This is a genomic window from Thermoanaerobaculia bacterium (assembly GCA_035593605.1).
Lineage (GTDB): Bacteria > Acidobacteriota > Thermoanaerobaculia > UBA2201 > DAOSWS01 > DAOSWS01.
On sequence record DAOSWS010000009.1, the window covers coordinates 1 to 57,671 of the forward strand.

The 57,671-nt window shown below is 54.4% G+C and carries 50 protein-coding genes (1 of these 50 running past the window's edge); 20 read left to right on the forward strand and 30 right to left on the reverse strand.

The window, feature by feature from the left end:
• Positions 1-115 precede the first annotated feature (115 nt).
• A complete protein-coding gene (locus tag PLD04_05835; protein ID HXK67844.1) occupies positions 116-715 on the reverse strand; it encodes a phenylalanine--tRNA ligase beta subunit-related protein in 600 nt (199 codons plus the stop codon).
• A 154-nt stretch (positions 716-869) separates the two neighbouring features.
• On the opposite strand from PLD04_05835, the gene fabL reads away from it, so the two are divergent.
• Entirely contained in the window at positions 870-1,634 is a 765-nt protein-coding gene (gene fabL, locus PLD04_05840) for an enoyl-[acyl-carrier-protein] reductase FabL (protein ID HXK67845.1), read from the forward strand.
• A 68-nt stretch (positions 1,635-1,702) separates the two neighbouring features.
• Positions 1,703-2,419: a CsgG/HfaB family protein gene (locus PLD04_05845; protein HXK67846.1), complete on the forward strand. Its 717-nt coding sequence runs from the start codon at positions 1,703-1,705 to the stop codon at positions 2,417-2,419.
• A gap of 75 nt (positions 2,420-2,494) precedes the next feature.
• Here the strand turns inward: PLD04_05845 and ccsA (PLD04_05850) are convergent, their stop codons facing one another.
• The 14 genes from ccsA (PLD04_05850) to clpB form a co-directional block, all read right to left on the reverse strand.
• A complete protein-coding gene (gene ccsA, locus PLD04_05850) occupies positions 2,495-4,630 on the reverse strand; it encodes a cytochrome c biogenesis protein CcsA (GenBank protein HXK67847.1) in 2,136 nt (711 codons plus the stop codon).
• On the reverse strand, positions 4,630-5,022 hold the full coding sequence (locus tag PLD04_05855) for a cytochrome c maturation protein CcmE (GenBank protein ID HXK67848.1): 393 nt from the start codon (positions 5,020-5,022) through the stop codon (positions 4,630-4,632). The genes ccsA (PLD04_05850) and PLD04_05855 overlap by 1 nt, the downstream gene beginning before the upstream one ends.
• On the reverse strand, positions 5,019-5,144 hold the full coding sequence (locus tag PLD04_05860; protein ID HXK67849.1) for a CcmD family protein: 126 nt from the start codon (positions 5,142-5,144) through the stop codon (positions 5,019-5,021). Before PLD04_05860 ends, PLD04_05855 begins: the two co-directional genes overlap by 4 nt.
• Positions 5,137-5,787, reverse strand: a complete 651-nt coding sequence (gene ccsA, locus PLD04_05865; protein ID HXK67850.1) for a cytochrome c biogenesis protein CcsA — start codon at positions 5,785-5,787, stop codon at positions 5,137-5,139. Before ccsA (PLD04_05865) ends, PLD04_05860 begins: the two co-directional genes overlap by 8 nt.
• Entirely contained in the window at positions 5,784-6,479 is a 696-nt protein-coding gene (locus tag PLD04_05870) for a heme exporter protein CcmB (protein ID HXK67851.1), read from the reverse strand. The genes ccsA (PLD04_05865) and PLD04_05870 overlap by 4 nt, the downstream gene beginning before the upstream one ends.
• Positions 6,448-7,071, reverse strand: a complete 624-nt coding sequence (locus PLD04_05875) for an ABC transporter ATP-binding protein (GenBank protein HXK67852.1) — start codon at positions 7,069-7,071, stop codon at positions 6,448-6,450. Before PLD04_05875 ends, PLD04_05870 begins: the two co-directional genes overlap by 32 nt.
• Positions 7,064-8,746 carry a DnaJ domain-containing protein gene (locus PLD04_05880; protein ID HXK67853.1) on the reverse strand — a complete coding sequence of 561 codons (1,683 nt, stop codon included), beginning with the start codon at positions 8,744-8,746 and terminating at the stop codon, positions 7,064-7,066. The genes PLD04_05875 and PLD04_05880 overlap by 8 nt, the downstream gene beginning before the upstream one ends.
• An 11-nt stretch (positions 8,747-8,757) precedes the next feature.
• On the reverse strand, positions 8,758-9,987 hold the full coding sequence (locus tag PLD04_05885) for an ABC transporter ATP-binding protein (protein HXK67854.1): 1,230 nt from the start codon (positions 9,985-9,987) through the stop codon (positions 8,758-8,760).
• Entirely contained in the window at positions 9,984-10,769 is a 786-nt protein-coding gene (locus PLD04_05890) for an ABC transporter permease (protein ID HXK67855.1), read from the reverse strand. Before PLD04_05890 ends, PLD04_05885 begins: the two co-directional genes overlap by 4 nt.
• 6 nt (positions 10,770-10,775) lie before the next feature.
• Positions 10,776-11,951 (reverse strand): penicillin-binding protein activator, encoded by a 1,176-nt coding sequence (locus tag PLD04_05895; protein ID HXK67856.1) that lies wholly within the window; start codon positions 11,949-11,951, stop codon positions 10,776-10,778.
• Positions 11,952-12,047: 96 nt separating this feature from the next.
• A complete protein-coding gene (locus PLD04_05900) occupies positions 12,048-12,605 on the reverse strand; it encodes a ribonuclease H-like domain-containing protein (GenBank protein HXK67857.1) in 558 nt (185 codons plus the stop codon).
• Positions 12,593-13,330 (reverse strand): HAD-IA family hydrolase, encoded by a 738-nt coding sequence (locus tag PLD04_05905; protein HXK67858.1) that lies wholly within the window; start codon positions 13,328-13,330, stop codon positions 12,593-12,595. The genes PLD04_05900 and PLD04_05905 overlap by 13 nt, the downstream gene beginning before the upstream one ends.
• Positions 13,331-13,390: 60 nt before the next feature.
• A complete protein-coding gene (locus PLD04_05910) occupies positions 13,391-14,701 on the reverse strand; it encodes a trypsin-like peptidase domain-containing protein (protein HXK67859.1) in 1,311 nt (436 codons plus the stop codon).
• 2 nt (positions 14,702-14,703) lie between these two features.
• Entirely contained in the window at positions 14,704-17,307 is a 2,604-nt protein-coding gene (gene clpB / locus PLD04_05915) for an ATP-dependent chaperone ClpB (GenBank protein ID HXK67860.1), read from the reverse strand.
• A gap of 368 nt (positions 17,308-17,675) precedes the next feature.
• Here clpB and PLD04_05920 point away from each other — a divergent pair, with 368 nt between their 5' ends.
• The 4 genes from PLD04_05920 (at position 17,676) to PLD04_05935 (ending at position 20,869) form a co-directional block, all read left to right on the forward strand.
• Positions 17,676-18,272 (forward strand): hypothetical protein, encoded by a 597-nt coding sequence (locus tag PLD04_05920; protein ID HXK67861.1) that lies wholly within the window; start codon positions 17,676-17,678, stop codon positions 18,270-18,272.
• A gap of 73 nt (positions 18,273-18,345) precedes the next feature.
• Positions 18,346-19,491, forward strand: coding sequence for a L,D-transpeptidase (locus PLD04_05925; protein HXK67862.1), 1,146 nt, complete (start codon positions 18,346-18,348; stop codon positions 19,489-19,491).
• Positions 19,488-20,216, forward strand: coding sequence for a L,D-transpeptidase (locus PLD04_05930; protein HXK67863.1), 729 nt, complete (start codon positions 19,488-19,490; stop codon positions 20,214-20,216). Before PLD04_05925 ends, PLD04_05930 begins: the two co-directional genes overlap by 4 nt.
• Positions 20,216-20,869 (forward strand): hypothetical protein, encoded by a 654-nt coding sequence (locus tag PLD04_05935; GenBank protein ID HXK67864.1) that lies wholly within the window; start codon positions 20,216-20,218, stop codon positions 20,867-20,869. Before PLD04_05930 ends, PLD04_05935 begins: the two co-directional genes overlap by 1 nt.
• A gap of 16 nt (positions 20,870-20,885) precedes the next feature.
• Here the strand turns inward: PLD04_05935 and PLD04_05940 are convergent, their stop codons facing one another.
• The gene (locus tag PLD04_05940) at positions 20,886-21,197 is read right to left on the reverse strand and encodes a TlpA disulfide reductase family protein (protein ID HXK67865.1); all 312 of its coding nucleotides are present in this window, start codon (positions 21,195-21,197) and stop codon (positions 20,886-20,888) included.
• Positions 21,198-21,209: 12 nt separating this feature from the next.
• Positions 21,210-22,217: a hypothetical protein gene (locus tag PLD04_05945; GenBank protein ID HXK67866.1), complete on the reverse strand. Its 1,008-nt coding sequence runs from the start codon at positions 22,215-22,217 to the stop codon at positions 21,210-21,212.
• A gap of 90 nt (positions 22,218-22,307) precedes the next feature.
• Between PLD04_05945 and PLD04_05950 the strand changes: the two genes are divergently transcribed.
• The 4 genes from PLD04_05950 to PLD04_05965 are packed head-to-tail and all read left to right on the forward strand — an operon-like array spanning position 22,308 to position 31,312.
• Positions 22,308-23,396, forward strand: a complete 1,089-nt coding sequence (locus PLD04_05950) for an efflux RND transporter periplasmic adaptor subunit (protein HXK67867.1) — start codon at positions 22,308-22,310, stop codon at positions 23,394-23,396.
• 3 nt (positions 23,397-23,399) lie between these two features.
• Positions 23,400-26,405 carry an efflux RND transporter permease subunit gene (locus PLD04_05955; GenBank protein HXK67868.1) on the forward strand — a complete coding sequence of 1,002 codons (3,006 nt, stop codon included), beginning with the start codon at positions 23,400-23,402 and terminating at the stop codon, positions 26,403-26,405.
• Entirely contained in the window at positions 26,402-29,542 is a 3,141-nt protein-coding gene (locus PLD04_05960; protein HXK67869.1) for an efflux RND transporter permease subunit, read from the forward strand. Before PLD04_05955 ends, PLD04_05960 begins: the two co-directional genes overlap by 4 nt.
• A gap of 45 nt (positions 29,543-29,587) precedes the next feature.
• A complete protein-coding gene (locus tag PLD04_05965; GenBank protein HXK67870.1) occupies positions 29,588-31,312 on the forward strand; it encodes a hypothetical protein in 1,725 nt (574 codons plus the stop codon).
• A 259-nt stretch (positions 31,313-31,571) separates the two neighbouring features.
• On the opposite strand, the gene PLD04_05970 is transcribed toward PLD04_05965, so the two are convergent.
• Genes PLD04_05970 through PLD04_05990 form a run of 5 tightly spaced genes read right to left on the reverse strand, consistent with a single transcriptional unit; the run spans position 31,572 to position 36,798 of the window.
• Entirely contained in the window at positions 31,572-32,537 is a 966-nt protein-coding gene (locus tag PLD04_05970) for an arginine deiminase family protein (protein HXK67871.1), read from the reverse strand.
• Positions 32,534-33,682: an alpha/beta hydrolase-fold protein gene (locus tag PLD04_05975; protein ID HXK67872.1), complete on the reverse strand. Its 1,149-nt coding sequence runs from the start codon at positions 33,680-33,682 to the stop codon at positions 32,534-32,536. Before PLD04_05975 ends, PLD04_05970 begins: the two co-directional genes overlap by 4 nt.
• Positions 33,683-33,694: 12 nt before the next feature.
• A complete protein-coding gene (locus tag PLD04_05980; GenBank protein ID HXK67873.1) occupies positions 33,695-34,633 on the reverse strand; it encodes a pseudouridine synthase in 939 nt (312 codons plus the stop codon).
• A 12-nt stretch (positions 34,634-34,645) separates the two neighbouring features.
• Positions 34,646-35,365: a hypothetical protein gene (locus PLD04_05985; protein ID HXK67874.1), complete on the reverse strand. Its 720-nt coding sequence runs from the start codon at positions 35,363-35,365 to the stop codon at positions 34,646-34,648.
• Entirely contained in the window at positions 35,362-36,798 is a 1,437-nt protein-coding gene (locus tag PLD04_05990) for a DnaJ domain-containing protein (protein HXK67875.1), read from the reverse strand. The genes PLD04_05985 and PLD04_05990 overlap by 4 nt, the downstream gene beginning before the upstream one ends.
• Before the next feature lie 147 nt (positions 36,799-36,945).
• Between PLD04_05990 and PLD04_05995 the strand changes: the two genes are divergently transcribed.
• Complete coding sequence (locus tag PLD04_05995) at positions 36,946-37,578, forward strand: hypothetical protein (GenBank protein HXK67876.1); 633 nt, start codon at positions 36,946-36,948, stop codon at positions 37,576-37,578.
• Between the two features lie 20 nt (positions 37,579-37,598).
• Here PLD04_05995 and PLD04_06000 read toward each other — a convergent pair whose 3' ends face one another.
• From PLD04_06000 to PLD04_06025, 6 genes are all read right to left on the reverse strand, one after another.
• A complete protein-coding gene (locus tag PLD04_06000; protein ID HXK67877.1) occupies positions 37,599-39,881 on the reverse strand; it encodes a DNA translocase FtsK in 2,283 nt (760 codons plus the stop codon).
• Positions 39,868-40,629, reverse strand: coding sequence for an undecaprenyl-diphosphate phosphatase (locus PLD04_06005; protein ID HXK67878.1), 762 nt, complete (start codon positions 40,627-40,629; stop codon positions 39,868-39,870). Before PLD04_06005 ends, PLD04_06000 begins: the two co-directional genes overlap by 14 nt.
• Positions 40,626-41,357 (reverse strand): 16S rRNA (adenine(1518)-N(6)/adenine(1519)-N(6))-dimethyltransferase RsmA, encoded by a 732-nt coding sequence (rsmA, locus tag PLD04_06010; GenBank protein ID HXK67879.1) that lies wholly within the window; start codon positions 41,355-41,357, stop codon positions 40,626-40,628. The genes PLD04_06005 and rsmA overlap by 4 nt, the downstream gene beginning before the upstream one ends.
• A gap of 380 nt (positions 41,358-41,737) precedes the next feature.
• Positions 41,738-42,730, reverse strand: coding sequence for an ABC transporter permease (locus PLD04_06015; protein ID HXK67880.1), 993 nt, complete (start codon positions 42,728-42,730; stop codon positions 41,738-41,740).
• A complete protein-coding gene (locus tag PLD04_06020; GenBank protein HXK67881.1) occupies positions 42,720-43,685 on the reverse strand; it encodes an ABC transporter permease in 966 nt (321 codons plus the stop codon). Before PLD04_06020 ends, PLD04_06015 begins: the two co-directional genes overlap by 11 nt.
• Positions 43,682-45,271 (reverse strand): ABC transporter substrate-binding protein, encoded by a 1,590-nt coding sequence (locus PLD04_06025; GenBank protein HXK67882.1) that lies wholly within the window; start codon positions 45,269-45,271, stop codon positions 43,682-43,684. The genes PLD04_06020 and PLD04_06025 overlap by 4 nt, the downstream gene beginning before the upstream one ends.
• 29 nt (positions 45,272-45,300) lie before the next feature.
• On the opposite strand from PLD04_06025, the gene PLD04_06030 reads away from it, so the two are divergent.
• The 5 genes from PLD04_06030 to PLD04_06050 are packed head-to-tail and all read left to right on the forward strand — an operon-like array spanning position 45,301 to position 51,752.
• A complete protein-coding gene (locus tag PLD04_06030; GenBank protein ID HXK67883.1) occupies positions 45,301-47,265 on the forward strand; it encodes a S8 family serine peptidase in 1,965 nt (654 codons plus the stop codon).
• A gap of 21 nt (positions 47,266-47,286) precedes the next feature.
• Positions 47,287-48,138 carry a hypothetical protein gene (locus PLD04_06035; protein ID HXK67884.1) on the forward strand — a complete coding sequence of 284 codons (852 nt, stop codon included), beginning with the start codon at positions 47,287-47,289 and terminating at the stop codon, positions 48,136-48,138.
• A 40-nt stretch (positions 48,139-48,178) separates the two neighbouring features.
• Positions 48,179-49,168 (forward strand): ABC transporter ATP-binding protein, encoded by a 990-nt coding sequence (locus PLD04_06040; GenBank protein ID HXK67885.1) that lies wholly within the window; start codon positions 48,179-48,181, stop codon positions 49,166-49,168.
• Positions 49,161-50,102, forward strand: a complete 942-nt coding sequence (locus PLD04_06045; GenBank protein ID HXK67886.1) for an ABC transporter ATP-binding protein — start codon at positions 49,161-49,163, stop codon at positions 50,100-50,102. Before PLD04_06040 ends, PLD04_06045 begins: the two co-directional genes overlap by 8 nt.
• Positions 50,103-50,147: 45 nt before the next feature.
• Positions 50,148-51,752 carry a TolC family protein gene (locus PLD04_06050; GenBank protein ID HXK67887.1) on the forward strand — a complete coding sequence of 535 codons (1,605 nt, stop codon included), beginning with the start codon at positions 50,148-50,150 and terminating at the stop codon, positions 51,750-51,752.
• Here the strand turns inward: PLD04_06050 and PLD04_06055 are convergent.
• Positions 51,741-52,475 (reverse strand): hypothetical protein, encoded by a 735-nt coding sequence (locus PLD04_06055; GenBank protein HXK67888.1) that lies wholly within the window; start codon positions 52,473-52,475, stop codon positions 51,741-51,743. The two genes, PLD04_06050 and PLD04_06055, sit on opposite strands and share 12 nt — an antisense overlap.
• Before the next feature lie 73 nt (positions 52,476-52,548).
• Between PLD04_06055 and PLD04_06060 the strand changes: the two genes are divergently transcribed.
• Positions 52,549-53,802: a DUF1015 domain-containing protein gene (locus PLD04_06060; GenBank protein HXK67889.1), complete on the forward strand. Its 1,254-nt coding sequence runs from the start codon at positions 52,549-52,551 to the stop codon at positions 53,800-53,802.
• A gap of 17 nt (positions 53,803-53,819) precedes the next feature.
• Here PLD04_06060 and PLD04_06065 read toward each other — a convergent pair whose 3' ends face one another.
• Positions 53,820-54,395 carry a hypothetical protein gene (locus PLD04_06065; protein HXK67890.1) on the reverse strand — a complete coding sequence of 192 codons (576 nt, stop codon included), beginning with the start codon at positions 54,393-54,395 and terminating at the stop codon, positions 53,820-53,822.
• Positions 54,396-54,448: 53 nt separating this feature from the next.
• On the opposite strand from PLD04_06065, the gene PLD04_06070 reads away from it, so the two are divergent.
• The 3 genes in view from PLD04_06070 to PLD04_06080 are tightly spaced (at most 33 nt apart) and all read left to right on the forward strand, a layout consistent with a single transcriptional unit that may run on beyond the window.
• On the forward strand, positions 54,449-56,167 hold the full coding sequence (locus PLD04_06070) for a hypothetical protein (protein ID HXK67891.1): 1,719 nt from the start codon (positions 54,449-54,451) through the stop codon (positions 56,165-56,167).
• A 33-nt stretch (positions 56,168-56,200) separates the two neighbouring features.
• Positions 56,201-57,178 (forward strand): VWA domain-containing protein, encoded by a 978-nt coding sequence (locus PLD04_06075; GenBank protein ID HXK67892.1) that lies wholly within the window; start codon positions 56,201-56,203, stop codon positions 57,176-57,178.
• A protein-coding gene (locus PLD04_06080) for a biotin/lipoate A/B protein ligase family protein (GenBank protein HXK67893.1) crosses the window boundary here: on the forward strand, positions 57,175-57,671 show its 5' portion. The gene runs 298 nt beyond the window's last position; 497 of the gene's 795 nt are visible here — the first part of the coding sequence; it begins with the start codon at positions 57,175-57,177; its stop codon lies beyond the right edge, outside the window. Before PLD04_06075 ends, PLD04_06080 begins: the two co-directional genes overlap by 4 nt.

The following is a 57,671-nucleotide window of genomic DNA, read 5'->3' on the forward strand; positions in this document are numbered from 1 at the left end:
TAACCCAAGTGCGGTACTGAAAATCTCCTTCGTCTCTATGTGGGCCTCTCTTTTCTTTCAGATAACCCACATTCTACACTCGCTACCCACTCATTTCAGCGAGGAACCGAGTTTTTTAAGGGCCGAGCAATCCCATTTCCTTCAGGTTGCGGCGAAAGCGGTCTTCGTCTAAAAATCCCTGGGGAACATAGGCCACAAAGGAAACCGATTTGGTGACGCCGGATACGGAGGCCCGTTTTGAATCGGTGATCGGTGTGCTGTACGGACCCTGTCGATCCTCCAGAAGAATCTTTCCTTCCAGGTGAATCGGACCCCTGAGGCTCACCATCTCTTCTCCCGGGGCACCGATTCGGAGCTGTACCGGAGGCTCGATCTTTACAAGGTCAGCGACACAGCAGGGAACTTCCCAGAGGAGGGAGAGAAGGTTGGAAAGATCCACCGCGGGGTGGACCCGGGGAAAGGGATCCCCCCGAAGTATCCGTCTCGCCAGAGCTTCAAAGGAAGGGCGATACTTTGTGGGATCGGTCCCGGCTTCCCGAAATCGCGCTCGAACAGCAGAAGCAACGGGAGAATCGGTCAAAGGCTTGTCAGAAAACCGGTTTCCGAGATCGTTGAGAACGTTTAGGATCCTGTCCTCTGAGACCACGGGAAGTCCGGTCAATGTCCAGGTCTGAAAGAAGAGCTGCCACCCCGAAACCAGTAATGTACAGTCCATGGAGCCATTGTATCAAAGGAGAAGATCAGGTAAAAAACGATTCCGGCGCTTAACTTTTTACAGATGGCTATCCCGTGATGCCCCATCCGTAGACCTCACAACAAAGACAGAGTCTCATGACCATTTGTGTCCGGACTAGGGTATACTATCATCCATGAAACGAACCTTCATTGATCTGTCCGGAAAAAAGGCCCTGATCACCGGTGGAAGCCGGGGTATCGGCCGTTCAATTGCCATTGCCCTGGCAGAGGCAGGCTGTGATGTAGCCATCAACTTCTTTCGGCACCGGGAGGCCGCAGAGGAGGTTGCGAAAGAAATCGAGGCCCTGGGACGCACGGCCCTCATCTTGAAGGCCAACGTTGCTCAGGAAGATCACGTTCACCGCATGTTCGAGGAGATGAAATCTGTCTGGGGCCAGATTGACATTCTGGTATCCAATGCGGCCTCCGGCGTACTGAAACCTATTACGGAACTCACCTTTCATCACTGGCAGTGGACGATGAACATCAATGCCGCCTCCCTTCTCCATCTCATCCAGCACTCCATTCCGCTGATGAAGGAAGGAGGGATCGTAATCGCCGTCTCTTCTCTGGGTGCAATCCGGGCCATTCCCAACTACACCTTTGTCGGCGCTTCCAAGGCAGCCCTGGAGTCCCTCGTGCGCCATCTTACCGTGGAACTCGCTCCCCGCGGAATTCGGGTGAACTGCATTTCGGCAGGCACCGTCGAAACCGACGCGCTCCGTCACTTCCCGAACCGGGATGCAATTCTGGATGAATCCCTTGAGCGGACCCCCAGCGGCCGATTGACGACACCCGAGGACGTAGCCGACGTGGCCCTCTTTCTATGTTCACCCCTGGCCTCTCAGATTCATGGACAAACCCTGATTGTCGACGGAGGCTACAGCATCGTTGCCTGAAATTGACAGCGACCTGTCCCCCTGATAGCATAGGATAAATCGTGCACGTTACTACAAGGAGGAAACGAATGCGTAAATTTGTCTTGTTTGCGATGATGGCCCTGATGATGATCTTCGCCGTCGCGGCTCTTGCCGGAGAAAAACCAAGTATCGGCGTTCTTCGGTTCACCAACCATGCCCACTGTTACTGGTGGGGCAGCGGGGTCGGGGACGAGCTTTCTGACATGCTGGCCTCTGAGCTGGCTTCCAAGAAGGTCTTCAGCGTTCTGGAACGCAAGGAGATCTCTGCGGTTCTCGGTGAACAGGATCTGGGTGCTTCCGGAAGGATCGATCCGTCCACCCGGGCCAAGATCGGCAAGATCAAGGGAGCCCAGTATCTCGTGGCCGCATCAGTTTCCGCTTATGAAGAGAATACCAAGGGCGGCGGCGGAGGAATCTCCTTTGGAGGGATCTCTGTTGGAGGAAAGAAGGATAAGGCTTACATCGCGGTCGATCTCAAAATTATCGACACGACTACCGGGGAAATCGTGGATACCCGCACGGTGGAAGCTACCTCCAAGTCCGGCGGTTTGAACCTTGGACTGTACAAGTGGGGTGTGGGCAGCCACCTGGAACAACATTCAAAGACACCGGTAGGAAAAGCAATTCGAGCCTGCGTGATCGAAATCGCCGACTACCTGGAATGTTCGATGATCAAGGGGAAAGACAGCTCCTGCATGAAGGAATACGACGCCAAGGAACAGAAACGCAGGGAAAAGACCAAGTCAGCTATCGATCTCGAATAACCATTTCCAATTCAGATAAATAAAAGGCCGGGATTTAATTATCCCGGCCTTTTTTTGTTCCAGGTCCGGTTCGAATCAGGATTCACTCTCCGATAATCCGGATGGTTCATTCGATTTTCTCTTCCCGGGCAAAAGACCCACGACTCCTCCGACGATCATCATCAGGGTTCCCAGCCACACAAGGGAAATAAAGGGGACGCGGGTAAATTCGATGACTGTCTTTCCTCCGGTCTGAATTCCTGCGGAATCCGAAGTGGCCAGAATAACGCTCCCGGAGGTTGCCTCAATCCGCTGCAGCCGGGCACGCACATCGGAACCAGGGATATGAATTTCCGGGGTTTCCGGTGCCTTTCCGGGAACCATCCGGTATTCCAGAACCAGCGGCGGATCGTTCCTGCCATTCACGGAGAAAAGAGCCTGGACAACCATGCCTTCCCCCATCTGATGCTGCTCGTTGAGCTTGAATCCGAGAAAAGTCAGGGAAGATCCTCCGATCTCCCGCGCCTCTCCCTTGGAAAGAATGATCAGACTTGAATCCTCCGGAGGCGTGTACTCATGGCTGGCATAGTACTCATCTCTCAAAAGGCCGACTTTGATGTACGGATTGGCCACGATCTGTTCGGTCTTTTGATTGAACCAGAGCTCCGGCATTGCGGTGTAGGTCGAGCCACCGCGGCTCACATCCAGGATGACAGCGGAGTGACGTTTTCCCGGCGGGGTCGTAAAGTCTTTGAACGTGAAGGTGTAGTCTCCCACCTGCCTTGGCTGGTTCTGGACCAGGGATACCTTGGTCAGCTCGTCGTATCCCGTGGCGTAGACCGAGCCCAGGATGAAGAGGCCAATTCCGGCGTGGATCAGGCCGACCGACCAGCGGGCCGGGTTCATCAGCTGGGCAGCAATGGTCGAGATTGAGACGGCCACGAGGAGTAAATGGACCGGATTATGGACCCCGAAGACGTACGAAAGAACCACGACCAGGAGGGTCAGAAGCGATACCGGGATGGCGATCTTCTTTTTCCACGCAAAAAAGGTGAAGATGAGAAGAAGGAAAAGATAGACCGGAACCTGGGTGTTGACATAGAAGGGAATCCCGACCTGGGAAGGATTCGAGAAAAAGGGCAGTCGGGTAATGAGAGGGGATGAAGTGCCCAGGATGATCAGGATCCCCGACATGACGAGAAGAACCAGAGAAGCTCCGAGAAGCGCCATGGGGCTCAGGAGGCCCTTCACACGAACACCTTCCGGGAAGATCCTGATCCGGGCAAAGAAGAGCACCATGCTTCCCAGGAGAAAAATGGCCAAAAAGAGAACCAGCCAGGCTGTAATCCCCAGATCCACAAAGGAATGGACGGAAAAATCACCCAGGATGCCCGATCGTGTCAGAAAGGTTCCGTAGATAATAAAGAGAAAGGAAAAGATGGCCAGGACGGCGTTGGTTTTATAGAATCCCCTGTACCGGCGTTGAATGACGATTCCGTGCAGAAGCGCGGTTCCGAAAAGCCAGGGTACGAGAGAAGCGTTTTCGACAGGATCCCACCCCCAGTAGCCTCCCCATCCCAGGGTTTCGTAAGCCCAGTATCCGCCCAGAATGATGCCGACGCCGAGGCTCAGCCATGCGAAGACGAGCCACTTGTACGACACCTCGGCCCAGTGGGTGATATCCCGCTTCCACATCGCGGCCATGATGAAGGCGAAGGGAAGACCAAAGGCTGCGTATCCCAGGAACATGATGGGAGGATGGATCGCCATCCAGGGATTTTGAAGGAGAGGATTCAGGCCGCCTCCATCCAGTGGAGGATTGGGAAGCAGGCGAAACGGATTTTGTTTCACCAGAAGAACCAGCAGAGCCACAAGGATTGAGTTGTAGAAGACCATGACCGGCCTCTGCCACTCCCACTCGATGGAGAAAAGAAAGAGCCCGACTCCGCAGGCCATGAGGGCCCAGAGGAGAAAGCTCCCTTCCTGTCCCGCCCAGAAAGAGGATATGGTGTAAATGAAAGGAAGGTCCGAAGATGAATAGGCCGTTACATAGGCCAGCCGAAAATCCCTTGTCAGAAAGTGGTAAAAGAGGAGGATGGAAGGAACCGTCACAAAGAGAGTCGTGGTTAGATATCCAATCCGGGACCACTCTTTGCGGTCTGTCAGGTATGCAACCAACGTCAGGATCTGGAGAGCAAGGGCAAACCAGAGAAGATAACCGCCTAGTGTCATTACTGTTTCCTCCCGTATTCTCGTTCCGTTCCGCTCCCCTCATACTTGGAGGGACATTTCACGAGCAGCTTATCTGCCTGAAAAACCTTGCCGTCATAGGCGCCGATCGCCACGATAAAGGTCGCTTCTTCAAAATTAGCCGGACGGCTTCCTGAATAAGCTACAGGTAACAGATCTGTTCCGTCCTTTTCAATCATGGTGAAAAGGAGGGTCTGGGATCCTTCGTCATAGCGAACGGACCCCGGCTCCAGGGATCCGGCAACCTGAACACCCCGGCCCGATTTTGCATCCTTGAAGGAAACATAGGGGGTCAGGGACTGGCGAAACATGACCAGGGCAAAAATCGTAAAGGCCAGGACCAGCAGAACGGCCAGGAAAATCCGTGTCTTCAACTCTGATCCTCCCGTTCAATTCGACGAACTTTACGATCGAGCCGCCAGATATAAAAAAAGAGCCCACCCCAGATTATTGCGTTCACCAGGGCTACATAAAACAGGCTGTGTGAATCATTCATGAGAACCTTCCTTTACGGAGATAAGGCGCTGGATCCGGCATTCCAGCCGGTAAAGCCAGACATAGAAAAGAGTAAAGCCACCCAGCGAAAACAGAAATGTGCCAAGAATTCTTCCCTGCATCTTGATCTTCGCCTCAACGTTAATCAAGGTGTCCGGATGCAGAGAGGTGTACATTCTTGGAATAACAAAGGTCAAAAAGATAGCCGGCACGATGGCAAAGGCCGCGTAAACCGCCGTGAGGTTGGCTCTTCTCCGTGGATCATCAATGGAGGAGCGAAGAACGAGATACGCAGCATAGACAAAGAGGAGGATCGTAATTGAGGTTTCCCGCGGATCCCAGTTCCAGTAGGAACCCCACATGATCTTTGCAAAAATCGCTCCCGTCACGGTGGCCAGAATGGAATAGAAAAAACCCTGCCGAGCGGCTACGGAACTTTTCAAGTCGGATTCATCCTGTCCGGTTCGAAGATATTGCACGGCATGAAAGGCTGCGACCAGAAAGGAAAGTACTGCAACCCAGGCCATGGGCACGTGAAAAAAGACGATCCTGGAAGATTCACCTATGAAACCCTCCGCCACCGGGGCAAAGAGAAATGCCATGAAACATATGGCCAGAATCCAGAGAAAGACGAGTATGTTCATTCGATCCACACCTTTTCAAAGAGAATGAGAGAGAGAACAAACATGGCACCGGCGAACGAACCGATCACGCTGATCGAGCGCAGGAATTCCATGGATGAGATGCCGGTGGCGGCCTTGCTCGTGCCCTCAATGGCCACGAGCAGGAGAGGAATAATGATGGGAAAGGACAGGATGGAAAAGAGAGCCCCTTTCATCCGGGCTTTGGCCACCATTGCGGCGATGAGCGTAACGCCCGTCGTCATACCGAGAATGCCAAAGAAAACTTCCGCGGCAAAGTAGAGCGGAGAGGCGATGGAAAACTCCATCAGAACAATATAAAGGGGGGTAACAACCGCCCCCATCATTCCCATCAGACAGAGATTAAACAAAAATTTTCCCAGAAAAACCGCGGATGATCGAGCCGCAAGCTGGAGTCCCGGAGCCGTTGAGGTCTCCTCCTCCTTCACAAAGACACGATCCAGACCGCTCATGCCGGAAAAAAAGACTATGATCCAGAGCCAGGCCGAGAGAATGGCAGGTTGGTCCAGAGTTCGGATCTTGTATGGACCCACAACAAAGCTCACCAGAAAAAGCACGGTCAGAGAGAAGAGAAAGATCGCGTTCAGGGCCACTTTGGTCCTGAACTCACTCACCAGATCCTTGTTCAGGATGGCGAGAACTTCATTGACCAAGGAAGAGTTCTTGGGTTCCATACGCAAATTCTCGTGTGTCGTTGGTTGCGAGAATGACAACACCTCGAGCCTTTTGGGCTTCAATGATCCGACCGACGACATCCATCCCCTCATCGTCCAGGTTCGATCCCGGTTCGTCCAGATAGAGAATCGGAGGCTCATGGAATGTGGCAAGCAGTAGCTTCAGCCGCTGTTTCATTCCGGATGAATAGACTTTGACCCACCGATGACGGGAAGTCTCCAGTCCCACGGAACGGAGAAGCTCCTGCAGAGTTTTCTCATCTCGATCAACTCCCCTGAGCTTTGAAAAGAAGGCCATGGTTTCCATTCCGGTCAGTTCCTCGTACAATCGCATTTCGGGGGTACACATGCCGATCCGGTGAAACAGCTTCCGAGGAGGGCACTCTTTTCCCTGCCATCGAACTGCGACTTGACCCTCCTGCGGGCGCATAAATCCCGACAGGATGCGGAGAAGTGTACTCTTCCCCGATCCGTTCGGCCCCCTGACGAGGAGAACGTCTCCGGATGGAACCTGCAGATCCAGGGCAGAAAAGAGGCGGGTGCGTCCGAAGGCCTGACCCAGTCCTTCTGCGACAAGTTGAAGATCAGCCATGAAGCTCCTTGAGAAGGTTTTCGGCCTCAAAGTGACCCGGCTGGATTTTGACCGTCTCCTGGAGGTGGCGGATCGCCCGACTTTTCATTCCAGCTCTAAGATAAAGTTTCGCCAGCATAAAATGAACATCGGCATTGGCGGGATCAAGGTTCAGGGACTGGAGAAGGTTGGCTTCTGCCTCCTTGAGCCTTTTGGAATCCTGCATGAGGCATTGGCCAAGAAGCCGGTAAGTTTCAGCCGTTTTCCCACCCAGGTAGAGAACTTCATTCAACTTCTGAATCGCCTGGGATAAATGGGAATCCGCAATGGCTTTTCGCACATCCCGCATAATTGCCATAACCTTATCTTCAGGCCTCAGTGTCGGATCAGCCATACGGTTGATTTTCAGATCATAGGCCTTTCGTTCCTCTGGATCAAAAAGAATCTGGTAGGCCTGGTTGATGGCGGCAAAGTACATCTCGACCATATCCTTAACGATGGGATAACGCTCGGAACCGGTAAACCGGTCGGGGTGGTACTTGCGGGCAAATTCATAATATTTTTTTCGAATGTCGTCCTGCGATGCCTGGAGCGTAAGATCCAGGATTTCATAACAGGTCTGTTTCTTTGCCTTCTCTGCCCGCTCAACTACTTCATCAATCGGATCAAAGGTAAAGATACGCAGTACGCCTGAAATGTAAAGCTGGCAAATCGTGCGATCCTTCTGTTTTTCCGGAGGTGGAAGCAGCGAATAGAGATGCCTCACCTCCAGTTGTTTGTCCTGAATCTGATCCAGAAGGTAGTATTGGTCCGGTGTAAGAGGCAGTGTCTGAATATCTGGAACGGTACTTTGAACCAGATCGGTATCTTTCCAGGGTAGAGGGGAGGGCGGTTCAAATTCCTTTACAAGATTCACCGAGTGAAGGACCATTCTGGGAACATGGACCGGAAAGGTCAGATCTTTGGAAAGTTTCGATTCTACAGGGAAAAACTCCCAGGTACCATTCCAGTCAAATGTCGTGGACCCTAAAAATTCCTGATGCTCGAGGAGTGCAGAGTTTAACCCTTCAGCACTCAGGGCGCCAACGGCCACAAGACAGTGACCGATTCTCTTTCCCGAGGAAAAGAAGAGCCGGGTTGCGGCCTGGAACTGGTTCGGGGTGATTTTCCCTTTCTGGACCAGGTAGCTTCCCAGATGCTCTCCATCAATGTTGGTCGTGATGAGAAAGAGAATACCCCTCTGAAAGTGAAAGCGGTGTTCCCGAAACTCTTCCTTGCAGATAAGAATACCGTTCAGTTTTAACCTCTGGGTTTTGATGATGAATCGCCCCAGATCGACGTGGGTAATCGTGCCCTGATCGGCAGCGCGGACCTTCGAATCACGCGGGTTAAAGAGATGGACGGCTTCAGAAAACCGCATGATCTTGACCACATCATCCCACTTTGTTGAGATGACAATATCCGCCAGGGGTGATTTTCGGTCCTGATCCGTATAGTCAATAATGCGGGTCCCGCTCTTTCGCCAGGATTTCAGAACTTCGGTGTTGGATTCATCCAGTTCAACAATTGAGGTCAGGACGGCAAACGGCTGCTCATCCACACTCCGTACATTGGGGTGAAAACGGAGACTGGACTGCCGGAGCGCCGCAGGAAGATCCTGCGGTTTAAGTCCCAGAGCGATAACCGACGAAGCCATAAACTATTAGTTTACCCTGCCCCATCCGCCGGGTCAACGTCGATTTCCCCTGCGAAGGTCCATCGGTGCGCCGGACGGAATCCCCCAAGGTCCCGCTTTTCTCCATGGACGGTGAACTCCAAGCATCGCATCCAGTAGTCGTAAGCCCGGCCATCCTTACGGTGGATGGCTGCATCCAGGAAATAGTTCCCCGGTGTCAGAGCGGCTCCTTCAACCTTGAATTCGACACATCCTTCACCCTCCCAGGGCAGAAATTGAATTCCATCGATTAAGGTATTGGTCCCATATACAATTTCCCCCTCTCTCCGCCGGATGGCAATCCCGAAGACAACATCATCGAGAGAACGATGAGCCTGTGCATACAATCGAATGGTGAACTCCTTGCGATTGGAAGGCAAAAGGGAAGATTCTCTCCCCTCCTCCCCGATCAGGCTGATTTGTGTCAGGCTGGCCTCTCCGGTTCCGTTGCGAAGGTCCTCTGAAGAATCGGTACTCTTTCCCACGGCTTCCCGGTAGGCTCGGACAACGTCGTGGGGAGAGCCGATTTTCATAATCTTCCCCTTGTCCAGCCATACCACCCGTTGACACAGCTTTGTAATCAGGTCGAGATCGTGGGAAACAAAGAGAATGGTGACACCGCGGGCCTGAAGAGAGAGAATCCGCTCGATGCACTTTCGGGAGAAGGCCTCGTCCCCCACAGCCAGAACCTCGTCCACGAGAAGGATATCTGCATCAACGTGAACAGCGACAGAAAAACCGAGCCGGACGTACATTCCTGAGGAATAAGCTTTCACGGGCTCTTCCATAAAGGCTTCAAGTTCGGCAAAACGAACAATATCATCCATCCGCTTCCGGATTTCCTTCCGGGAAAGGCCTAGCATCACCCCATTAATGAGAACATTATCCCGACCTGAAATCTCGGGATGAAACCCTGCTCCCAGTTCAATCAGGGCAGCAATCCGTCCCTGCGCGGCTGCAGACCCGGAGTTGGGAGTCAAAATTCCGGCCACGACCTTGAGGAGTGTACTTTTCCCGGACCCGTTTCGTCCGATGACCCCAACCATTTCACCCTTCTGAACCGTTATGCTGACATCATCCAGAGCCAGAAGGTGCTCCGAGGGCTGGAAAGTTCCCCGCAGCTGTCCACTGAGCAGGGCTCCCTTGAAGCTCTGCCAACGGTATCGTCCCCACCGGCGGTAATATTTCACCAGCCGCTCGACAACGATGGAGTAATCGCTCATGCTTCCTCCATCAAGGTTTCCTTCAACCGTTCAAAGAGGAAAACACCCACCAGGAGAGAGACAAGGCTGACAACCATGGCAGCGGCAAGGTCGGTCCAGCGGGGAAACCGATGAAAAAAGGAGAGATCCTGATAGACGATGAAGAGCGGCGTGGCAGGATTGAGATGAATCAGCCGTCTCAGCAGAGGGTACTGGATCATATCCAGAGGATAGATAATGGGTGTTGCAAAAAACCATAAGGTGATCAGGTTCTGCATGAGGTCGCGAAGATCACGAAAGTGGACCGAAAGAGCGGACAGAGTGAGAGCAATTCCCGTTGTGAATAGAAACTGCAGAAGCAGTGGAACGGGGAGAAGAAAAATTTCAGGTCCGAGATTCCCCGTCCATAGAAGGGCTCCAACCAGAATCGGAAGGGCCAGAACAAAGTGAACGCCGTGGCTTACCACTTTGGTAATGGGAAGAATTTCGGTGGGGAAGAGAACTTTTTTGATCAGCTGGGCGTTATCCGGCAGGACGATCGTGGATTCAAGCAGGCTTCCGGAAAACCAGGTCCACGGAAGCAGACCACAGAACAGAAACATGGCATAGGGACGAATCCCCTCCATCCTTGGCTGAAAGATCGTGGAAAAGACAACCGTGTAGATCGTTAGGAGCAGGAGAGGATTAATAAGCGACCAGAAGTAACCGAGAAGGGTTCCCCGGTAACGTGCCTGCAATTCCCTTCCCACGAGCGTAAGGATCAGCTCCCGGTACCGGATAAGATTATGAATGAAGTGAATCAATGAAGCTCAGTTCTGCCCCGACCTCAGCCGCTCAATCTCTTTTAGAATTCGATCCCGTTCATTCTTACGATATTCCATGTAATCGACTTCCTGCCCCTGGGTGTACCAGTAGATTCTTGGAAATTTGTTTACATCTCCGTAGGTATTGAAGACGACAGGACCGGTCACACCGGTAAATCCCTGAAGACCCTTCAGGCCCTTGTAGACATCCTCGGGATAGGTGCCACTCTGAGAGATGGCAGTCGCAAGCACGAGAAAGGAGTCAAAACCATAGGCCGCGAAAACATCGGGCATCTTTCCAAACTGTTCTTCGTATTTTTTAGTGAAGACATCAACGATATGGCTCTTTTCACCACCATCCTGCCCCGTTTCAAAGGGCGGTTTACAATAATAGATGTTCTCCGCAGACTCTCCCGCTCTGGCAAAGGCTCCGGGGGTATTGATGGCCGATGTCGTGAGAACCGTACCCTTATACCTGACCGCTTTGAGGTCCTGCAGAACCCGGATCGTAATGTCCGAGTAGGCAGCGATGAAGACCGCGTCCGGGTTGAGCGCCAGAGCTTCTGAAATGGGATCGGAAAAACTCTCGGCATCTGTCGGCAGAACGATCTTCTGAGCATTCAGGATGCCCAGCTTTTTCAGCTCGAGCGCATAGTTCTCCGCCACCCCGTCCCCATATTCGTTATTCTGGTACAGAATGGCGATCTTCGTGGCACCCACGATCTCAGCTGTATGTTTGGCCATACGAATGACTTCCTGCTGATCCGACGGGTAGATTCTGAAAAAGTAGGGATTGATCCCGGACAGCTTCGCATGCGAAGCCGTGGGGCTCAGAAGCACCCGGGTTCGCTTGGCTGCGATTTCCGCCATTTTGAAGGCTTCGGAAGAGGTGACACCTCCGATCACCGCAAGGGCCCCCTCCTTGATCACATCGTTCATCAGCTCCGCTGCAGCGTCGGGCTGGGATTTGGTATCTCGATAGATCACTCGAAAACGATAGGGATAATCCTGACTGGATTTCACGTAGGCTTCAGCCACCATGATTCCTTCTTTTACGGCCTGACCGTAGAGCGCTGCTTCTCCGGATTCGGGAAGAATCGCACCGATCACGATCTCTTTGGGCTTACAACCGAGCGTTACAAGCATGGAAATGACAAAACTAGCGATCACGAGACGTTTCATGACCTTACCCCCTGCGATATGGCTTGCAATCATTCTTTGATTTGACCCGATAATTATAAAGGATGGGAAGAGCGGATACAACCGGGAGCTGATCCCTCAGGACCAGTTTACGGGAACACGCACAATCTGTCCATCCCTTTCAGGAAAGAGAAGATAGCCGTGGTCCCGCCCGTAGAGATAGAGATCCCGCGTAATCCGAACATCTTCCTTGCAATAGTGGATCAGGTCATCCCATCGGCCTTCCCGGTACCAGCGAAGGGCTTCCAGGCCGTCCCCCGCCTTGGACTCTCCCAGGGTTGCCCCGGCAAGCTTGTTCAGGGAGGGCCGAAACCCGAGAGGTTTTTTTGCTTCTCCCATAAGATCGAGAGTCTTGAATCTTGGAGCAGGAACGGGTAAATAGGGACCGAGAACAGGGATATCAAAACCATCCACATTGAATCCGATTAAGAGTGATGCCCTGAGTAAGTGGCGAACCAGGCCCTCGATCTCGTCATCCCGGTAAACATGGTAGGTGTCATCCGAGAAGTCATAGACGACACCCAGTGAGATACCCAGATCCTGCATCCTGTCCCTTCCGCCCACTTCCGCAAAAGATCGTTTGGTTTCAAGATCGAAGACAACTCTGGGCAGGGGAGCGAGATTCATCTGACCCATTCAATCACCTCCTCCAGTGAATGGACGACAGGAACCCGTCCGTTTCCGAGCCCCTTTCTGTCCAGCAGGAGGGCCTGAAACCCTGCACCGACAGCCCCCATATAATCGTCATGAAGGCTGTCGCCGATGTGGAGACATTGAGTGGGGGTTACATCGAAGGCTCGAGCAGCCATTAGAAAGATTTCCTTTGCCGGTTTTGCGACCCCGACCATACTGGAAATCAGGATCACCTGGAAAAACCGCGTTAGATCGAGGGAGTCCAGAATCGATTTCAGGCTTGAATCCCAGTTCGAAATAATTCCCAGAGAGAGGCCGTTTCGGGAAAGTATTTCCAGTGTATGTTCTGCTGCCGGATATCGTTCCCACGTTTCCGGTCGACGGAAGATCTCATAGAGATCGTTAAAACAACCATCGGGATCCCGTACGGTGCCGAATGCCTTCATGACCGAATGAACGAAATCCTGCCAGAACACCCTTTCCCCGCCGGGATAGTAGGTAAACTTATCCATACCCACTTCAAACCTTGCGTTAAAAGCGGACCAGGTAGCTTCAAAGACTTTTTCGACTTCTTCCTCACGCACATTCAGTCCCCACTTCCTGAAGGTGCGGGCATAGATGGTGGATGCGGATTCGACCGGCTTCAGCAGCGTATTGCCCGCATCAAAGAAAATGACGCGGACCCGGGTGGAGTCGGAGAGTTCAGATGGGGAAGAAACCTGTACCATGCGTGTATGGGTAACAAGTCCGCGGGGTCGAGTATTCCGGTTTGCATCCGAGAATAAGGATCAAAGGGGAAACCTGAGGTAATACCCCCTCTGTCCATGCCGCACGGTGAGAACCACAATGGGATCGTTCACCAGCTTAGCCATGGCCGCATTGACTTCTTCCCTTGTTTCCACTCGGACTCCGTTAATTCCGGTCAGCAGATCTCCGGATTCGATGCCGTACCGATCGGCATATGACCCTTTCACTACATCTGAAATCACAAGCCCGACCCGAAAGGATTCCTTGATCTGTATTCCCACGCTGGTTTCCAGTAATGTCTCACCGAGATCTGCTGGAGGCTCGGATAGCTCCAGGATCCGCTCCAGGCTCTTATTTCCCCTGCGCAGACTGATGGAGAGCTTACTGCCGGGTAGAGAGGAGCTGAGAGCTGTAAACCAGTCCTCAGGGCGCCGTACGGTCTGCCCGTTGACCTTTTCAAGGATGTCACCCGGTTTCAGGCCGGCTCGCTCCGCGGGAGATCCGGCATAAATCCGTTCAACCAGAACTGTTTCTCTCGAGCCTGGTCGCCTTTCCGATTCCCCCTTTCCGGCCGATTCGACCTTGAGTCCCGTCCAGATCGGACGAACTTCCCCATACTGGATCAGGTCTTTGACTACACGCTTGACTCGATCTACCGGAATGGCAAATCCGATGCCTTCTGCACCTGAAATGATTGCCGTATTAATACCGATCACTTCCCCCAGAATATTCACCAGAGGTCCACCGGAATTTCCCGGATTGATCGCAGCATCGGTCTGAATGAAATCGGAATAGACCTGTCCGTCTTCATTTTTCACTGTTCGGTTCAGTGCCGATACAACACCTGTGGTGACTGTGTGACTTAATCCAAAGGGGTTTCCCATGGCAATTACGGGTTCTCCGATCATGAGATCCGAGGAAGTACCCAGCTTTGCCGGTGGAATATCGGTATTCCAACCCGAAAGTTTCAATAGGGCGATATCCGAGGGAACATCCACCCCCAGAACTTCTGCTTTGTATTCCTTTCCATCCGTTGTTGTGATGAAGATGGAATCGGCTCCCTGGATAACATGGGCATTGGTGACGACCGTTCCGCTGCCGGTCACCACGACGCCCGTTCCAAGGGATTCTGAGGTATGCTGCCGCTCATATCCCGGGAGCCGGTCAAAAAAGAAGAGATCATAGAAGGGAGAAACCCGCTGAGTCACAATGGTCTCCGCGGCAATGTTCACGACGGATGGGCTTACCGATTCCACAACCTGGACAACCGCATCCCTTCGGACAAACGGGTTGTCCGCCATCATGGGAATGGCAATCAGCATCATAATCAAGAAGTATCGGATCGTTTTCATGATCAGACCTCCTGGGGTCGAGGTTCTCCGGGGTTCACGGTCAGGCCCTCTCCGTTTTCAGACCGGTCAATGCGCAAATTCTCTCCTTCCCGGATAGAACCATCAATTATGGAACGGGCCAGAATGTCCATCAATTCCCTCTGAATCAGCCGTTTCAATGGCCGAGCCCCGAAGTGGGGATCAAATCCACGATCGGCAAGATAGTCTCTGGCAGATTCCGTAATCTCTATATGAATACGCCTTTCCTCGATAAGCCGTTGGATTCGTTCAAGCTGAAGATCCACGATCTTCCGGATATCTTCCCGCTCCAGGGCGCCAAAGATGATCACGTCATCCAGGCGGTTCAGGAACTCCGGCTTAAAGGTTCGATAGAGCGTGTCGCGGATATGCCGTTCGATGGCCTCCCTCTGTCCCGAATGATCCAGGATAAATTGGGACCCGATGTTCGATGTCAGAATGACCAGGGCGTTTTTAAAGTGCACGGTCCTTCCCTTCCCATCGGTAAGACGCCCGTCATCCATGATCTGTAGAAGAACGTCAAAGACCTCTGGATGCGCTTTTTCAATTTCGTCAAAGAGGATGACCGCATAGGGCCGGCGACGAACCGCTTCTGTCAATATTCCCCCCTCATCGTACCCCACATAGCCCGGCGGGGCTCCAATCAGTCGAGCCACCGAGTGTTTTTCCATATATTCCGACATGTCCAGCCGGACCATGGCAGCTTCGTCGTTGAACAGAAACTCGGCCAGTGCCCGGGCCAGTTCGGTCTTACCTACACCCGTAGGCCCCAGAAAAAGAAAGGAACCAACGGGGCGATTTGGATCGTTTAACCCCGCACGGGCGCGTCGAACGGCGTCCGAAACAGCACGGACTGCCTCATCCTGACCCACGACTCTCCGGTGCAGCGTTGCTTCCATGTCCAGAAGTTTCCGGCTTTCCTGCTCCAGCATCTTTTGCAGGGGAATCCCCGTCCACCGGGAAACGACGTCGGCAATATCCTCTCCATCGACGGAATCACTCAGGAAGGAACTCTCTTCCTGGATGGAGTCGAGCCTGGCGTTAGCGTCCTCCAGCTCACGATTGAAACGCGTGAGTTCACCATATCGAAGTTCTGCAGCCCGCTCCAGAGCGCCCTCCCGTTCAGCAATTTGCGCCTGGTTTCGCGTATCTTCGATCTTCTGCTTGAGATCCTGGATCTTCTGAATCATCTCCTTTTCCCGCTGCCACGATGCGGTCTGGGTCAGAAGATCTTCCTTCAAATCAGCGATTTTCCTTTCAATCTCCTCTCTTCGATGGGTGGCCTCCTTCCCCGTCTCCTTCTTCAATGCCTCTCGCTCGACCTCCAGCTGAATGACCTTTCTCTGAATTTCATCGATGGATTCGGGAAGGGAGTCGATCTGCATTCGCAGCCGGGCCGCGGCTTCATCGACGAGGTCGATGGCCTTATCCGGAAGAAACCGCTCAGGAATGTAACGCTGTGAGAGCGTTGCCGCCGCAATGATGGCCGAATCGGTAATCTTCACACCATGGTGGATTTCATACCTCTCCTTTAATCCCCGCAGAATCGATATCGTATCCTCCACGGAGGGCTCATCAATATAGACCGGTTGAAATCTCCTTTCCAGAGCCGCATCCCTTTCAATATGTTTCTGGTATTCGTTCAGCGTCGTTGCCCCGATCGCCCGTAATTCTCCGCGCGCCAGAGCCGGCTTTAACATATTGGACGCATCCATGGACCCCTCCGCACTCCCCGCTCCGACCAGGGTGTGGAGCTCATCGATGAAGAGCAGGACGCGACCCTCTGAGGACTGGATCTCCCGGATAACCGCCTTCAACCGCTCCTCAAACTCTCCCCGGTATTTGGATCCGGCCACCATGGCTCCCAGGTCCAGAGCCAGAAGGATACGGTTCTTCAGGTTCTCGGGAACGTCTCCGCGGGCAATCCGCTGCGCCAGCCCTTCGGCGACCGCCGTCTTTCCGACGCCGGGCTCACCGATCAGAACGGGATTGTTTTTCGTTCTTCGGCACAGAACCTGGATTACCCGCCGGATTTCGTCATCCCGCCCGATGACAGGGTCCAGTTTGGACCGGCGGGCCAGCTCGGTCAGATCCTGGGTATATTTCTTCAGGACATCAAAGGTGGCCTCGGGGTCCTGACTGGTGATTCGCTGATTTCCCCGTATGGTTTTCAAGGCTGCCAGGAGACCGGCTTCGGTTACACCGGACCGCGTAAGGGCCATGTGGACTCTGCACCGGGCAGACCTCGTCATGGCCAGAAGAACGTGCTCTCCGGAAAGATATTCGTCTTTTAATTCCGTGGCTACCTTTTTGGCGGCCTGTAAGACCGTTGTCAGTTCCTGGCCCATGTAGAGCTGTCCACCCTGAACCGATGGATGGTCATCCAGAAGACGATTCAGATCCCGAAGCAGCAAACCTCGATCCGCTCCCAGTCGGTCCAGAAGGGAAGGGACCACTCCTTCCTTCTGCAGAATCATCGCAATCAGGAGATGATCACTTCCGAGTTCCTGATGATTTCGCTCAGCGGCGACCTGCCGGGCACTTTCCATGGCTTCCTGCATTCGTACCGTAAATGTATCCCATTGCATGGGCTTCCTCCTAAAGGTTTCGTACACTACTATAATGGAATCTATGTTAACTCTTGTCAAGTTTATGAATTTTATATAATACACATATTTTATATTATACATATAAGATCACAACGGGCTCCGGGAAATCCACGGTCAATCTCTCTCACTGACAGCGATGCTCCTTCGTCCCGAATGGATCCATCTGTCCCCATTGACAAAATGAAATTTCTGCATAATGTAATGCTATGCCGATAATAACCTGTTTTTTCAGGGAGTAGAGATCGGCACTACTCCGGATATTGTCCATTCGAATCCAACTCAGTTTTTCATGCGTCGAAACGGTCCCACGCCCATGGCGGGTTACCCGTTCGAGCAAGGAGGAATATATGAAACGTGTAGGTATCGTACTGGCGGTCATCGTTCTTCTTGGACTTACATCCTGCGCCAAGGTCCCACAGGAGACCATTGACGGTGCCCGGGCCGCCCTCGATTCCGCCCGCAAAGCAGAAGCTTCCCTGTATGCCCCGGATGCTCTTAAGGCCGCGGAAGCCAAGGTTGCCGAACTGGACACCGAACTGGACACCCAGAAGGCAAAGTGGTTTAAAAGCTACGCCAGAGTGAGCGAACTTGCGGCTGAAGTCACAGCGACAGCACAGAAAGCGGAAGACGAGGCACTGGCGGGGAAGGTTCGCGCCAAGACCGAAGCGGAAGCAGCACTGGCCGGTGCCGACACCGCCCTCACGGAAACCCGGAACGCCCTCGCTTCGGCTCCCAGAGGAAAGGGTACGAGCGCAGACCTGGCCGCCCTGTCCGGAGACCTGGATGCCGCCTCAGCCACCCTGGATGAGGCTCGGAGCGCCATGGAAACAGAAAAGTACCTGGATGCCAAGGCAAAGGTGGACAGTGCCATGGAAACAATCTCCCGCGTCACCACAGACATCGAGAATGCCAGGGCTATGATGGCCGCGGCAAGAAAGAAGTAAGTTTGAACGAAGCTCATGTCGATATGGGGGTGGGAATCCCACCCCCATATTCTATTTTTCTCCAGACAAAACGATGAAATTCCCTTGGTTTCACGTCGTGTTCCTTCTTTTTGCAGGAACCTTTCTCTTCCTGGGACTTCATCTGGTGACCCTGCGATGGGAGCGATGCGTCAATCGTCCCACACCGGAACAGGTATACCAGGTCCGATTCCTGTTGAACCAGTCCAGGGAATGGGGCAGTTCGGAATCTCTCCTTCATCAGGATGAGCTGAGGAATCGAGAATTTCATAAGCTCGAATCCGATTTCGCGACTTATCTCACTTGCTCTCCCCTCTCCCGGGATGACAGAGAGATTCTGATGCAATGGCACACCCTGATGAAGGAAACCCTTACCCTTTTGAAAACAGCCCGCAACCTCCATCGAAATCGCGTAGAAGCGCTTCTTCTTCAAGCCGGCGGGATCGAAGCCATGGTGAAAACCACCCGAAAGATCCAGGATCACGGAACGGTGAGCCCGGAGTTCCGCAGGCATTTGGCCCGGGCAAAAATACTGCTTCATCAGGCAGAATCCTGGCTTCGTCAGAAGGAACCCGGGAAGGCCGAACCCCTTCTCGTCGAATCCAGAAACGAAATTCTGCAGGCCAATGAAACCGGTCGAGCCGTCCTCTCCCGGTTTCTCGATCCGGAATATCTTTCCTGGTGTAAGAACCTGGTTCAGGCCGCTTATGCAGCCAGCCTGAATCATCACCTGGCGATTTTAATCCTCAAAGACGATCGCCGGATGGATCTTTTGTCGAACGGTCGGATTCTGAAATCCTTTTCCATTGAACTGGGACCCCAGGCCCTCAAACGGAAACTTCGATCCGGAGACCTGGCCACACCCGAGGGCAGCTATCATATCACTCAGAAAAAGGGTCATGGAAAAACGGTTTATACGCTTGCTCTTCTTCTTGATTATCCAAATTCCCAGGACCGCGAACGATTCAAAGAAGCCAAAGCACGGGGGGAAATCCCGCACAATGCACGAATCGGGGGCCTGATTGAAATTCACGGGAGTGGAGGACGCGGGTACGATTGGACCGAAGGTTGTGCGGCTCTTTCCGACGAGGACATGAAATGGCTCTTCCATCGCGTTCAGGTGGGAACACCGGTCTTTATCGTGGGCACGGACGGGGTTCAAAATTCAATTTCTAAAACCCTGCAGAGTCTGGGACCATGAAATATTCCCTGTTTTTTTCAAAACTGCTTGAGCGAATATACAGCATCCTTCAGAGATTCCTGACAATCGCGACATCCCGGCGCGCCATTCAGGGTCTCATGATCACAGCTGCTGCCGCATGGCTCCTTCTTCTAACTGTTTGGCTGGGTTCCTATCGAACCCTGGAGCCTCAGGATATTCAGGAAAAATTCTTCCAGTTTCCGCAATCCGTCGATCCCGACCCGAAGACAGAAAAAAAGATGGAACGAAAAGCCCTGCGGGTTCTCCAGAACGTCCGGCCCAGGGGGACTTTTGTGGTCATTGACCGGGTACACAACCGTCTCTGGGTCCGAAAGGGAGATCACGTTATCATGGAGGCAGAGGTCTCCGCGGGAGCTGGATCCATCCTGGATGATCCATCGTCGGACCGATCCTGGGTTTTTGATACCCCACGGGGTAGATTCTCGATTGTCAACAAGCGTCAGAATCCTCTCTGGACGGCACCGGACTGGGATTACATCGAACGAAACGAACCCCTTCCGCGATCCCATGCCGATCGAATTCAGCCCGGAGTTCTCGGGGAATTCGCTCTGGATCTGAATATTCCCAACTATATGATTCATGGAACCCTCTATTCCCGGCTTCTTGGAAGAAACGTGACCCATGGCTGTATTCGCGTGGGACGTGACGATCTGAGGGTTCTGTGGCAGCGGGTCCCGATCGGGTCTCCGGTCTTCATCTTCTGATGATGCGCACCCTGGCCTTGATTTTCTTCGTTTTTTTCTTGACGCCGATCCACGCCGATGAAGCCCGGGCTCCTTCCCCTTCCGGCATTCCAGTAAGCGAGGAAGCTGAGATGGCCGCATCCGGAGACTTTTACTACACGCTTCATCTGAACGAATCCTACCTGGCTCTCTGCCATTCCGGAGTAGAACTGACCCGCTATTCGATCGATTCTCTGACCCTGCGGGAACCCCGCTTTTTCCGAACCGTCGGCAATGCCGGAATGTCCTATCCCAACCTCTGGACCGACAGCTCACTCTATCCTGAATGGACCCTGCGTCGTGTGACCATCGTTCCGGGAGATGAAAGCACCCGACCCTCACCTGACGTGGCGGGGATCATTCCGCCCACGATGGAAGAGCTGATTCCCGTTCCGGACCGATTTGAAATCAGGTACCGGGAAGATCACTGGATTCGGTTTTCTCTTCAAGGTGAGATTCCCGGGTCAAAAAAACCCTTTGAGTCATTGTCAAACCGCCTGCTTCGATGGATCCGGAACCTCAACCCATCTCCTCCTCACAAGGGAATGAGAATTGACATCGTCCTGAGCGGAACAGAGGGAGCACGGCTGTACCGGTCCTATGTGGACCACAGTTCCCTTCTCATCCTGCCCTGAACCCTGCAAGGAACCGTCAGGACTGGTTCAGAATGGAATCGATCTCCTTCTGGATCGTTTCTTCATCTCCGGCTTCAAAGCCCAGGTGGTAATAGAGGATCTTACCCTTACCATCCAGAATGAAGCTTGTAGGGAATGCCCGGACCCTGTACAGGTCCTTCACTACGTCAGGTCCATTTTCTGAAGCTTCCAGAAAGTGAAAGGTAAGGCCGTGTTCCGAAATAAAATCCTTCGCACGCTGTGTGTCTCTTCTTCCTTCAATGGCAATAACGCTGACTCCCTTATCCTTTCCACTTTCCCATATCGGTTCCAGGCGTGGCAACTCCACGCGGCAGGCAGGTCACGTGGGAAACCAGAAGGTCAACAGTGTCGCCTTCTTTCCTCTCAACTCCTGGAAGTCACGGGAAGCTCCATCATATCCTGAAAGAGAAAAATCGGAAGCCAGCGGAGCCCGTTCCTCGCGAAGATTCTCGACGTACTGATCAAAGGTGTCTGCGGGCGCAGGCTCCCTTTCATAAATCTCTCGCAAAACATCGAGAGCAGCTTTATCTCCCGCAAAAACAGCATCGGGAATCACCGATTCCCGTGCTTCCTCCACCCGTCCCATCGCAAGCAGGGTCCGACCCCGGTAGACGTTGAGGGGATTCTCCCCCACGCCCACCAGGCTGAAGGTTTCAACCTCTCCGGCCTTCTGGAAGGTGTTCAGTGCATCATTAAACTTATTCAAATGAAATTGAGCCCATCCCTTCAGAGCCAGGCTCTCGGCCTTTCGTCTTCCCGCATAGCGCTCCAGGCGCTCCGGGGTAAAGTCATAGTCAGGGTAGTCCTTTTGAAAGGCTTCCGGTGTCGCGAAGTTCAAAGCCGCCTCTACATTGGAGAGGACGTAGTTCCACTGATCACAGGATTGACAGGCATGGGCTACCCGGATGAGTTCGTCATAAGAAAGCCCGGCATCCTTTGCCAGCTTCCCAGCCAGTGTTTCTATATCCCCACAGCGTTCCAGCCGGCCCAAGGATGAGATTTTCAGGACCTGGATCATTGTTTTACTGGTTGAGGCGTGGACCCTGGGTTCCAGAATCTTCATGTACGTGAGAAACCCCTCCGCATCCCCGCCTTCGTCTACCATGTAGTAGTAGAGAGTGTCCAGAATGTCAGGAGTGTGGTCGCTATCCGGGTAAAGTGCGAGAAAATCTTTAAAGATTTTGATCTTCTCATCACTCTTCTGGGCCTTTCCATATGCTTCCTCCGCCTTTGCATAGGCCTGATCAATTGCGGCTTTCGTGGGGCCGCATCCGGAAAGAAAAACCTGAAGTAAACATATCATGACAAATACTGCAGAACGGCTCATGGGACCTCCTTAGAAAACTTTCCCATTGTATCATCTCAATCATATTGGCCATATTGGAACTTTCTTTGCTTTAATCCGTATATTTTCGATATGAAAACCATCATGTCCATAGTCGTTGTGCTTTCGATTCTTGCCTGCGGTCCCCGGCACGGTTCGGAAGCAGGAAAAGAAGGAAATAAAAAGGAAGAAAAACCCCCTCTCGTCGAGGTCGAAACTGTCACCAGCGGCCCCATCCGGCATGTAACCGCAGTCACAGCAACACTTGAAGCCGAACGGAGAGTGGAAGTCGTGACCGAAACCATGGGGGTCGTAGAGCAGATCCTTACCGAAGAGGGTCGAACCGTTCAGACGGGGGAAACTATTGCCATCCTGAAACACAGGGATGAAGAGATCGCCCTGGAAAGGGCTCAGGTCGAATATGACCACCAGTCCCGCGAGCTGGAGAGGAACCGAAAACTCTTTGAACAGGGTCTGCTTTCGCCGGAATCGATGGCACAGACCACATATCTTTATGAACAGTCGCGCGTGGCTCTGGATGACGCAAAGATGCGCTTGAATAAGACCTACATCACGGCACCCTTTCACGGGATCGTATCCCGCCGTCACATTTACGTGGGTCAGCACGTCCAGGCTCTCTCCCCCCTCTTCACTCTGACGGACAGCGACCCTCTTCTGGCAAGAATTTTCCTTCCGGAGGAAACAGCCTCGAATATCCGGGTCGGTCAGGAGGTAAAGGGTCTGGCGAGGGAAGGCGCGGTTTCATTCCTGAGCCGCGTCCTGCGCATATCACCCGTTGTGGACTCTCAGACCGGCACGGTCGAGATCGTATTATCCATTTCCCGGGCACCGGAACAGCTTATGCCCGGTTCTTTCGTTACCTTTGACGTGGTGGACAAGGTAAAGCCCGCCGCAACCCTGGTGCCCCTGCGTGCCCTTGTATCGGAGCTGGACCAGACATGGGTATTCACGGTGAACGATAACGTCTCCCATAAACGGGATGTGAAGATCGGCTGGAGGAATGGCACCGTTGCAGAGATTCTGGAAGGGGTTGAGCCCGGGGAGAAGGTTGTCACCGTAGGCAAGGAAGGGCTGAAGGAAGGGACAAAGGTCACTCTTGAGGCTGCCGCCCCGGCACCACCCGAAACGGAGGAAGATCAGGACTCCGCATCCGGAGAATAACCGGTGAGCCTATCTTCCCTTTCCGTCCATCGTCCGGTCACTACGGTCATGGTGACGATCGCCATTGTCATGTTCGGCCTTGTGGCGATCACGCGACTCCCAATCAACCTGCTTCCTGACATTACCTATCCGACGTTCGTCGTAGAGGCTGCCTTCCCCGGCGCCTCACCCATGGAAGTGGAAAATCTTGTCGCCCGCCCGATCGAAGAGGCCGTGGGTGTCCTTCCCGGTGTTCACAGGATCCGAAGTCGATCGACTGCGGGCCTGGCTCAGGTGACGATCGAATTCGGCTGGGGTACCAACCTTGACCTCGCCACCATGGATGTGCGTGAAAAACTTGATTTACTCGTCCTTCCCGAAGAGGTCGACAAACCTCTCATTCTGAAATATGATCCCCTCTCCGATCCGATCCTTCGTCTCTCCTTCCGGGGGAACGCTCCCCTTTCCGTGCTGAGGACCTTTGCCGATCGAACCATTAAACGAAACCTGGAAACCATTCCCGGCGTCGCAGCAGTGAAGGTGCTTGGAGGTCAGGATCGTGAAATCCATGTCGTCATTCTTCCGGACCGACTGCGGGTCCTGGGCGTCACGCTGGAAGATGTGGAAACAGCCCTTGCCCAGCACAATGTCAATATCGCCGGAGGGAGCCTCTATCAGAACGATGCCCGGTTTACCGTCCGAGCGCTGAATCAAATGCTGACTCCGGAGGATGCGGGAAATGTCCCCGTAAAGATCGAGGCGACCACACCGGTATATTTGAAGGATGTTGCCGATGTTTCCTGGGGATACCAGCGGCCCGAAGCGATGGCTGCAACCGAGGAGGGACCTTCCATAGAACTGGCCATCTATCGGGAGGGCGATGCAAATGTCGTGGCCCTCTCCAAGCGAATCCAGCGGTATCTCCCTTCCCTGGACAAGCTTCTTCCGCCCGAGACCTCTCTGGATACACTCTTTGACGCCTCTTCCTATATCAAAGATGCCATCTCCGAGGTTCGTTCCAATGCGGTCGTGGGAGGGCTGATCGCAATTGCCATCCTTTTCTTCTTCCTGGGCAGTTTTCGAGCGACTCTTGCGGTGGGCCTGTCCATTCCCATCTCCATTATCGCCACATTCTTTCTGATGGATCAGTTTGGAATCACACTCAACCTGATGTCGCTGGGAGGGCTGGCCCTCGGGGTCGGCATGCTGGTGGATAATGCCATTGTCGTGATTGAAGCCATCGAAAGGAGAGCGGAGCGGGGCTCGCCCTTTCCAGGGGCCGCGATTGAAGGCACGGGTGAGATTGCCGGTGCCATTACGGCATCCACTCTTACCACAGTTGCCGTCTTCCTTCCCGTGCTCTTCCTCAAGGGTTTTGCCGCTCAAATGTTCAGGGATGAAGCTCTTACGGTCACCTTTGCCCTCCTGGCTTCACTGGTTGTTGCCCTTTCGCTCATTCCGATGCTAACGGCCCGACTTAGCGGAAACCAGAAACGGAAGGGATTTTTCCCTGCATCCATTGCAGAGCGTTATCAGAAATTTCTGGGCCCGGTTGTAAGGCGGCCGGGGCTGACCGTATTCCTCTTTCTGGCTCTCTTTCTTGCAGCCGTCTTTATGGCACGCAACCTCCAGGTCGATCTCCTCCCCCCCCTCCATCAGGGAACTCTGATTTTGAATGCCAAGCTGCCCCCGGGTACGCGCCTGGAGTCGACCGATGTCTTTGCCCGTGAATTAATTGCCTTTGCCAAAGACTTACCCGGCGTCACCGACGTTTTCGCCACCTCGGGACGTTGGCAGCGGGGAAGTCAGCCCGAGGAAGAACGCGGAGAAAACACGACCGAAATCTATTTCAAACTCAAGGGTCGGGACATCTCCGTCGTGGAGGAAAACCTTCAGAGCTCGATTGCCGAATTTCTATCAAGTCGACCAAGACTGACCTATACCTTCACTCAGCCGACTCTTCTTTCTTTTTCCACTCCCATCGAAATTGAGATCATCGGTTCGGATCTGGACGATCTTCAACATGCGGGAGAAACCGTTCTGGAAGCCCTCGCGTCCCAACCCTTTCTTAAAGACGTTCAATCCACGGCCACAAAACGGTCTCCCGAGATTCAGGTCAGTTTTCTGCCAGCCCGCCTGGCATTTTACGGACTCACTTTCGGTGAAGTTGCGGAGGCGATCCGAAAACAGGTGGAAGGCACGATTGCAACAAAGCTGGACGTTGGAGAAGAGGAAATCGGTGTGCGCGTGAAGACCTTCGAAGGTGACGTCCTGGAAGTCGATGCCCTAGCGGGAATCAAAGTGGGCCGGCGTGGAGATAAGGATATCCTCCTTTCTCAGGTGGCGAAAGTAGAAAAGGGCCTGGGTCCGTCGGAAATTCAGCGGGTGGGTCAGCGCCGGGTCGTTACCGTTACCGCCAACCTCAGGGGTATCTACCTTTCCGGCGCAGTGAGCCAGATCCAGACGGTACTGGATCAGCTTCATCTGCCCGCCGGGGTCCAGGCCGTCGTATCCGGAGCCAACCTGGAGATGCAGGAAAGCTTTCGCGGCCTTCTTCTTGCCTTTCTTCTGGCGGTTTTCTGCGTGTACGTCGTGATGGCTTCCCAGTTTGAATCCTTCCTCCATCCCTTTATCATTCTTTTCACAGTGCCCCTGGGTATCATCGGTGCCATCTTCACGTTGACCCTGCTTGGACTGCAGGTGAATGTTATTGTACTGATCGGTATCGTCATGCTCTCCGGGATTGTCGTCAATAATGGCATCGTCATGGTGGACACAGCCAACCAGCTCCGTCGCGGAGGCCTCTCACCCGAGAAGGCGGTTATCGAGGCGGCGGGGCTTCGCTTTCGCCCCATTCTCATGACCGCGTTGACCACCATTCTGGGCCTCTTACCTCTCAGCCTGGGAATGGGACCCGGTGCCGAGCTGAAAGCTCCCCTGGGAATTACCGTGGTCGGCGGCCTGTCCTTCGCAACCCTTCTCACTCTCTTCTTCATCCCCGCTCTCTACAAGCTCTTTACACGAAAATGATCCTTTCCACACTGGCAGTCCGGCGACCCGTAACAACAGCCATGATCTTTTGCGTGGTGATCCTCCTCGGGATCATTTCCTTTTCCCAGATGAAACTTGCATGGCTTCCCACGGTCGATTTCCCCTTTGTCTTCGTCTGGGCACCGTACCCCAATTCATCCCCGTCCTACGTGGAGCGGTACATTGCCCGCCCCATAGAGGAACAGCTTGCCGCGCTGGGAGGCTATAACAGCATGCATTCTTCCTCCTACCCGGACGGAGCGGAATTTCGGCTTGAATATCCGTGGGGTGTCAAAATGGATTCCACCCGCGTCCGAGTGACGGAGCGACTGGACCGGGCCCGGACCGAATTGCCGGAGGGTATGCTTCCGATTCGGGTATTCACGTTCGACTCGCAGTCCATTCCCATTGTTGAAGCCAGAATCGCTGCGGAGGGTCTGGATCTTTCCCGGAATTACCCACTTATCGACCAGCAGATCATTCGGCGGCTCCAGCGCGTTCCCGGCGTGGCAAAGGTGGATGTGGGCGGTATCCAGCCCATGGAAGTCAGGATCGAACTCCGTCTGAACGACATCTACCGATATCGAATTCCCATGGGCGAACTCATCCAGGACCTCCGAACACTCAACACGGATGAAACGCTGGGCCTGGTACGGGAAGGGGATCAGATTTTCAGCGCCACAGCTATCGGGAGGATGGATTCCTTCAAAGAATTTGAAGATCGGCCCATTCTTGGAGGCAGGCTGAAGCTGAAAGATATCGCCGACATTGTCTATGAACAGCCAAGGCTGGAATTTTACAGGCATGTAAACGGAAAACGGGCTGTGGGCGTGGAAGTTTTTAAGGAATCGACCGCCAATACCGTAGAAGTCGCATCCCGGGTCAAGCAGGTGATCGATGAGGATATCAATCGAGATCCTCTCCTGAAAGGGATCCATTTCTTTACATGGAACGATCAGGCAAAGGACATCGTGGACGGGCTAAAAGGCCTTTTAACAGCAGGTATCTGGGGAGCCATCCTGGCTGCTCTCGTCCTGGCATTCTTTCTCCGCCATCCGATCCCCACAATCATGATTTCCCTGAGCATCCCCTTCTCTCTTCTGATGGCCGGCACCATTCTCTTCGTGATGGGAAAGACATTGAACATGCTGACCATGATGGGACTCATGATCGCCGTCGGCATGCTTGTGGACAACTGTATCGTGGTTCTTGAAGCGATTGTGCGCCGGATCTGGGACGGGGAAGAACCTGACTCCGCCGCCCTGGGAGGCTCAAAGGAAGTGGGCGTGGCGGTTACCGCCGCCACACTTACCACGGTAATCGTCTTTCTTCCGTTACTTGTGGGCGGGAAGGGGGAGCTCTTCATGTGGCTGAAAGATGTCGGCGTCACAGTCACGATTACGATCATCTGCTCGCTCTTTGCCGCACTGACCCTGATCCCCTTTCTCTTCGGCCAGATTAAGCGTCTTCACTGGAAAATCAGTGGTGATTTTCTTGCCGGGTTAAAGGCACGATATATTTCCATCCTCTCCGCATCCCTTCACCATCGCTGGAAAATGTTTATCATCGCGATCTTCCTGCTGGTGCTGTCCATCCTCCCGCTGGCCGCCGGCTGGGTCAAAATGAGCACCTTTCAGGGAGGAACCAAAAACACGCGAATTGGATACCGATATATCTTTCGAGACCACTTTCCCCTGAGCGAAGTGGAAACACGTATCTCCATCATGGAGCACTATCTGGACACGCTTCGGGATACCTGGGGAATCGAGACCGTCTATTCCTTTATGGGAGAGGACGGAGGCGGTACCATTCTGAACCTCTCTCGAAACCTTAAAGATGAAGAGGCCAAGGAGTTAAGAAGAATCATCCGGGAGGAGCACCCGCCCCTTCCCGGAATGGAGATTCGATTCTGGCATCAGGAAGAAGACGAGGGGGGACAGCAGGTGCAGATCTATCTGAACGCCGACAGCATGGAGTCGGTCCAGGAGATCCTTCCCATCGTTCAGAAACAGCTTGAGTCGATCGAAGGCCTGGAGGATGTCCATTCCGATCTTCAGGCTCCCAGCGAGGAGATCGTTGCCTCCCTGGACCCCGAAAAAGCCCGCCGTCTCGATCTCACGCCCATGGATCTCTCTCAAATGTTCGCATTTACCCTGGGATCCCAGCGCCTCCATCGCTATGAAACCCGCCAGGGCGAGGTGGAGGTTCGATTTGCTCTGAGGGAAGAGGATCGCGAAAACATTGAAGATCTTCAAAACCTGCTCATCACCGCAAATGGAGAAAAACCGGTTCGACTGGGGGAAGTTGCAACCTTTCAGACACGGGGACGCCCCACATCCATCGAGCGGGAAAACCGGAAAGTCGGAATTGGTGTCCGAGCGATCTATGAGGGGAAAAATTTTCAGGAAGCACGAAAGACCATGGCGCAGGCCCTTGACAGCGTGATGGCTCCCGGGGTCACATGGTCATGGTCGTCACGAATGCAGCGTCAGGACGAAGAAGGATCCCAGATGGTTTTACAGCTTCTCCTGGCCCTGGTCCTGATCTACTGCGTCATGGCCTCCCTCTTTGAATCCCTTTCCCACCCGTTTGCCATCGTTCTGGCCATGCCCTACGCTCTATTCGGTGTCGCCTGGTTCTTTCTCATTACGGGAAGTCCACTGAACCTCATGGCCCAGATCGGTCTGCTGATTTTGATGGGAATCGTCGTCAACAACGGCATCGTCTATCTGGACCGTGTTCATCAGCTTCGAAAGGAAGGAATGGAGCGGACAGAAGCCCTCCTGAGAGGTGGCGGCGACCGCTTACGTCCCATCCTGATGACCGCGGCTACCACCATTGTGGGACTTCTTCCCCTCGCCCTCGGTCGGGCTGCCATAACCGGCGCCTATTACTACCCCCTGGCCCGAACCGTGGTGGGGGGCCTGTTGACTTCCACCTTCCTGACACTGTTAATTCTCCCTTATATCTATTCCATCGTGGATGACGCAGGCGTAAGAATTCGAGCCTTTCGGCCCCGAATGCTTCTTCGTCTTCCCGGTTTTTTCTTTCGCGGCACCCTCTTTCTGGTCACACTGCCTGCCAGGCCGGTGCGATTTCTGCTCTCCCGCCGGAAAGAGAACCGCGAGGACCTCTGAACCGTTTTCCCCTCTTCATTCGATACCGGATGGTATACTGCCTCCATGTCGGGTGAGCAGAGTCCATCCAGTCAGGGAAAAATCCATCCCGGCGATCAGGAAGGCTCGGGACTCTTCCATGTCACCATCTCCTGTCCCAAATGCGGTGGAGAAACGACATGGCACCTTCTTCAGACTCTGGCCACCTGCCCTTACTGCTCCTCAGGGTTGTGGTGGCCGGACTCCGGTGAGATCCTTCGCCTTGTGGCCCTGGATCAGGCCCGGGATCCGGAACACCTCTTAGACATTCTCATGACGCATGATGCCATTCGGACCAGGGCCGACATGGTTCCGCAGAACCAATCGTCCGACCCTGGCAGCGAAGCCCTTCTGATGGGGGAAATGCTGTATGAATTTCTTCCCGATCTCGATTCCATCAAGCGGCAGAGACGGCACCTCTTTGAAATTCATGAAGTCATTACCATCCATGCGCCCTACTTTCTTTACTCCCTGCTCCTGGCTTTTCATGCCCTTGGACGAAAGAGACCTGCCGCAAAAAAGGTATTTGAAACCCATTTCTTCCAGATGGACGACATGGTGCCCTGCTACGACTCCTCGTGGAACTTCAGGGATCGGGGGCTCTGGATGTCCCGGCAGACCCTCACCACACTGACACCCGAGGCCGTTGCGGCAGGTTGGTTCCTGGAGTCACGGGAACAGGAAATCCTGCCTGAGGACGCGGCACGACACTGGCTTCAGAAACGACTTCTTCTCGAACCGGACATGGACCCCCTGACCTTCCTCTCTTCGGTTCATGAACCCAGAAGCTGGATCGTTTACCGGCCCTACCACTTCGTTCGGGCCAGGATGCCTGCGGGAACTGACTGGGTCCTGATTGACGGTCAGTTCCAGAACATCGCAGGATTCCCCACTTCCAATGATCTGGACCTGCTCCATAGAAACTATGCACCCCGCCTTGCACCGTCAGATTTTCGATCGGGATCGCTGCGTCTCATCCCCTACCGCTGTCCGGTCTGTGGATGGGATATCCATATGAATCCCCGCGGTCATCACCAGATCTGCACCCAGTGCGGCCGAATGCTTACACCATCGGATCGGGGCCTTACCGAGATTCCCTATTTCACGATCCCCCCCCTGGAGATTCCCTGGCGGCCGGCAGGTACGCGGATCACGACGGGGTGGGCACCCTTCTGGCGAATGCGGATTCAATGGAGTGATGGAGACAAAGATTTTTCTTCCCTCCGCGACCTCTTTCTTTCTCTAGTTCCCTCTCTTGCCAGCCTTCGTAACTTCTCCGTACCTGATACCGACCGGATCTTTCTGCCTGCCTTTGACGTCCGCGTCTTTGATGGATTTCACGAGTGGGCCATGGATGTTTCTTCGTACCTTACGGAAAGGGATCCCGAAGTAACGGAGGACCGTCCCTTTATGGTTTACACCGCCAGGGAAGATGATATCGTTCTTCCCGATATGGATGTTGAGAAATGGAACCCCTTTCTGGGAAAAATTCTCTTTGATCTAATGCCGGAACCGGTTCGGATGAGAATGAACGCGGGAATTTTACGACGTCTCGGAAATATCGAGGGCAGAATAAAGGAGACCGACCTGGTCTATGTACCCCTTCCGGTTGCCGATGTCGGAGCCAATCCCATGCAGATCATCGGCCCTTCCACGAACCAGGACTGGCTTCCTTTGAAAACCGGATCCTTCGCCCCCGGGGTCCATCGCACGGTACGGCGGTGGAAAGACCGAGCGGCGTCGCTGCATTGAACAGTGGATCGATCCCTGGAAAGGTTCAGGCCGTAAGTTAGCTCGCACTTTATTCATCCCTGTACACTGCGACAATTACACCCGCACAAAAAATTGCAAGAAGGAAAGAGTGAACCGTGAAGAAAAGAGGACAATGATGAAGTGTTCCGTTTCTGCATCCTGATATCGATGGAGAAGTCACTCCTCCAGATGGCTGAATTCAGGCTGTCTCTTTAGAAATCCTACGGATGCAGGGCGACGCTGATTCAAAGTTATTCGGCTATCCAGGTTCCTCCCGCTTCGATATTACTTCGTTACGAACAATGGGTCGCGTGAGGCAGGTGGGACCGCCTGCTCCCTTCCGGCTGATTTCATTTCCCCGATAGGTCCGAACTTCGATACCCCGTTTCTCGATACACCGCCGGGTCCGCGGATTCCCTTCCAGCATGAGACAGAGACCGGGTCGGAGCACAAGGACGTTGCAACCCATCGATTCAAACTCCTCGTCCGGAACCTCAATGAGATGAACCCCACGCTCGATCAGCCATTCGCGGAAGGGAACGGGCATCAGTCTGGAGTACACCAGAGCCATGTCCGATGAGAGCGGGCTGAAAAAGGACATCAGGTGAAGAACGTCTCCGGGTCCATTCCAATGGGGTAGGGGCACCGCAACGATTTCCTCAATGATTCCCTCAGTCAGACGCTTGAGCTGTTCGATTCCCGCGGCATTGGTCCGATATCCCTGTCCTACAATAAGCGTCTGGCCGTCGAGATTCACACAATCTCCTCCCTCAAGGCGTCCATCCCCCGTAATCGATCCGATAATGGGAATCCCCAGCACAGAGAGGGCATCCCCCGTAGCTTCCGGTTCCCCCATGCGGAGATTCTTTCCCATCCGGCAGAGGATGGCTCCCGATCGGGTCATAATGGCCGCATCCCGGACATAGATGGAATCCATCCCGGTCCGTTCGTCGGCGGGAAGGAAATGAATCTCGTCCACGCTCTCTCGAAGCATATCCACAAAGGAATCGTATTCTTTGACCGCCCCATCCATTTCCGGTGGTTCAGAGTAGTTCAAAGAAGCCCATTGTGAGTCAACGAGGTCCTGGTTCTGGAAGGCCTGCATGGGATGCTTGAGAATCAACCGAACCAGGTGCCCGGTTTCGGACAGACAACCGGAAAAGCCGGAGAGATCGTGATTCCCTTCAGTCGAACGGAGAAGGTTTGTTTTTTGATCAGATTTCATTTCGTTTCCCCCGGCTCACTGAGAGATTCTCCCTTCATCCATCGCTGAAGGGACTCAAGAGCATCTGCCGGGAGGTCATGACCTCCTTCAAACTCCAGAACTGAAACGCGGTAACCGGCCGTACTCATGGTCTCGACACCCTTTCGCATTTCCTGGAGGGAGACACGCAGATCCTCCCGGCCCTGGGCGATCAGAATCGGCAGTTTCTTTGCCCCAGGAGGCGGATCTTCAGAGATCCAGTCTGCCGGATTCCCTCCCCCAAAGGCGGCAGTGCCGGAGAATCGATCCGGATGGTGCAGGCCGGTCCGCAGGGCCAGAGCCGCCCCCTGGGAAAACCCGAGAAGAAAGACCTGATCGATGGAATAGGAAGTCTGTAAGCGTGCCAGAACAGCCAGAATGCATTGCTCGGAAGTCATGAGATCCTCATCAAGCTCTTCCCCGTTTGCATCCGGCCGGATCCAGGAAAACCCGGGTTCCTGTCGGAAGGTTTCAAGATAGGGAGCCTGAAGGGCGACATAGATAAAGTTTGGGTTCCTGAAGCGTCCGTAAAGGGAAGCAAAGATCTCTGCACTGGATCGATATCCGTGCAGACCGATAACGAGGGGAACCGGACTTTCTGAAGAATAGGCTTCGGGAATGTGAATCCTGCAGACCACGCGTGTGGGTGCCTCAAGAAGGAGAAGATGTCCCTTCCTTTCCTGCTGACGCCTCCCCCACGTCTCGATTCTCTGCATTGCCTGAAGGAAGGGAGCCTTCGTCCGAACCGGATCGAAATCCCGGTCACGCGCCAGGAGATCTCCGATCTCCAACCCTGCCCGTACGGAGCGCTCCAGTGCCGCCGCGGCAAGTTCCGCCTTTCCCAGCCGTCCGTAACAGGAAGCCAGCGCGTACAGGGCATGGCTGTCCCGAATATCGTTCTGGAGATAGGCCAGAAATGCACTCGCCGCCGCTTCGTACCGCCCCAGGGCATAGAGCGACATGGCCTGCTGATATAGATTTTCGAGATCGACATCCAGAAAGGTGAGGGATGCGGGATCGAGAGGATCCGTTTTCTCTTCCTTGCGGTTTTTTGCCAGAAGGGGGATGGATCCAAAAATCAGAAGAAAGATCAGAGAAAGCCTCAGCATACGAATCGGGATATTCATTGGATTCCCTCCTCAGGTTGGATCCGATGGAAATTCAGGCGGGCCGGGAACCGGGCCTGGAAGAGACAGCCGGGTATCTCGAAGCAGATTCAGGAAATCAGGAGGTAACGGCGCTGTGATTTCGACTTCTGCATCGGTCACTGGATGACGGAAGACGTACGAATAGGCATGGAGTGCAGGTCGGTCAATCAGGGGACTGATTTCACCGTAGAGTGCATCCCCGATGAGCGGCATGCCGCACTCACCGGCGTGAACCCGGACCTGATGCGTCCGACCGGTTCTGGGAAAAAAGGCAACCAGAGCAACATGGTCTTTCCGCTCCATTACCCGAAAGTCGGTGCATGCCTCTTTTCCCCCTTCTGTGACTGCGACACTTCCCCCTCCATGCCGTTTCAGGGAAAGATCGATCCTTCCTGTCTCGGATTCAGGTCCGTTTCTTACAACTCCCAGGTAGACCTTCAGGACTTTTCGCTCCTGGAAGATCTGGGTCATGCCGGGATGGGCCCGTCGTGAGACGGAGAGAACCATGACTCCGGATACTTCTCGATCCAGCCGGGAATGCATGCCGATCGTGGCGTAAAATCCCTGGCTCTTCAGGTAGTCCCGGACTGCGGCGTAAACCGTTCCCTTATAGCGGGCATGCGTGGGTTGCGCTTCCACGCCGGGAGGCTTGTTGACAGCAAGCAAATCTCCATCATCCAGGAGGAGATCACCCGGATGGATCGAATATTTTGGTTTCAGCTCCCCGCCATCCATATAGACGGTATAGGTCTCGCCTTCTGAAACGGGACTGGCCACCCGACTCATACGCTTACGGTCCCGATGAACACCTCCCAGGGTAATGACCTGGCGCCACTCACGGCGGGAAAGGGCGGGATCGACGGACGCGAGAAACTGATCCAGCCGGAGGCCGGCCTGGTGGACGTCTACGCTGAAAGTGAGGATCTTCAACGCACGAGTACGTCAGAGGTGGAGGTAAACCCCGGCAAAGATTCCGGAGAAGGACCAATCAAAGGAATAGGCATCAATATCCATGTTCAGATCGTAGAGCTGTGCCCCGAGAAAGAGTCCGACTCCACTGAACAGGTCGACTCCGCCTTCTGCTCTCAGGAGGGTCCCACTGCCGTTATCTCCCCGTCCATAAAGGATCAGCGCGTCTCCGTACGCTTTGGTTCGTGGAGTCGTTGCCGTTACGGCAAGACCCACGGCAGGCATACCTGCATCCCTGGATACGGATTCATCCATGATCCCTATGGAGGTGTCCACTTTCTGGTAGGCAAGAACCCCTCCAACCTTCAAAAGGGCGGAACGGACAAAGAGGTAACGGTATTGAAGTTCCTGGTACTGGGCTTCCAGGGATGAATCCACTTCGGTTCCCAGAGGATAGAATGAATCTCCAAAGGAAAGATCGTTCGTCAAAATCCCGCTTTTATTAATGGACAGGTCCCAGCTCGTATAAGCCAGAACGTGTTTCTGGCCAAAGAGCCTGGCGGAAAAGAGTGTCGGGGAGTCACTGTCAAGGGCAAGATCGGAGGCAATATCGATGGCATCATTGAGGTCGGTTGTTACATCGCCGGACACATCGGGTTCCCATCGACCCAGCTGGATGTAAAGACCGGAAACCTGGGCCAGAACAAGACCTGTTGTGAAGATCAGCACGATCGTAAGGACGGAATGTTTCATTTCATCGTCTCCTTGACTTTTCTTTCCAGGGTCTTGTTTCCCTGGAAAAGCTTCAAAGCCTGCTGATACATTTCCCGGGCTTTGGTTTTCATTCCCTTTTCCATGAAGATGTCGCCCAGCATTTCGAGAACCTCTCCATCTTCAGGATGGGTTTCCAGGTACTCAGAAAGCTTCTGAACGGCCCGATGGTGCCACCGGGGATTCTGGATTTCAAGCCGTACAAGTCCTAGAAGGTAGTCCCTGTTTCGGGGATCGAAACGAAAGGCCTGATCCAACATCTGGTAGGCAATATAGTTTTCGCCGTGGGAAAGGTACTCCTGGGCCTTTTCATAGTTCTGCTGGGCAATCTGGAGTTGAAGCTGACGCTGATTCGACATGGCGGAAATGGTTTTGGAGGATTTTCCGAAGGTATTGTCATAGATTCGTTTACGATCGGTCCGCGAGAGAGTCTCGTAGGCATCTCGAATCGACGTGGTGATTGTGACGAGGTTGTGCTTCAGGTCCTGACTGCCGCCCCGGCTCGCGTTATCGGGATGGAACCGTTTGGCCAGATCAAGAAACTTATCCCGGACTTCCCGCTGTGTGGCCATCCTGGGAAGATCCAGAATCCGGTAAAAGTCCCCGGTTCTTACCCGCTCCAGTATCCTGGAGACTTCTTCCAGATATTCCCCCTCGCTTCCTTCATCATGTTCCTTCTGCAGGTTGAGTACATCGAGGGCATCCCGGCCAAACTCTTCCCTTCGATATTGCTCTTCCAGAGCTTCATCCTTTCGGACAAGCTCCAGAACCCCACAGGCTACAAGTCCGAAAAGCATTCGAACGATGAGATCCCGTTTGTCGGGAAAGAGACGGAGGTAGTCTCCCACGCGGGTAAAATCCTGAAGCCTGGAAATGTAAAAAAACTCCTCCGGGTAGAGAAGAAGCTCCTGAAAGAGGAGAAGGGGATCTCTTGAAAAGACAAGGTAGAGATCTTCACCGCCCAGAAGGACAAGCATTCTTTCCGTATCATTGAGATGGCGGCCGGCATGAAAGATCAGATTGGCGTTGGAGGTAAGAGGCTGTCCGATCTCCTGCTGCTCCATCTCCAGAAGGGAATAGGCTCCCTCCACGAGGAGGAGCGTCATGGAAAGGATCTGGGCGTGCAGATCGATCAGCGCCTGGCGGATCTTTTCCCGGGGAATGTCCTTTTCCCGCTCCACAAGGAAACCCAGTGGTCTTCCCTTTTCCGTCTTGGGGAGGAGTCGCTCAAGGGTCGCCCTGGTAAGAACACCCTTGGAAACAAGGTAGTGCCCGAACATGTGCTGGGGGTTGTCCGATTGTACATTGACGATGTTTCCGTGATTGATGATGATTTTACAGAGAAAGTCACTCTGACGTACGACCAGTTCTCCCGAGTGATTATGACGGTACATATGACGGAGGACCGTGGGCATGGGTTCAATGGAAAGGTGTCCTAACACCGTTGAGAGTATATCACACGGTCCTTTTTTCCCTGTCCTGTCGATCTGAAATGCCCTTGATCCTTCCCGGAGCCGGAATTCATTGGAGCAGGTCCGGAAAGAATCTGGGATAATGGTTTCATGATCCTCATCCTGATCCTGCTCTTCGCCGTTTCCATGGGCATCTTTGAAGCGGCCGTGGTCGTGTACCTCAGGGAGCTCTACTATCCCCTTGGATTTTCTTTCCCTCTAAAGGACATCGACAGCCTTGTTCTGCTCACGGAGATCGGCCGGGAAGCCGCTTCCCTTCTGATGATTGCGGTCACCGCCTGGTCTGCCGGACGGACCTTTATTCGAAGGATTGCCTATGTTTTGATCATCTTTGGAGTCTGGGACCTGGTCTATTACGGAATGTTAGCCCTGATCTTCGACTGGCCGAAGAGTCTGATGGATTGGGACATCCTCTTTCTCATTCCGGTACCGTGGGTGGCTCCGGTGCTGGCCCCTGTTCTTTCCGCCCTGGGATTGACCGTGATGGGTCTGATCCTGAACCGGCTGGACACCAGGGGGTATCTGGTCGATCTTACGCCCCGGGATTTCCTGGCTGCAGCCGTGGCTGCGGCTCCGGTTCTCGCAAGCTTTTTTGCTTCCACGCGCACGGTTGTTGACGGGAATTTTCCGGAAAGATATCCCTGGGCGCTCTTTTTCTCCGGCTTTATCTTTTCCTGGATCTACTTTATTGCTCGGATCCGGACCTGGACCCGGTCCTTCTGAATTCCAGGCTCGAGTTTCTTCTATTCAAAGTCAGGATCATCATCGACACCACCCGATCCACCTTCCGCCGCCAGGGACTGCAGGAAGGATTCCCCGACCAGGATATCCCTCGGCCTGGCTCCCTTCCCGGGTCCCACCACACCCCGGGCTTCCATGAGGTCAATCAATCGTGCCGCCCGGGTATATCCAACGCGGAGACGCCTCTGGAGATGGCTCGCTGAAGCCTGTTGTGACTGGATGACTTCACGTACCGCCTCGAAAAAGAGAGAATCATCCACTTCATCCTCTTCCCCGCGCATCGCCGGACCCTTTCGATCCGGAACAGGATGAGCCGTGACTTCATCCTGATACTCCGGCTTTTTCTGAGCCCGGATATATTTGCACACCCTGGCGACTTCCACTTCGCTCACGTAGGGACCATGCAGACGAACTTTTCGCGACGTTCCTGGAGGAATAAAGAGCATATCGCCGTCACCCAGCAGTTTTTCTGCCCCTATGGAGTCAAGAATGACCCGGCTGTTCGCTCCGGATGAAACGGTGTAGGCGACACGGGCGGGAATGTTGGCTTTGATCAATCCGGTAACCACATCCTTGTCCGGTCTCTGGGTGGCAAGGATGAGATGGATGCCGACGGCTCGGGCCATTTGCGCCAGGCGGATGATCAGATCCTCCACCTCCTTGCTGGCAACCATCAACATGTCCGCCAGTTCATCGATTACGATAACGATATAGGGCATGGGCTTCAGGCCCCGCTCTTCCCGGGACCTCTTCTGATAGGATGAGATGTTGCGAACCTGAGCTTCTGCAAGGATTTTGTACCGGGACTCCATTTCACTTACGGCCCAGGCAAGCGCCTGCGCGGCCTTCTTGGGGGAAGTGATTATCGGCGTTAGAAGGTGTGGAATGTTGTCGTACATCTTCATTTCCACCCGCTTGGGGTCCACCATGATAAATTTCACCTCGTCCGGCTTGGCCCGCAGGAGAACACTCATAATCATGGCATTGATCCCGACGCTCTTCCCCGACCCGGTCGTTCCGCCGATCAGCAGGTGCGGCATGATGGAGAGATCTGAAACAATGGGTTCTCCCCGCAGATCGACGCCCATGGCAAGGGTGAGGAGAGAGGGGGCCTTTGCAAATCCATCAAATTCCACGATGTCGCGCAGGCGGATCATCTGGCGGGACCGGTTGGGAACCTCGATTCCCACGGTCGATTTATTAGGGACCCTCTCAATTCGAATCGCCGTAGTCTGAAGCGCCAGGGCCAGATCATCCTGGTACCCCAGAATACGGGAAATTTTTATCCCTGCGGCCGGTTTAAACTCAAACACCGTGACAACGGGGCCGGGATTGATTCCGGCAATGGAACCGTTGATTTGAAATTCCGCAAGCTTGGCCTCGATCGCCTTTCCAAGCTGAACCAGCTGCTTTGCATCTTCCGATTGCCCTCTGTTTGAAGGATCCAGGAGGCCTGAAGGAGGGAGAACGTACTCATGACGGGATGGGGGGGCCAGGGAAAGCTGTTGAGGCGGAGCGGGAGCATGGGTCTGGGTCCTGTCCCGGTCCTTCACCGGTGCTTTCGTCTCCGCGGGCGGCGCCTGTGTCTGTCGACTGACCCTCCGCACTTTCAGATCTGCCGTTCCCTCCCGTTTTGTCACAATGATGCCGCTCTCCTCGAGACGTTCGTACTGCTTGTCGATGACCCGGGAACTCCTGGATTCCTGACGGTAGGAGGACATACGGCTTCGGAACCATTCTATGACACGTGCCGAAAGATCAGAAATCCGCCTGAAATATTCTGAGGGTCCCAGCGAGGTCCAGAAAAAGAGGCCAAGGAGCACAAAGAAGAGAAGAAAGATGGTGGCACCGGTTATGCCGATCAAGGAAACCATGAGATTCCGCACCGTTTCTCCAAACCAGCCGCCTGTCCGAATGATCTGTCCTCTCCAGTGAATATCGAGCAAAATCAGAGCCGAAAGAGCGGGAAGAAAGAGGACAAGGAGGCAGAACCCAAAAATTCGAAGCGGCACAAGCCGGCTTGCCGGGAGCAGGAACCATCGGATTCCGGTAACAAAGACGACGGCCGGAAAGATAAAGGATATCAGGCCGAAGACCTGAAAAAAGAGAGCAGATGTGGATGCCCCGATCGGCCCGAGGAGGTTGCTGTACGGCTCTCCGGCCGGTTGTGAATTAAGAATGGAAGGATCACCCGGATTGTGAGATACAAAAGCCAGGAGAAGAAAGAGACTCACGATGATAATCGTGAAACCAATGATTTCTCTGAAAAATTTATCGGATTCCATGAACGATGAGCATGCCTCCGGCAACTATTATGCAATAGAGGGAAAAACCTTGCAAATTCAACCGTTTCACCATGGGAACAAAGAGAGCCAGGGCAAGGAATCCCGTCAGGAATGTAACCAGGAATGAGGAGAGGTAGAGAACAGGATCGACCGATGAAAGTGCCACACCGGTTTTGAGAATTTCGTAACCCGACGCCGCAAGGATGACGGGGATCGCTGCGATAAAGGTATATCGTGCCGCCTCTTCACGATCGAGTCCTGCGGCCAGGCAGGCCACAACGGTCAGACCCGAACGGGACAGCCCGGGAAAAACGGCGCATCCCTGGGCGAGTCCGATCAGAGCAGCCCGGACAGGGGTCATTTTCGCCGGCAACTCCCGTTGAGGCAATCGGGACGCAAGGGCTAAGACAAGTCCGGTGACCATAAGGTTTCCGGCGACCCACGGCATGGTGTGAAAGGCCACTTCGGCAACGTCGTGAAGAAGAAGCCCCAGACCACCCGTTACTGCCGTCGTGATGACCAGAGGGATCAGGCCTCTGGGTGTAAGATAGCGTGCGAGATCCTTTCGGTAGTAAAGAAGGATGGCCACCATTGTGGCGAGGTGGAGCCAGAGATCGAAGAGCAGGCCGGTCTGTTGAAAGTCGGGGAGAAGCATCTGTACAAAAGCCAGATGTCCGCTGGACGAAACGGGAAAAAATTCCGTCAGCGCCTGAACCAGGCTTAAAAGAAGTGCCGAGGGCAGAGTCATGAATGAACCTCCGCTTTCACAAAGAGTCGCTGGTAATGCCCGGGGGATACCATTCCCGGGCGGCATGCCGGATCAATCCCGGAAGATGCAAGGTCAAACCCTTTCAGGTTATTGCCGAGGGTCTTCCGGGGATGGGCGAAGCAACGATAAAGGAAGGACGCAAATTTTTCATAGGGATAGGGTACGTCGGGTATTCCCGAAAAAACCACCACGGCGGAATCGACCTTCGGAGGCGGATGGAACGCACCGGGAGGAAGAATCAAAGCCCGGCAGACTCTTGCATAGGTCTGGCAAAGGACGGAAAGGGATCCGTAGGGCCGGGTTCCCGGACTCGCACAGATTCGATCCGCCACCTCTTTCTGAAAGGCAAAGACGGCACAACGGACATGGCAGAGATGGGGAAGGTACCGTTGCAGGATGGCTGTTGCAACGTAGTAGGGTAAATTTCCAAGGATGGCCGTGATCTTTCTGTGGACAAGGAAGGCATGAATATCTTCCGGTACCTCCATGGCATCTCCGGCGATCACCTCAACACCCGGAAGCGACGCCTCTTCGACCAGGCCGGGATCCCTCTCAATGGCCACTACGGGGACTCCACGTGCAGACAGGTGACGGGTCAACGCTCCGCCACCGGGACCGATTTCCAGGATCGAATCTCCCGGTTGAAGCTCCAGAAGATCAATGAACCTCCTGGCAAGTCCCTGACTTGATAAAAAGTGCTGTCCCATGATTCGGCCCCTGGGGGATTTAGCCCGCATATTTCATACCCGGTGCGCGGCGAGGGGGGAAAGATGGCTGAAAATGGAAAGAAACCGAGTGAAAGACATCGGTGACACGGCCACAGCCTGCGTTGAGGGTTTGTACATGAGTTCGACGTATCAGCAGGGGATATGACCCCATTCGGTCGCATGAATGGGGATCGTGTCTCAATACGCGCAGATGAAAGCAGATGGCTGCGTATCGCTCGCCATGACTTCCACCTGCCGGGTTCCTCAGGAAACAGCCCGGGGTGTCAGGCAGTTGCGGGAATATTCGCCTCCGCAGCCGCAGGGTGCGTGAGAAATACGGGCTGAACATGGTTCCTATTGTACCGCGACACGGACTCGCTTCAGTGATCCTCCTGCGTTGCGTCCCTGAATCCTTCCCCGAGGAGGAAAAAGCTCATCACGGTTACAACGATGGCCAGGCCCGGAAAGGTGGTCATCCACCAGGCATCCAGGAGTGCATCCTGACCTCCGGCGATCATGTTCCCCCATGATGCGGTGGGCGGCTGAACGCCAAGACCCAGAAAGCTCAATGCGGCCTCAACCAGGATCGTGCCCCCGATGCGGAGTGTTCCATCCACCATGACGGGACCGGAGGCGTTGGGAAGCAGGTGGCGGATAAGAATATGAAAATGGGATGCTCCCATCTGCCGGGCAGCCAGAATAAAGTCTCTCTCCTTTAAAGACAGAATCTGCCCCCGTACCAGGCGGGACACTTCCATCCAGGAGAGGAACCCCAGGACGAGGATCACCATAAGGACAGAAGGCTGTGTCGGCCAGACGGCAACGATCAGAATGAGGAGAAAGAGGCGGGGAAAGGCCATGAGCCCATCCACAATCCGCATCATGACTCCATCCGCCCAGCCCCCCAGATAGCCGGCTGTGGCTCCCCAGAAGGCCCCCAGTCCGACTGCGATGATCATGGCCAGGATTCCGATGCTCAAAGAAACACGGCTGCCGTAAACCAGCCTGGAATAGACACAGCGTCCGAAGTCATCCGTTCCCAGAGGAAAGAAGGTCTTCACATTCTCTTCCGTATGGAAAGAGAGGGGGGAAAGATAGCGGCATTCCGGCAGGGAATAGGTTTCATTGGGGGGATGGAGTGCAATCACGGGTGCAAAGATAGCGATCATGAGGAGCAGAAGCAGAAGGACTGCACCGATACGGGTCTTTTTCGTGGAACGGGTCCGCAGTATTCGGGAAAGGGGAAGGAAGGGAGCGAGGACGGCAAGAATGAAAAGAATAGTCATTTCACCGGTTCCCGTCATGGAACGCAACGTCCCGAACCGCACGATGGTGAGGATCAGAGGAATCGTAAGCAAAAGCCTAGTTCGCATGCCTCACCCTTGGATCGGCCACGGCATAGAGAAGATCAGCCAGGAGGTTGCCGATGATGACCATGACGGCGGCAACGAAGGTCGTCCCGATGATCAACGGATAGTCCCGGTACATCATGGCACCGTAGGTCAGTCTCCCCATGCCCGGCCAGGAAAAGATGACCTCAATGATCAGGCTGCCGGACACGAGAAAGGGTAGAGCCATTCCAGCGAGGGTGATCATGGGGAGGATGGCATTCGGAAGAGCATGACGGAAGATGATTCTCTTTCGTGAAAGCCCCTTGGCTTTTGCCGTTTTGATAAAGGGCTGCGCCAGGGTCTCCAGCATGCTCTGACGCATGAAACGGTTCGTCGCAGCGGCACCCGATATTCCCAGGATCAGGGCGGGGAGAACCAGGTGATAGAGAAAGTCAAGAACCTGGGCCGCCAGGGGCAGGGTCTGAAACCCGGGCCGATGCATGTGGGAAGGTGGAAAGATGGGAACGATATAGGCAAAGAGGAGAAGGGCCATGAGACCCAGCCAGAAACCCGGGACCGCATAGAGAACAAAGCTGACGGACGAAATGATCTTATCCGGCCACCGGTTCCTCTGGATCGCCGAAAGAATGCCCAGCAGAATCCCCAGCGCGAAATCGATGATCAGGGCGGTTCCACCCAGGGCCAGGGTACGGGGAAGTGTTTCGGCGATCAGGCTGACCACGGGCCTTCGATGCTCGTAGGACATTCCGAAGTCCCCCCGGACAAAGGAAGAAAGCCATTGGAGATACTGTATGTGGAGGGGACGGTCCAGACCGTAGGCAACCCGGAGCTGTTCCCGGACTTCCGGAGAGATACCGGGCTGAAAAAAGATCTGTGTCGGATCTCCCGGGGCGAGATGAACCGTGAAAAAGACGGCGGTCATCACCAGCCAGAGCAGGAGAAAAGAGGAAAGAATCCGAAGGGTAAGACGCCTCATCGGGCCAGTGTCCACTCCTCCAGACGGTAATAGGAAGACAGGGCATTCATCTCAAAATGGGTCACGCGGGTGCTGACTCCGTTCAGGCGGTCATTCTCATAGAGGAAGGTGAAGGGCAGATCCTCTGCAATTATCGCCTGAATTTGATCCCAGAGAGGCTTCTGGCGGTCAAGGGGCAACTCCACAACTTCCGCGAGGAGGCGGTCCGCTTCGGGATTACTGTAGGAGACCACGTTGATCCCCTGCTCCGGGTCGATGGCATCGGTGTGCCACAGGTCGCGGAAGTCGAGTTTGGTTGCGACAGCAAGACCATTGACGCACGCATCAAATTCCTTTCCCATCAGGCGCTGAATAAAGGGGTTGAAGTCGAGAAGCTGGATGTTGACCTTAATCCCCAGTGTTCCGAGATCCCGCTGAACCAGGACCGCAATATCATTCCGAATCTTGTTCCCGGAATTCGTAATCAGCGTAAAGGCGAAGGGCTGGTTGTCCCGGTCCAGGATTCCGTCCCCGTCATGATCCTCCCATCCCTGCTCCTTCAATATCTGCCTGGCAGTTTCCGGATCATAGGGAAGGGGCTTTACCTCGTTGTTGTGAGCCCAGAAATCGGCAATAATGGGTGACGCGGCGACCTTGGCATACCCGTACCAGACCGTCTGGACGATGGATTCCCGGTCAATTCCCATTGTCAGAGCCCTTCTCACCTCTTTCGAGCGGAAGAGCGGGTTGGTGAGGTTCCACCCGATATAGCCGTACTGGATGTCTCCAAACTGAACGAGTCGCACGTTCTGTGATTCCTTTACCTTTACGGCATCCTTGGGGGGAATGACCGCCATGACATCGATCGTTCCGGCCAGAAGCTGCTGAAGAAGGCTGTTCTGGTCGGGAATGATCTGGAAGAGGATATGGTTGATCTTGGGATATCCCTTCCTGTAATAGGATGGATTGGCGGAAAGCAGGATACTCTCCCCCCTCCTCCAGTCCGTGAGCGTGTAGGGACCGGAGACAACCATGTTCTTTGAAAAGTCGTGATTAACCCAATCTTCCGGCGGAATTTTTTTCCATACATGGGCCGGGAGAATTTTTCCCTCGTTAATATCCATGAGGGCGTAAGGATAAGAATGGGTAAGGGTAAAGACCACAGTCTGAGGATCGGGAGCCTCCACCCGCTCAATCGAGGCCTTGGATCCCCTTCCGCTCCATCCCATTTCCTCCGACGTTGCCGCGTTGTGGGTAAAGAGGACATCCTCGGAGGTTACGGGCGTTCCATCACTCCAGGTCACTCCTTCACGGAGATGAACCGTGTAGACCGTGCCATCCTCGGAGATATCCCAGGAAGAAGCCAGCATCGGTTTGAAAGAGGGTGGTTTTTCCGTGAAATCGGGCTGTTCTTCCATGAGCTGAAGGTAGAGATTCTTCGTCAGGTCGGACGTAAAGGCGGAATGGCTGGCATAGTCGTTCACCGTATCCATGTCCCCGATGATGCCGATAACCAGCGTGTCGGGCGGCAGGGAGGAACGCCCCCCTCCGCAGGCACAGAGAAAGGCAAAAAAGATGAGGAAAAATAAGCCTCGAACCCTTGACATAGCGCCTCCTGGTCTGTATTCTAGCATACATGAATACCCTCCTACTCTTTGCCGTAGTGTCTGTCTTTGTCCAACCCTGCGCTGACCGTGACATGTACGTGGAAAAATATGGCGGGCAGCCCTATGGAAAGTGCATGATCCTCTACCAGGACAATGAACTCCCCCTTTCTCTCAAGCAAACCTTTTCCACCACATGGGTCAAACCCAAGACAACCCACTCCTGGTTTGAAGGGGAATACATGCAGATGGACCAGGTCCAGAATATCCTGGGCATGCTGGGCCAGGGCATGAACGTGGAAATCATGGACGGCGGGACCGCCGACCTCTCCAACCAGGAACTTTCCGGACACGCGCAGAACCTGGACGCGACAGGGTCCGACCCGCACGCCACTTCCACGACAGGAATTGTCGTCGCCCAGGGGGCCACCAATGCCCAGTACAAGGGAATGGCGCCGGGAGCCTACGCCTACGTCCGGGATTACAACGGAGACATCTTTTCCGAAAAGGAAATGGACTTCCCGGCCTACAATATCGCCGCCGACAACAACTCCTGGGGATATGTCCTTGGCTGGACCTGGGGATCGAAGAATAAACCCCAGTTCTATTGCTACAACTCTTCGGAGTATGTCGCGGACGGATTCGGGGACTATGACAACTACGCTAAGGAGATGGACAACCTGATTCTCCCGATTGGATCGGAGCCGTTAAAGACCGTCGTTGTCTTTTCTTCCGGGAACGATCGCGGAGAGATCTATTCTCCCGCGATTTATGGAGGCCATAACCACTGTTACTGCCCTGATTCTACAAGCCGCTGCGACTCCGCCCTCCATACCGATGAACACGATCCTGACCCCGATTACGGTTCGGTGGGCAACCTCTCCTGCTCCAAGAATGCCCTCGTGGTCGGCGCCATGTACAAAGACACCATGACAAATAAATACAGGCTTGTAAGTTTTTCATCCTCCGGTCCCTGCAACAACGGCGTAATGAAACCCGATTTCGTAGCGCCAGGAAAGGATATTTCCACCATCGGCTATGCCGGGTATGTCGACGGCACCTCCTTTGCGGCTCCTTACATCACCGGCATTTCCGCCGTCGTTTCGCAGAAGTGGCAGGAAATCTGGGGGGAGCTGGCCGATGTATCGATCGTCCGGGGCTTCCTGGCCCAGACGGCAGAGGATCTTGAAAACCCGGGACCTGACTACCATTTTGGCTACGGCCTTCCCCAGGTACGGGACGCCATCGAACTGATGGATCTCACCGATCACTACACTCAGGGCAGGGTCGATAGCGACATGACCCAGAGTTACACGATTACCAAAAATGATTCCGACCCTCTCCGGTGTACCCTCTCCTGGCTCGATTACGGCGGTTTCTATCTCTCCTCCGACCTGGACCTCTCCATTGTTTCGGGATCGACAACCTACTATCCCTACCTTCTTGATCCCAATAATCCATCCTTTCCCGCCACGACGGGGACGGACCATCAGAACGTTTCCGAACAGGTCGATGTCTGTGCCACCCCTCCCTGTTCCTCCACTCCGCCCGGGACTTACACCGTCAACGTCTTTGCCAACTGGCCGATCTTTACCGACGGAGGCCATCCCTATCTCCTGATCTGCAGCCATTCCATCGGGGGCGGCGGAGAAGCCTGTAATGGAGCCGGGGAACCCAACAATTCCTTATCCCAGGCCTATTACATCCTATACAGCGGTGCTTACCAGACCGATCTCTGTCCCGACGGGGATGTGGACTACTACACCTTCGACCACTTTGCCGACGGGCCGATGACCCTGACCCTGACCGGCGGGACCCTCGACGTCACGCTCACGACGCTGAACGGTAACCCGGTGGACTCGGGGACCTCCATCAGTCAGCCCAACCTTGCCCGGGGTTCCTACGTGATCAAGGTTGCATCTCCGACCGGAACCAAGGTAAACTATTCGATGTCGCTTTTGAAACAGGACTACGCCCACCGGCGCCCTGTATCTTGACCATCTTCAGGGAGGATGTACATGAAAAAATTATTATTTACGCTTCTTGCTCTTTCAATTGTTAGCACGGCATTCGGAGTATTCCGGACTGCCGAGGCTGTCATCGTTCCGGCAGCCGCCAGAACCGCCGGTGCCGGTGGAACCAACTGGCAGACCGACATTACGATCTATAATCCCAACAACTTTGATGTCTATCTGACACTCTGGTACATTCCCTCCGGCCTGACCGGCGGGTACCAGGAACTCGCCCTGACCGATCCCCTCGGAGCCGGGGAGAGCACAACGATCAGTGATATTATCGGTTACTTCGCCGAATCGGGATCGGGTGCCCTCTTTATATGGGGCCAGGACGCCGGTGATTTCGATGCAGACATCATTGCCACATCCCGAACCTGGACCCCGGACCCTGGCGATGCCAGCAAAGCCTACGGCCAGGGCATCCCGGGCCTTCCCTGGTACTACTTTGCCGATCCCAACTACGCGGCGGAGGGCATGGACCATCTGCTCATCTTCGATCTGGAGAACACGACCACTTTTCGGACCAACGTTGGAATCCTGAATGTCTCCGACAGCGTGACCGAGACGATCCAGGTGGAGATCCTGGACGGTGCCGGTAACGTCTACGGGCCCCTGGAATACACGATGGGCCCCCTCTCCCAGTTTCAACAGGGCAACATTCTCAACCAGCTGGGCCTGACCGGATCGGGCTTCATGGCCCGCGTATCGATCAAGTCCGGATCGGTTGTGGGTAATGGAGTACCCGCCGTCATGGCCTACGGCTCCAAGGTACATAACGTGAGCGGAGACCCGACCTACCTCGAGGCCGCCTTCTCGGTCCGACCGGATATCGACTGCATCTGGCCGACCAACTGATCCGCACCGACGTATTGACCATGGAGAGCGTCCGACCCGTGTGCCGGACGCTCTTTTCTTTCCCATGATCGACCCGACCCCCCTTCTCCGTATCGACGGCCTCACCCTTCATGCTTCCCATGCACTTCTGGAAGAAGTCGATCTGACTCTTCAGCCGGGAGAGGTTCTGGCCCTTGTCGGAGAATCCGGGAGCGGAAAGAGCATGACAGCCCATGCCGTCATGGGCCTTCTGCCACCCGGAATTCGAGTTACGGCCGGATCGATCGAGCTGAAAGGGGAGGATGTAACCCGTGTGGATGAGGCGCGCTGGCGTCAGATCCGGGGCCGCACCGTCTCCATGGTTTTTCAGGAATCGATGAGCGCCCTCAACCCCGTCCTTTCCATCGGCACCCAGCTGGCTGAAATTTTTCGCCAGAGAGAAGACCTGGGAAAGAGAGAGGCCCTGTCCCGCTCCCGGGATGCACTGGCCGGGGTCCGGATCCACGATGCTGAGGGCACGCTTCGGCTCTTTCCTCACGAACTCTCCGGCGGAATGCGTCAGCGGGTCATGATCGCGATGGCCCTGGCAGCGCATCCCGATCTCTTGATCGCCGACGAGCCGACCACAGCCCTGGATGTCACCGTGCAGACGGAGATCCTCCACCTCCTTATGGATGCAAAGAAAAGCCTCGGCTTTGCCCTTCTCTTTATCACCCATGATCTTTCCCTTGTCGCCCACATCGCCGACCGGGTCGCCGTTCTCTATGCCGGAATGGTGATGGAGGAGGGTGCCACGGAGCAGGTGATCCATCACCCCGCCCACCCCTATACGCGGGCCCTTCTCCGTTCCCGTCCATCATCTGCAACAAGGGGCAGGCCCCTTCCCACCATTCCCGGTAATGTACCCTCTCCGTCCGAAAGGCCACCCGGCTGTCCCTTCGGTCCCCGATGCGAAGAATCCGAACCGCGATGCTCGGAACACCTTCCTTTGCTGGTATCGCTTCAGGACGGCGCCTGCCGCTGTATCCATGCGGAGAACCAAAGTGGCTGACGCGATCCTTTCCGGTCACAATCTTTACGTCTCCCGAGGGGGCCGATCCATCCTCCAGGATGTCTCTTTCTCGCTTGTACAGGGAAAGACGCTGGGCTTTGTGGGTGAATCGGGAAGCGGGAAGACGACTCTGGCCCTGACCTCGGTCGGTCTCCTCTCCTCCGAACAGGGAGAGGTACGGTACAAAGGCCGAAGCCTGTCCCGTCTGAAGGGACAGGATCTTAAGGATTTTCGACGCACGGTCCAGTATGTCTTTCAGGATCCCTTTGCCTCCCTCGATCCCCTGCAGACCGTACGTTCCATCCTTCAGGAACCCCTGTTCATCCACAGGGTTGACCGGAAGGAGGCAGCCGGGAGGATCCGGCAAACGCTGGAGGAAGTGGGGCTGGGCGAGTGGATTCTGGACCGGCTTCCCCACCAGATCTCAGGAGGACAGCGTCAGAGAGTCGCCCTGGCAAGAGCCCTGGTTCTGGATCCCGACATCCTGGTTCTGGATGAACCGGTGGCCGCACTCGATGTCAGCATTCAGGCACAGGTTCTCAATCTTCTCCAGGATCTCATTCAGCGGCGATCGCTTTCCCTTCTCTTCATTGCTCACGATCTTCACCTTGTCCATCTCTTTTGTGACAGAGCCCTGGTCATGTACAGAGGACTGGTGGTGGAAGAGGGTCACGTGACGGATCTCTTTGCCCGACCGAATCACCCCTATACGCGCCTGCTTCTTCAATCTGTTCTGAGCGGTATTCCCGGTGAGCCCCTTCCTGAAATCTCTCCGGTGGACTCTGAAGAGATTCTCCCGGATTCGGGATGCCCCTTTGCTCCTCGATGTAACCGGAGAATCGATATCTGTAAGCAACGCGTTCCGCCTGCTGAGAACCGGGACGGGGTTGCATTTCGCTGTTTTCGTCCGGAAAATGAACCTAAACGGTCCTGATTGCGTACTATTGCTGTAGTGTGTCTTTTGAAAGAGGAGGTATCCATGTTTCGAACGATCGGTATTGCTATTCTGACTCTGTCCACCGCCCTGTTTGCCCAGGAGATGTCCCTGCAGGACTGCCTGAACCGGGCTCTGAAAAATAATCTGGATATCCAGATCCAGGCCCTTGACACACAGATGAGCGGGGAAAATGTTCGCTCTTCGATGGGGATCTTTGACCCGGTCCTATCCGCTCGATACTCCGAAGACTCCAATACCAGTCCCTCGGTCTGGGAACTTCAGGGTGCCCAGGTCTTTAAATCGGAAGGGAAGGATGGAAGTTTTTCGATCAGCCAGCTTATCCCTTCGGGAGGTTCCGTTTCCCTGTCCTATCAGGCAAACCGGTCGGAAAACAACTCCACCTTCTATACCGTCAATCCCTCCTTTACAGGCTCCCTTTCACTGGGATTCAGCCAGTCCCTTCTTCAGGGGTTCGGAACCGATGTCACCCGGTACCGGATCACCCTGAATGAACAGGCCCACTCGACATCCCGGGAGCAGCTCCGCTATCAGATCATGTCCACAATTCTCGCCGTGGAAAAGGCCTACTGGGACCTTCACTATGCCCTGGCGGACCTGGAGGTGAAGAAGGTCGATCTCGAACTGGCCCGGGAGCTTCTGGAAGACACCCAGAAGCGCATCGATCTGGGAACCCAGGCTCCCATCGACATCTACCAGGCCCAGGTGGGGGTGGCCACCCGGGAAGAGCAGATCATTCTGGCTCAAAATACCGTAGCCGCCGCTCAGGATCACCTGAAAAATCTTCTGAACGTTACCGATCCCAAAGAGTGGGACCAGGAAATCATTCCCATCGAGGAGGTTGAAACCAGCGATCTCGAGTTTGACCTCAACGAAAGCTATGAAGAGGCCCTTACGCTCCGCCCCGATGTCCGGATCAAGCATCTGGACTTTGAAGCGAAAAAGAACGACTATCTCGTGGCAAGGAACAACCTCCTTCCCAGCCTGGACCTCAACGTGAATTACTGGTACGCAGGCTCCGGTGGAGACACAATCATCAGGGATCCAAACTCGGGAGAGGTTCTCGAAATCATTCCGGGAGGTCTTTCCGACGCCAACGAACAGGTTCTGGACCGCGACTATGGAAACTGGACCGCAGCATTGACCTTCTCCATGCCGATCGGGAACCGGGACGCCCGTGCAAAACGAACGATTGCCGAACTCACACTGGACCGTGCCGATAAAGAAATGGAGCAGCTTCGCCAGGCGGTATTTCTGGAAATCCGAAACGCTCTCAGAAACCTGGCGACCGCCAGACAATCGATGGAAGCCGCCCGGGTCAGTCGAGTCCTGGCGGAAAAAAACCTGGATGCCGAGAGAAAAAAGTACGACAACGGAATGACAACGTCTTTCCAGGTTCTTGAGGTCGAAGCCGATCTTTCCGATGCCAAAACCCGGGAAATCATGGCGCGGATCAATGTGCGCAAGGCGATTGCCGACTTCCACTTTTCCGTGGGGAACCTGGCCGACTACGAAAACCTGGACATCGTGGAAAGTAATGCCCCGCAATACGGTCAGCCTCAGAAACGGATCCCGGTCTTCTCTTACGGGTGGTGGATCCGTAACGACAGCAGACTTTCAGCTCCCTGAGGGGGTTTCCGGCTCGCCCACGCGGACGATGGAGCCACGAATCAGCTCGTTGTCCGCAAGGGGGCGAAACCGGTACCGATAGGCGTACCGGTCTTTCCGCTGGACGAGGCTTGTTGAAAGCAGGATGTAATGTCGTTCACCGTATTCCACAACCTGGACATCGGACCATGGCTTCAGCTCGGAAGAATAGAGGTCGATCCCGCGATCCGGGTTCTTTTCATCTGTCACGATCTCATCAGACGTTTGCGGTCCGATCTTCCGTTTTAGACGAAAAGAATGGAACCCTTCTTGTCCTGTGGTCCAGATTTGATCCACCATCCAGAGAGGAAAGATGCCCAGATGCCTCCCGGTAAAGGATGCCTCAAGAGCACGGACGATCCCTTCCAGGAAGAAATAGAGCAGAATCCAGCTCTGGGGCTTTAAGAAAAAGGCAAGGTAACCGAAGGCGCCAATTCCGAAGAGTTCACCGTACGTCGTCGAATCCTTCGTAACAACGTAGTCGTATCCGGAAGTTGAAATAAATCCCTCCACATGAGCAATCAGACCTGCGAAAAGGAGCCCTGCCCCGGCGCATGCTTCCAGGACACCGGAAAGGGCATGGGCCGGTGCGGATGAAAAGGAAGACAGGGGATCCTTCATTTTCCACCGTTCAGGAAGGAAAGAGATGAAAAAGGCCAGAAAAGAGTGGACCACCCAGCGGGCCATGGCAATCAGATCCTCCATGGAGTTATTATACAGAGACTTTGGCTGTTTCTGATCTATTGACAACCAGCGGGTGACTTTATAGGATAGGTCCATGTCTACAATCAAACCCTTCAGGGCATTGCGCCCCCGGAAAGACCTCGCGGAGCGTGTCGCCGCACCTCCCTATGACGTCGTGAATACGAAGACAGCCATGAAGATGGCCGAAGGCAACCCATTGAGCTTTCTCCGGATCGCACGAGCGGAAATCGACCTTCCTCCGGGAACCGATCTCTATGATGCGTCCGTTTACGCCATGGCGGGGGAGAACCTGCAGCGCCTGGTCAGGGATGGGATCATGGTTCAGGATCCAACGCCCTGTCTCTACCTCTACCGCCAGACCATGGACGGAAGGACCCAGCTGGGGCTGGTCACCCTGGTCTCCGCCGTCGAGTACGATGAGGGAAAGATCAAGATCCACGAAAAGACCCTGAAGCGGAAGGAAGATGACCGGGTAAACTACATTCTGGGAACCCGGGCCCATAACGAACCCGTATTCCTCTCCTTTCGAGCCACAGAGACCCTTCGGACGCTGATGCAGGATCCGACTAAACAGGAACCGGAATACGACTTCACGACCGACGATCAGTTCGGCAGGGTGCGCCACGAGTTCTGGGTTGTGGATGATGAGAATGCGATCAAAGCCATTTCCGATGCATTTTCCACACTGCCCGCCCTCTATGTCGCCGACGGACATCACCGTTCCGCATCGGCCTGGAGAGTCTGGAAACAGCTGAAATCGGAAAATCCGAACCACACCGGGCAGGAAGAATATAACTTTTTCATGGCGGTTGTCTTTCCCCATGATGAACTCTTTATCTACGACTACAACCGTGTGATTCGAGACCTGGGCGGACTTTCCCCTGAGAAATTTTTCGAAAAAGCATGCCAGTCCTTTACGGTTTCCACACCCTTTCCGAGTCGAAAGCCCGCACAAAAACATGAATTTGGCATGTACATGGATGGAACCTGGCACCTTCTGACCGCCCGTCCCGGATCATTTGACGGGAACGACCCCTACCAGCGACTCGATGTGTCCATCATCCATGAAAACCTGATTCAGCCGGTCCTCGGAATTGACGACCCCAAAACCAATCCGAGAATCGATTTTGTCGGGGGAATCCTTGGGATGGACGAGCTGGAACGCCTTGTTGACAGCGGAGAGTTCACACTCGCCATCAGTATTTTTCCTACGAGCCTGGAGGATGTCTTTGATGTGGCGGACCGGAACATGACCATGCCGCCAAAATCGACCTGGTTTGAACCAAAATTGAGGAGCGGCCTTTTCGTCCACCCTCTGGACAGCTGACGTAGGGCTGATTTTTCCTATTCTGACCAGGAGCCTTCGTATACGCAGGCGTTGGCTCCCTGGATGACACACTCGCTGTGAACGAGATGGATATCCTTTCCTCCGCTCAATTCCAGGGTTCGCTCCATCCAGCCTGCAAGGTCAAAGCAGAAAGCCCGGCTGATGGGGTGGAAATCCCGCACGGTAGCCTTGGCGCCCCGGTTGTCCAACGACTGAACGTCAAGTTTTCCCACACTGTAATACCGGTTCCAGAGCATACCTGAAAGTGAGAGCAACCGGCGGGGCCCTCCGACTTTCATAAAGATCTTGTGAATCGTCGTAAGCTCAAATTCCGCCGTAAACCTTCCAATCTGCCAGCACAGGCTCAGGTCACCCCGGCCGAGAACCCTGTCAACTGCCTCGTAGAAACGGACCTGATACTCGAAGGGATACCACTCGGAAGGCACAACCCGCGAGGCCAGAAGAGAAGCCAGATCCCCGTCCAGAACGTCCAGAACCCGTTTCAGAGCTTCATCCCCATGGCGATCAACGACGTACGCTAACGCACCTTTCAGCGTGTAGCCCTTGGAACGTATTCCACCCTTGTCTGCCATACCCGGAGTGTACCACATGGAGCCCGTCTCCCGCCATGGTAAACTGATCTTACATGGTATTCCGCATCTTTTTCCTGCTTTCCTTTTTCTTTTTTTCCTTCCCTGCATTGTCGGAGGATGGCTGGATTTTCACCACAAGAGACCTTCTCTCACACTGGTCCTCGGAAAATGAAATCCGATGGGAACTCCCCCTGACGCGCGAAGAATGCTTTGAGGGACGATGGAGCAATCTTGAAGGGGACACTGCTGAACCGTTCCGCTGGATCCTTGACCGATCTGTCGGCATAAAGGTTCCGTCTTCCAATGAATCCTGGACCCATGTTTCACTTCGTCTGCGGGCCTTTCAACCGCGACAGGTCGTGACCATCTCTCTCCATGGAGGGGAATCGAGATCTTTCCCTCTGGACACGACATGGCAATGGATCACCCTCGAATGCCCGCCGACAAAAGAGGCCGTCTTGACCTTTCGATTTACCCGATTGTGGTCTCCATCTGAAGTGGATCCGGAAAGCAATGATCGTCGGTTTCTCGCCGCCGCCCTTTCCAGGGTGCTCATCTCCAGGGGTAATCCCTCGAGTCTGAATCCCTCCTTTTCATGGAAAGGAGATCAGCTGTACCTCAATCCTGGTGCAGCCATCCACGGCATCCTTCCCCTGCCTGAGAACTTCACCTGGACATTTACCACGAATTCCCCCCTGGATCTCTCCGCACGACAGTTCCACACGACTCTTTCGGGATCCACCGTTGTGAGACGAAAGCTCATGGGAGAAACCTATCCCCTTGTCCGAATCGCAAACCCTTCACCAGACAGGACAGCCATCCTTACCGTCTCCGGCCAGTGGACGCGGACAGACCGTAAAAAGGGGAATCGAATCTATATGTTTTTCGGTCGGGGGATCCAGGAGAGCGATCTCTTTTCCCTGACGCATATTCGTTCAGACTATCAACTCTCGTGGATCGAGGCATCCGTGGCAGAGGATGCCTTTGGTTACATTGCAGAAGGATCGGACCTGGCTCCTCACACCATGCCTCCCCTTCCCATCCTCCTTCTCCCCGCCGGATTTTTCCCTGCCGTTGTCCCCTGTCCTGCAATGAAAACCTTCAGCCAAAAGGATGAACCTTCCGAATACAGCCCAAACCTGATTCAAATCGACCTTGGGGACCTATCCTCATCCTTTTTTGACCTTCCCCGAATTTCACAGACACGGTTCTGGATGGAGAATAACGGCCCCCTCTTTCTCACCCCGGAAGGAGCCCTGACCCTGAATGTCGTCGTAAATCCGGGAGAAAACACTTTCATCCTTCAAAGGGAAGACCCGACGGGGTTTGTGGATGCCTTTGTCGTGAACCGTGCGGAAATCCAATCGGCTCAGGTCGCAACCCTTACCCTTTCCGACGGGTGGATGGAGTCAGGCACGCGGAAAATGCTGCTCCGAAGGGGAAAGATCACCGTGATCTCATCGGAAAGAGAAGCTCACACAGCGACGATATGTCTGCGTGGGGTCGAAAGGATTCATCCATCCCGGCGGGAATCGATTCGAAGGGAGCGGCTGAACGACCTTGAACAGACTCTTCTAACCCTGAAATCGAAACAGACAAAAGCAGACAACCTCTGGATCTTCCTCTTTCTTGGAGAAGCCGAAACATCCAGGTACCTCTATATGTGCCGGGGTCCAGCCGATACATCTGACATCGGGAACCTGGCCCGGACGATCGCGACATTTCTTCAGATGGACGAGAGAGATCTTCCTCCCCGTTTTTTTCCCCGTTGAAATGGTGTGCGCCTTCATTTTGTTATCAAAGGTATGAACACCCTACTTCTTTTTCTCGCTCTGGCCATGCCCCAATTCACCGACACCGTCTCCGTGCATCTTGCCACGGTCGACGCTGTCGTCACAGACCATTCCGGCCACCAGATCCTTGGATTGACTCCGGATGATTTCACCCTCCTCGTCGACGGCGAACCGGTGGAGATCAACTCTCTGGAGTATTACTCCACACGCCATCCCATTGTGGCGGACCCATCTTTTCGCCCTGAACCTCTGCCCGGGCGTCAATTTGTGATTCTGATTCAAAAACAGATAGACGGATCGGATTTTTCCAGAATGAAGCAGGTTCAGAGGGACCTGGAATCGTTCCTGAACTCCCGGTTCCGGGACGGAGACACGGCGGCGATCTTTACTTTCAAAAGCAGGCTCCTCTGCCTGAGTGACTTTACGGGAAGCCGTGATGCCCTCCTCCAGACCGTCCAGGACCGATTCCTGACCGACCAGGCCATCGACATGCCCGACTGGGTGGCTCCCCCGGAGGAACTGAACGCCCAGCTCTTCATCGACGGTCTGGAATCGCTCACTCTTGCCCTGGAACGGATCGATGGCAGGAAAGACATGGTCCTCTTCTCTTACGGGTTCGGGAAGCTCAATTTTGCATCCATCGGGCGCCCCATCGGGGACTATTCAACCACCCGGCAGTTCGATCGCCTGATCGAGGAGTTAAACAGCGCCAATACAGCGGTCTACATCCTGGATCTTCACCGCGGTGCGGGACACACTATGGAGGCCATGCTGTCGACCGTTGCGGATCGGACAGGCGGAACCTACTATCCATACGGGGAACACTTCCTCTCCTCTCTCAAGGAAATCGAAAAATCCACCGGAGGCTATTACCTCCTCACCTATTACACCCGTACAAAAGCGGATGAGGAGCCCCGCTACCGATCTATTGAAGTCCGTTTGGCCAACCCGACCTTCCGGGTCGTGGCACGGGAGGGAATCCAGTATTGAATTCCGGACGGGATCCCTCTCCGCCTTCTGAGGAGTCTGGACCCGTCCTCCTCTGCTCCCATGCACTCGGAAACGATCCGGCGCTGGATCTGACAACAGAGGAAATCTTTCTTTCCGCGGGAGCCAGCGCCCTTTTCATCTATCGCTGGAACCGGCCCGTTCTTGTCCTTGGCTACGGTCAGGAAACCGGCGATGTCGATCTCGAGTTCTGCCGGAGCAGGAAAATTCCGGTTCTAAGGCGAATTTCCGGAGGGACAGGTGTCTTTCACAATGGGGACCTCTCGATTTCCCTCTCCCTTCCTCCGAACCATTCGTGGGCTTCTACCATCGGATCCCTCTACGCACGGTTTGTTGAAGTCCTTTTTTCCACCCTGAACCCGAGAGTCGCCCACCTCTCCCCGTCAGAAGGCTCCGATTCCTCCTCCACGGTGAGGTCTCCCATCTGTTTTGAAGACTACCGGTCCGAGACAATTCTCATTGGAGGAAAGAAGGC

Bases quoted from the DNA above. Each gene is read 5' to 3' on its own strand.
- PLD04_06035 (HXK67884.1), top strand. From the start codon at position 47,287: ATGAAAAAATTATTATTTACGCTTCTTGCTCTTTCAATTGTTAGCACG.
- PLD04_06060 (HXK67889.1), top strand. From the start codon at position 52,549: ATGTCTACAATCAAACCCTTCAGGGCATTGCGCCCCCGGAAAGACCTC.
- PLD04_06005 (HXK67878.1), bottom strand. From the start codon at position 40,629: ATGACTCTGCCCTCGGCACTTCTTTTAAGCCTGGTTCAGGCGCTGACG.
- clpB (HXK67860.1), bottom strand. From the start codon at position 17,307: ATGCAATGGGATACATTTACGGTACGAATGCAGGAAGCCATGGAAAGT.
- PLD04_05835 (HXK67844.1), bottom strand. From the start codon at position 715: ATGGACTGTACATTACTGGTTTCGGGGTGGCAGCTCTTCTTTCAGACC.
- PLD04_05950 (HXK67867.1), top strand. From the start codon at position 22,308: ATGAAAACCATCATGTCCATAGTCGTTGTGCTTTCGATTCTTGCCTGC.
- fabL (HXK67845.1), top strand. From the start codon at position 870: ATGAAACGAACCTTCATTGATCTGTCCGGAAAAAAGGCCCTGATCACC.
- PLD04_05975 (HXK67872.1), bottom strand. From the start codon at position 33,682: ATGAATATCCCGATTCGTATGCTGAGGCTTTCTCTGATCTTTCTTCTG.
- PLD04_06020 (HXK67881.1), bottom strand. From the start codon at position 43,685: ATGAGGCGTCTTACCCTTCGGATTCTTTCCTCTTTTCTCCTGCTCTGG.
- PLD04_05885 (HXK67854.1), bottom strand. From the start codon at position 9,987: ATGAGCGATTACTCCATCGTTGTCGAGCGGCTGGTGAAATATTACCGC.
- PLD04_05920 (HXK67861.1), top strand. From the start codon at position 17,676: ATGAAACGTGTAGGTATCGTACTGGCGGTCATCGTTCTTCTTGGACTT.
- PLD04_06070 (HXK67891.1), top strand. From the start codon at position 54,449: ATGGTATTCCGCATCTTTTTCCTGCTTTCCTTTTTCTTTTTTTCCTTC.
- PLD04_05845 (HXK67846.1), top strand. From the start codon at position 1,703: ATGCGTAAATTTGTCTTGTTTGCGATGATGGCCCTGATGATGATCTTC.
- PLD04_06015 (HXK67880.1), bottom strand. From the start codon at position 42,730: ATGCGAACTAGGCTTTTGCTTACGATTCCTCTGATCCTCACCATCGTG.
- PLD04_06055 (HXK67888.1), bottom strand. From the start codon at position 52,475: ATGGAGGATCTGATTGCCATGGCCCGCTGGGTGGTCCACTCTTTTCTG.
- PLD04_06000 (HXK67877.1), bottom strand. From the start codon at position 39,881: ATGGAATCCGATAAATTTTTCAGAGAAATCATTGGTTTCACGATTATC.
- PLD04_05985 (HXK67874.1), bottom strand. From the start codon at position 35,365: ATGAAACATTCCGTCCTTACGATCGTGCTGATCTTCACAACAGGTCTT.
- PLD04_06065 (HXK67890.1), bottom strand. From the start codon at position 54,395: ATGGCAGACAAGGGTGGAATACGTTCCAAGGGCTACACGCTGAAAGGT.
- PLD04_05905 (HXK67858.1), bottom strand. From the start codon at position 13,330: ATGGTACAGGTTTCTTCCCCATCTGAACTCTCCGACTCCACCCGGGTC.
- PLD04_05990 (HXK67875.1), bottom strand. From the start codon at position 36,798: ATGCCCACGGTCCTCCGTCATATGTACCGTCATAATCACTCGGGAGAA.
- PLD04_05910 (HXK67859.1), bottom strand. From the start codon at position 14,701: ATGAAAACGATCCGATACTTCTTGATTATGATGCTGATTGCCATTCCC.
- PLD04_06030 (HXK67883.1), top strand. From the start codon at position 45,301: ATGAATACCCTCCTACTCTTTGCCGTAGTGTCTGTCTTTGTCCAACCC.
- PLD04_05925 (HXK67862.1), top strand. From the start codon at position 18,346: ATGAAATTCCCTTGGTTTCACGTCGTGTTCCTTCTTTTTGCAGGAACC.
- PLD04_05895 (HXK67856.1), bottom strand. From the start codon at position 11,951: ATGAAACGTCTCGTGATCGCTAGTTTTGTCATTTCCATGCTTGTAACG.
- PLD04_05970 (HXK67871.1), bottom strand. From the start codon at position 32,537: ATGAAATCTGATCAAAAAACAAACCTTCTCCGTTCGACTGAAGGGAAT.
- ccsA (HXK67847.1), bottom strand. From the start codon at position 4,630: ATGACACTAGGCGGTTATCTTCTCTGGTTTGCCCTTGCTCTCCAGATC.
- PLD04_06050 (HXK67887.1), top strand. From the start codon at position 50,148: ATGTTTCGAACGATCGGTATTGCTATTCTGACTCTGTCCACCGCCCTG.
- PLD04_05880 (HXK67853.1), bottom strand. From the start codon at position 8,746: ATGGCTTCGTCGGTTATCGCTCTGGGACTTAAACCGCAGGATCTTCCT.
- PLD04_05945 (HXK67866.1), bottom strand. From the start codon at position 22,217: ATGAGCCGTTCTGCAGTATTTGTCATGATATGTTTACTTCAGGTTTTT.
- PLD04_05995 (HXK67876.1), top strand. From the start codon at position 36,946: ATGATCCTCATCCTGATCCTGCTCTTCGCCGTTTCCATGGGCATCTTT.
- PLD04_05930 (HXK67863.1), top strand. From the start codon at position 19,488: ATGAAATATTCCCTGTTTTTTTCAAAACTGCTTGAGCGAATATACAGC.
- PLD04_05935 (HXK67864.1), top strand. From the start codon at position 20,216: ATGATGCGCACCCTGGCCTTGATTTTCTTCGTTTTTTTCTTGACGCCG.
- PLD04_06025 (HXK67882.1), bottom strand. From the start codon at position 45,271: ATGTCAAGGGTTCGAGGCTTATTTTTCCTCATCTTTTTTGCCTTTCTC.
- PLD04_05960 (HXK67869.1), top strand. From the start codon at position 26,402: ATGATCCTTTCCACACTGGCAGTCCGGCGACCCGTAACAACAGCCATG.
- PLD04_05870 (HXK67851.1), bottom strand. From the start codon at position 6,479: ATGGAACCCAAGAACTCTTCCTTGGTCAATGAAGTTCTCGCCATCCTG.
- PLD04_05875 (HXK67852.1), bottom strand. From the start codon at position 7,071: ATGGCTGATCTTCAACTTGTCGCAGAAGGACTGGGTCAGGCCTTCGGA.
- rsmA (HXK67879.1), bottom strand. From the start codon at position 41,357: ATGGGACAGCACTTTTTATCAAGTCAGGGACTTGCCAGGAGGTTCATT.
- PLD04_06075 (HXK67892.1), top strand. From the start codon at position 56,201: ATGAACACCCTACTTCTTTTTCTCGCTCTGGCCATGCCCCAATTCACC.
- ccsA (HXK67850.1), bottom strand. From the start codon at position 5,787: ATGAACATACTCGTCTTTCTCTGGATTCTGGCCATATGTTTCATGGCA.
- PLD04_05860 (HXK67849.1), bottom strand. From the start codon at position 5,144: ATGAATGATTCACACAGCCTGTTTTATGTAGCCCTGGTGAACGCAATA.
- PLD04_05900 (HXK67857.1), bottom strand. From the start codon at position 12,605: ATGGGTCAGATGAATCTCGCTCCCCTGCCCAGAGTTGTCTTCGATCTT.
- PLD04_05965 (HXK67870.1), top strand. From the start codon at position 29,588: ATGTCGGGTGAGCAGAGTCCATCCAGTCAGGGAAAAATCCATCCCGGC.